Consider the following 54223-nt stretch of genomic DNA (forward strand, 5'->3'; position numbering starts at 1 on the left):
ACGCCGGATCGCCGACGAGTGCTCGCTCCCAGTCGAGCAGTCCGTTCGGGTCGAGATGGATGTTGCTCCGACTGCAATCCCCGTGAAGAAGGGTCGCCGTCCCCCCATCTATTTTCGGTTCGACTGCTCGAACCGTCTCGACGAGTCGGCGGGGAACGTCCTCGAACCTGTCGGAAAACCAGTCCTCCGCTCGCCATTCGATGGTTTCACACAGCGTTTCCGACCACGTATCCGCCATCAGTTCGAGTTCGTCGGCGTCGCCACCGATGATGACGCCGGAACGCTCGAATCGTGTTTCGTGAACTCCGGCGATGGCGAATCCCACCTGTCGGAGAAGTTCCGTTCGGTCGTCACGATCCGTCCATGGGTCGCTCAGCGGGCCACCCGACATCGGTTCCGTTGCGAGATACGGCGTGTCACCGTCCGGATTCGCGGCGACCACTCTCGGCGACTGGAAAGGACAGTGCACGTTTGCATAGCGCGTGACGGCCGTCTCGCGAGCGAGTCGGCGAGTGGAGTCCGTCGCCGTCTTTACGTACGCCGGTTCGGCATCCACGAACGTCATGAACCCGGTTTCGTTCCCCGGTCGCGTCTGCTTCTCATCAATCGTATCTATCGTCTGGCTCGGAAACGCGGCGGACACCGCTCGTTCCAGTTGGTCACTCATTGTCCTGGTATTTTTGTTCAGAAATAAGCCAGCTTTGTAAGCAATCGGGTCGTCAACTGCGTCAGGCCACGAACATTCGACGCATCAACGGACTTCGACGGAGGGAAGTCCTTATTCGTCGGCGGACTCGGCGACTTCCTCACGAAGCGTTCCGACCTCCGCCATGCGCTCGGCGTGGGCGTTGTGCTGGTGGATGGACTCGTCGTTGCTCTGTTTCATCGTTACGACAGCGTCGTCCGGCAGGTCGGGGAACTGTTCGACTACGCCGTGAGCCATGTCGCGGACACAGTCCTCGACGAACTTCGCGTCGGCGTGTGCCTGAAACGTCATGTGATCCTCGTCGGGGCGCTTGGCGAGGTTGTAGATTCTGGCACTCATCGAGTCCCGTGCGACTTCGATGAGTTCGTGGAGATCCACCTCTGGCGCACCCGCGCTTTCGACAGTCAGGGTTGCGTGCCCCCGCTGGGAGTGGCCCGCCTGCGGAACGTCGCGGAGGAACTCTTTGACTTCCCGTTCGCCGACGCCGAGGTCGAGGAGTTTCTTTTTGGCACGGCCGCTCATCATGCCCTGCGAGCAGGGACAGACCGTCATCCCCGTGACGCGCGCACCGATTTCCTCTTTCGTCTCTTCTTCGGTCGCTGTCGCGCTGGCGATGATGTCCACGGTGGCTTGCGTCGGTCGCCCGCTTTCGGGCGTCGTATCGCGCACCATGAACTCCGCTTCCATCTGGACTTCCGCCTTCGTCGTGTACTCGTGTTTTTCGAGGAGTCGTTCCGCGGCATCGCCACACACGTCCTCGACGCGGTAGGTCGGTTCGCTGACCGCGTCTTCGAGGACTTCGTCCACGACCTCCATGTTTCGGCTCATGTCGGCACCTTTGCGCCAACTCGGCAGGTCGACGAGCACGTCGAACTCGGCGGTCAGTACGTAGGGTCGCTTGTCGGGGCGGGCGATTTCGACCAACTTTTCGACACCCGTCACGCCGACTCGGTTCAACCCGACCGTTACGTCAGGTTCCGTCGCCTGCACGTCGGGGAGTTGCTGTTTCATTGTCCCTCTGTTGTGAGAGACAGAATTAGAGGCTTCCGCTTCCGGCACTCCTTCCCGAGGGTTCGGTGGCACTCAGTCCAGCTTGGAGAGTGCTCCGAAGAAGTTGGTGGACGGTCCGGCGATTCGGGCCGGTTCCGACGCGAGCGAAACCGTAATCGTTTCGGGCGGGTCGATTCGAACCTGCGTCCCGTCGCTTCCGACGACGGCAAACGGCGCGTTATCTACGCGAATGACGACCTCGTGGTCGGGGTCGAACACGAGCGGCGGCATCGGGGCAGTCGCACACATCTCCGTGAACACCAACCCGTCCACGCCGGGATGCACCAGCGGACCGCCCTCGCTGAGATTGTACGCCGTGCTGCCGGTCGGCGTCGAAACCAGCACACCGTCCGCATGGCCGCTGTCGTACTCGACACCGTCGACGTGAATGTCGTAGTCGAGTCCCTGTCCGTGGCCGCGTTGTGCGCCCTGTATCACGATTTCGTTGAGTGCAGGATGAACGGACCAGTCGCCGTCCCCCGTCGCGCGAAGGCGAGGAACCTCGCGCGACGGAATCGTTTCGGACTCGTAGTACTCGTTGACGACTGCCCGAACTTCGCTGACTGCGTCTTCCGGTGCGACGGCGTTGAGAAAACCGACTTCACCGAGATTCACACCCAGAATCGGCGTTCCGCCCGCCCCACTGGCGGCGAACAGAAATGTGCCATCGCCGCCGATACTTACGACGAGGTCGTTTCCAGCCATCTCGGAGACGTCCACTCCGTCGATGCCCAGTCGCTCGGCAGTCGCGGCGTCGATGCGAACAGTCACACTGTGGTCTCGGAGCGTCTCTTGCAGTCGCCCTGCGAGTGTTGCGGCCCGCTCGTTTCCCCGTTGAGCGACGATACCGACATTCATCACGACTCCGTTCTCCCCGGGTGCTCAAAAAGCCGCCGACACGAACATTAATTTGCGTCGGATTCCAGTGACAGAGTAATGAGATATTCTGCTCGGAATCCCATCTCGGCGCGCACGAACGGAGCGAGTGCAAACCACGGTGGGTACCTTCGAACTCCGACGGTGGTGATGACGTGACCGAGGAGGACGACTGGTTCGAGGCCGCACTACAGGACGAGGATGAACCTGCGGCAGATGATGACAACCATCCTATTTATTCGTCTGACGAGTCGGAAGCTGTGATAGGCGACGCTGGAGACAGGCCCGTACCCAACCCAAGGGCGAGTGCGGATGGGGAGAACGACACTGAAACGCCACCGAATTTCGACACCTCGGCTCCGACTCCCGCGACGGAATCCGGCGGCGATTCGCTGTTCGAGGATGATTTCGCATCCGCGTTCTCGAACGCACCCGGCACAGGAGCGGAGAGCGAACCGGATTTCAGTGGCGGATTCGACGGCGGTAGCGGTGGTTTCGACGGCGGGTTCGGCGGCGGCGGTGGCGGGTTCGATGGCGGCGGATTCGACGACGAGGAGTTCGAATCCGACATCCCCCGAACCGATATCGGCATTGACGGCCTCGACAGCATGATTCAGGGCGGCATTCCCGAACGAACCCTGATGGTTGCCATCGGTAACGCCGGAACCGGAAAGACGACGTTCGGACTGCAGTTCTTAGACCACGCGCTGTCACGCGGTGAAAGCGCCGTCTACGTCACGCTGGAGGAGAGCCACGACCGAATCATCAACAGCGCAACGGAGAAAGGCTGGCCATTCGACGAGTACGAAGCGGACGGCCGCCTCGCAATCATCGATGTAGACCCCATCGAGATGGCCAACTCGCTGTCGAGCATCCAGAGCGAACTCCCCGGACTCGTCCGCGAGTTCGACTCGACACGTCTCGTCCTCGATTCGGTGTCCCTGCTCGAAATGATGTACGAGGAGCGTGCGAGCCGCCGAAACGAAATCTACGACTTCACTCGGAGTCTGAAGCAGGCGGGCGTAACGACCATGCTGACAAGCGAAGCGAGCGACGACAACCCGTACGCCTCGCGCCACGGCATCATCGAATATCTCACCGACGCCGTGTTCATCCTCCAGTACGTCAGAAGCACGGACGACTTCCGCGAGACGCGACTCGCGGTCGAAATCCAGAAGATACGGGATGCGAACCACTCGCGCGAAATCAAGCCCTACGATATCACGAACGAGGGTATCAGCGTCTATCAACAGGCGAATCTCTTCTAAACGATCTTTTAGCTACGTCTTTTTACGACGGGCGCGGTCAGGAGCGACGACCGCCGTCGCTCCTCGGCCCGGAAATTCGGAAATTTTCCGGTAAGTGCGCTAGCCCTGACGGATGTTTCGTCGGGTGATTTCCGGTCATCATGTCGATTGCCTATCGCTCACGTCGAACTGCTCCCTTTGCTCGCGTTCGACGTTCGCTAATAGAGATACCTTCCGAATCCGACTTATCTGACGACCGTCACCGGCATCGGTGACCGTCGAACGACCGTTTCGGCGACGCTTCCGAGCAGGATTCGGGAGACGCCCGACCGCCCATGGCTTCCCATGACGATTTGGTCGAAATCGTTCTCCTCGGCGTAGTTGACGATGACCTGCGACGGTCGTCCCAACTCGGTCGCTGTCGAAAACGTCGTACCGTGCTCGTCGCCCGTTTTCTGTGCTTCCTCGAACAGCTCCTCGGCGGTCGCTTTCGACTCCTCGTACCACTCCTCGGAATACCCCGGCATTCCGACCGTCGAGGAATAACCAACGTCGATGGGGTCGATGACGTTGATAAGGGTCGTCTCGGCGTCGGGAAACTCCGTCAACACGTAAGAAAGCGCCTTATTGGACTGCTCCGACCCATCGACTGGAACGAGAATCCGTTTTCCCATGACAACTACATCGATCGGCTTTGGTATAGTATTTCACCCGTTCTTATAGAATTGTGAAGACATACCAACCCGAGTGCTTTTATCTTCTTACTTTCATCAATAGAGCAAAATGGGGTTCGATGGTCTCACGTTCCGCGGCGAGGGAAGCGCCCCCAGCTTCTCAGAATTGCTCTCGGAACTCAAAACGGACGGATGCAACTTACTCATAACCGGCGAGGTATCGGAACGCGTCAGTGCGCGAGCGACGCGAACACTCCTCGGCGACCCTGCCGCCAACAGAAAACGAGTCTTGGTACTGACCGACTCGACCACCCGCCGCGTCGAGCCATGCCTCCCGACAGGGGTTCGACTCGATAGCACCGACGTGTGGGTCATCGATCAACGGAACGACGAACGGTCGCTTTCGACCGGTGCACGAATCGCGGACGTGAAACGAACTTCTCGATGCGGGAATAGCAACGGCCTCTGGAATCTCGCGGAGGAAGTCACCCTTGCAATCAGCTTTTTTGACACCGCAACCAGTGGATTAGAACCGGCGCATCTCCGCCTTTCGGTCGATTCGCTCAGTTTCTTAGCCGGGGAGTACACCCGGACGGAGTTCGAGTGCTTCCTCCGGATGCTGACAGCGATCGTCAGGGGCGTCCGGGGAATGGGTCACTATCACCTCCCGTTGGCCGACGACGACCCACTCGTGGCTGAACTTTCGTCCCTGTTCGACGCACGTATCGAACTCCGACAGCGCGACGGTTTGGTGCCGGAACAACGATGGCACGTGCCCGCCTACGAACGAAGTACGAACTGGGTACAACTCTGAGACGATGCAACCAGCATTCGCCACACCACCGAGACGGTCGGGATTGTTGATAAACGACCCCATCGAGAGCGTCCGGTTTGCGCTGTACACGCCCGACCAGTCACCACTTCGCTCGGCCGACCCGGACGACTTTCATTTTCCGGTCGATGCCACCGTTGCGTTCGAAGCGAAGACGGTAGAAATCCCGAAGCTCACGGGAGTATACATTCGAACACAGGACAGCGAACTCGTCGCAAGCTACAGCGTTACCGACGACGAAACGACGGTTCCTTCGGGTGCGTACAATCTCGAACTCAACACGGCACCGATGAAGTTGTATCTCGCCGTCAAAAGTGAAGTATCCATCGAGAAGTAGAACCAATCGGTTCTGCTCACGTTTGCGGAAAAAACCACGATTCGAATCGGCGCGCGCTCGTTTCACGAACAGCCCGCGGGAACCATCACGGTCACCGATGACGTTGCGGATGCGATGCAGGCGGTCTCGCTGTTCGGGTCGGCACTGAAGACGACGAGCCCGGAACGCTCGTTTCCCACCCTCCGGGGTCATCCGCCGCTCATCGAACAGGGTGATGAATTTTCGACTCCGGACGGCATCGAACCTCCCGAGACGGGCATCGAACTCGTCTTGCCACGCGAGCGTGCCGCCGTGTACACGGCGACTCCGCTCGCGTACTACCTCGGGGCGAACGTCGTTCCGGGCGAAAACCCACGGCTCACTGCCGAGGGGTTCGAACACTCGCTGACGAGTTCCCACGGTTTGGAAACGGCGATTGCAGACACGCTTCAACAGGTGTTCTTCCTCGACTGTCTCATCCGGACAGAGGGCTATTATCAGGTGGATTTGCACGAGCGCCAGCAGGTGGAACCGCTGGTGGATTTGGATTTCGCCGCGCTCTACGATGCATCGCCCGCGGAGCGGTTAGAAGCGTATCTCTCTGTCCCGTTCGAAACGCTCGAACCGTACCTTCCGGACTGGCATCTCACGACGGACGTGGTGCCGACGCCGGACAACGTCAAAAGCTTGCCGTTCGTCGCAAACGACCTGTCGCTGGTTCGATGCCCGCCGAAACCGACAACACGGACGGTTCGGTCACAGCCAAAACCGCTGACGGAGTTCTACCGCGCCGATTTCGTTCGAGGAACGGACTCCGCGTCGGTCAACGATATCGTCCAGCCTGACCCGTCGAACTCCGTCGAAAACGCGTGGATAGGCGACGGCTACCCGCTCGGGAGCAACAAAACGACCGTCGAATCCTGTCGGCGCAGAATCGAACAGACCGTGCCGGACGAGTCGAACATCGAAATCCACGTGGTCTGTAACGACGAGCGAATGAAGGAAGAGGGCGTCGTCAACGAATTTTACGGCTTCCGCGACCTGCTTGAGTTCGACGTGAAGATTTCCTACGGTTTGACCATCGATGAACTCACGGAGCTGTTCGCCCAACCGCTCGATTTCGTTCACTACATCGGCCACATCGATGACCAAGGGGTGCAGTGTGCCGATGGCTATCTCGACGCCGAAACGTTGGATACCGTTCGCACGAAAGCGTTTTTGCTGAACGCCTGCCGGTCATACGAACAGGGCATGGCACTGGTCGAGAACGGAAGTCGAGGCGGCGTTGTCACGCTGTCGGAGATAGCGAACGTCAGCGCGACGAAAGTCGGACGGGCACTCGCCCGTCTCCTCAACACCGGGTTTTCGCTCCGGACGGGACTCGAAATAGCGAAAAACGAAATTTTGACCGGTTATCGGTACATTACCGTCGGCGATGGCGGGCTAAGTCTGGTGCAGTGTGAGAGCGGTTGTCCGATGCACCTGCGGGTCAGACGTCGGGACGAGCACTCCTTGGAAGTCGATATTGTCGTCTACCCTTCGTATCCGTGTGGGATAGGGTCTCTATTCCGCCCACACCTCAATGCAGATAATACCCAGTACCTCAATTCAGGCGTTATCGATACTCGAACCGTGTCGGAAGCGAAGCTTGACGAGTATCTTGACTGTGGTGTGCTACCAGTGATATTCGAGAACCGACTAAACTGGAGCGATAAAATCGTCGCAAGCGACCTAATCTAAGGGCCGTGAGTTGAGTCCGCGCAACACGCGAGAACAGTCCCTGTCTGCATCAGTAAGAGACTCGCCGAGAACAGGACGCCGATCATTCGTGGGTTCGATTCGAGATAATCCAGCAGTGCCTTCTGGCTCATGCTACATATGAATTTAATTACTAAAACAGATTTAATTAATCTAATTGATTTATATATGAAATAAATTGCTGTAACATATTCTGAGATAAAGAAAGTGGAGGGGGAAGGCGATAACTACGGGCAGACGAAGCGTTGAAAGTGAAAGTGCATCACTGTATCGGTTCTTCAGTCACGGCCGTGACGGGTAACGCATTTTGGAAGACCGATGAGTTCGACCGGTTCGGAGTTGTCGGGGGAGTAGACGACCATCTGCCCCTTCTCCATATACGGTACCTTCTTTTCCAAGTTCGGCGGAATGTTCACGCTCTTGATCGCGTCTTCGTCACCCAGATTCAACACGACGGTCGTGTTTATCTGTTTGAACACCGATTCGGCGATATCCTGTGGGTCTTGGGTGATGAGGAACAGGCCGAGTCGCTCCTTTCGACCCTGTTTTGCGGCTTCGGTGAACTTTCCGATGACCTTCTGGGCCTGCACGCTTTTGGCATCCGAGAGGAAGTTGTGAGCTTCGTCCATTCCGACCACCAGCGGCGTTTCCTTGATGCGCGGGAAATCAGGCGAGTTCGAGAGTTTTTCATCCACCAGCAGGCTAGAAACGGCGAGGACGACCATCTCTTTCGCGCGACTCGTCGGCAGGTGATACGTCGGGACGACCGACAGTCGTCCCGGGCGGACGAACTGCGAGACGAGGTCGGTAATCGGTTCGGCGGACTGGTCGAACACGCTGCTCGGAACCGACCGAACGCGGCGTTTGACGGCGTCGAACGTCGCTTCGTGCACGTGGCCACTTTCGTCCAACTCCTCGCGGAGGGCCGGGTCGTCCAAGAACGACAGGAAGTTTTGGTAGGTTCCATCGCCACCGTGACTGCGGAAGAACCGCTTGAGCAGTTGTCGAAGTGCACCATACTGATTGTCGTTGAGTTTCGCACCCGCGACGAGCCACGGATTGTCCCTGACCATCGAAAACGGAATCGTGAATTCGATCTGCTCCGCGCGATGGTGGTCTGCCGCGTACGAGACACCGCTGACTTTCGGAACGAACGCAACAGTTTCATCGTGCCCTCCGTGGGCAACCCCTTCGCGCTCCCACATTCGTTCGTATTCCGTACCGACTTCCGGATTGTCGTCGTGCATCTGGGCGTACTCGTCCTGCGGGTCGAACTGCACGACTGCCATCCGAGCGTCGCGACCATCCTCCATCGGATAGGTGCGCGCCTCCGAGAGATACTGCCGAAGCATGTTCTTCGCGCCATGGGTCTTTCCCGACCCCGTTCCACCTGCGACGAGCGTGTGTCGGAACACCAGCGGGTCGCCCGACTCGTAATCGTCTTTCACGCGATAGTCGATGATCGGCGGTTCTGCGGCGGTTCGAACTTTCTCACCGCCGACCGACAGGTGGCCGAGAAAGACACCGTCCTCCGGAATCTTCAGCCCGGTTTTGATGTCGCGCTTGTCGCGGGCCTGCCGGACGATGGTTTCGGGTTTCGGCACGCGGTCGGTCATCCGCCGTTTCAGTTCGTCCCCGTCCTCGAACAACACCGCAATCGGCTCCAGCGTCGCCATGAATTTGTAATCCGTCTCGTCTATCGACTCGCTCCGCATGGCCCGCCGGGCGTGAATTTCGGTGGCATCGTCGCTATGGAACTCCTGTGCGTACTCAAGGGTCGTGATACGACAGAACAGTTTTTCCCCGTCCGGATAGGGCACGAGCAGGTATTTTCCGATTCGTACGTCCGCCCGGTTCGGCGCGGTCACGTAGGCACGGAGTCGCGTGTCGTCGCTATCTTCGCCAATTGCCAGCCCCTCCGATACCGCGAGGGTTCCGATTCCGCGGTCGTCGCCGACCGGGTCGAGTTCGACACGGTCGAACCCGTCACCCTCCGATTCGTCGTTTGTTTCGGATTCCGGTGTGGTTGTCTCCACGTCGTCACCGGAATCATTTCCGAAATCCTCGAAATTACGCAAATCGCTCATGCGCCTGCCATCTCAGGCGTGAGTGAAACGTGTTTCGCACGCCGCCCTCGAAACGCTTGAAATCGACTACCCGATTCGTTCCGAGAGAACAGACCGAGTTTCCAACCAAGCGCTACGACGATGGCAAGCGGCGAACTCACACCGACGAGGAGAAGCAGCCCGAACCCGGCAATCGGGAGTTGGAGGGAACCGATGACGGCGCGAATCGTTATTCGCATCGTCCGCAGCTACGTGCGGACGGGGTATCAAGTCGTGTCATTTAATACACCAAAATTGGAACATAGTGCTACCGAGGCCGCTTGCTGACACCGTTTCCCACACTATCCACCCCGCGTCCCTTTTATGTCCTCACATCCTATTTCAGGATATGTTACTCGTTCGCGGCGAAGCAGGGGGTACGACCCTAACCGGGACGCTGTACGAGCGGGGCGAACGCGCCCCTACGTTCAAAGGCGCACCGGACGAAGACGCTCCCTACGTGTGGGTGTGCGACGAGTTCTATCAGGTCGAAAGCGGGGGCACCGCCCAGACGGTGTCCGGCAAGGAGGTCAACGTTGCATTCGAGACACCAATGCCACGAGGGTTCGACACCCGTGAACAAGCCATCACCGCCGCGGAAGAACACATCCGAACGCAGTTCGCGCGTATCGGCGTGGATATGAACGAAGTCGAGATCTCCGTCGAGAAAAACGTCCCTCAGTAGTTACGCCCCCAGCGAATCGCGTTATAGTTCGAGTCGAGTTCGCTATCGAACGACCGCTCGAAACTCCGTATCAACGAGTGGGTGCTGTGCTGACTGATTTTGGCGAGCGAATCGGCTTTCGAGATGACTTTTGGCGGTCCCTTCGCGATGGCGATCTCTTTCAGAATCTGGCGCTCGATTCGTCGCCGACAGGACTCGTCCTCGGTAAATATTCGCGGCGCTTCGATTTTGTACAGCAAATCCCTACGCGGGTCGTAGACGACGCAGAACGTTACCTCGTACTGCTCCGGCGCGAACTCCCGGTCAACGTAGCGATCCGCCTCTTCACTGCCGAAAAAGGAATCCGATCCCGCTCGGGAGACAAACCAGTTCGTCAGCGTCAAGTCGTCGGTCAGTCGTTCGTACTCCGTCCCTTTGTACTCGCCCCGTTCGAGAACTTGTGAGAAAAACGCCGCGTCGTGTGCCCACGGCGCGTTCACGCCTTTGTCTCGAAGCGTCCGAATTATCGACTTCGCGGAGATGTTTTTGACGAATCCGGCGAGTGGCACGTCGCGCTCGGCGAACTCCTCGACCAGTCGGACGTAATTTTCGAGAATCGTCCGTATCTCCGCGGACTCCTCGAAGAGGTCCGGGAGGATTTTCCCACGGTCGCGCCAGCGAATGATCCCTTTGGGGTACATCGGCCCATCCAGCAACAGGAAATCGGACACGTCGCTCGCATGATCCAAGGCGTGCCGACTCTCGGCGCGATACAATGCGAGTGCGTGAACGATGTCCTCTTCGTGGTCGTCCCGACGCGGTGCGTGAACGATTCGTCGCTTGCTTCCTTCGCTGTAGGACTCCCAGTCGGTGTCGAAATCGTGCGAATTGTCGTTCGTGTGAATCGCCTTGACGACGGTTCGGGAGTCGTGGAGATCGAGGTCGGACGGCGTCGAACTCATCGCCGCGTGTGCCACGTCCACCACCAGACCGTTTTTGAACGGCTGTGGGTTGATGGTGCCCGAATCGAGCCCGTGCATCGTCTCGAACTGGTCGTCTTCGAGGGCGAGGTTCTCGATGTTCGCACACCGGCGTTTCAGCGCATCGAGTGGTTGGAGAATCTCCGTCCCTTCGTGATACAGCGGGTCGAGGTAGTTCTCCCAGACGTTTCTGGCGAGTTCCTGATGGTTGCGCTCTTCCCCCTCGTAATCGATTCTGTCGGCCAATCCGGCGATGCCATCGAAGTGGACGGGGTCTAAGGTCATGCACGCTGCATCCCATCGCACCCGGAAAAAAGGGCACCTTTCGGAATTTCACGAACGATTCGAGCGAAGGTTAGTTACACCCCGACGCCGACGGTTCGCCCATGAAAGCGGGACTCATCGTGCTCGACGGGTGGGGACTTGGAAGTGACGACGGCGGACGAAACGCTATCGAGGCCGCCGAAACGCCCAACTTCGACCGACTCTCGCGTTCGGGCGCATACGGAACACTCGACGTGTCGGGGCGCAGGGTCGGCCTTCCGGAGGGACAGATGGGAAACAGCGAAGTCGGCCACCTCAATATCGGTGCGGGCAGAGTCGTCAAACAGGAGTACACCCGCATCAGCGACGCAATCGAAGCGGGTGAACTCGGCGAGAACGAAGCCATCAACGACGCGTTCGACTACGCACGCGACCACGACGGTCGCGTTCATTTTATGGGGTTAGTCAGCGAGGGCGGCGTCCATTCGGCCCAGCAACATCTCTACACGCTCATCGAACTCGCTGCAAACCGTGGTGTCGATGCGGTTACGCACGCTTTCATGGACGGGCGCGACACGCCGCCCAAAAGCGGCGACGGCTTCCTCGGCGACTTGCAGGAAGTCATCGACGAGCGTGGAACCGGCGACGTTGCGACCGTCTCGGGTCGCTACTACGCGATGGATCGCGACCAGAACTGGGAACGAACGAAGCGCGCCTACGACGCCATCGTGAATCGGGAAACCGAGTACACGGCCGAAACCGCGGTCGATGCCGTCCGCGAGTCCTACGAGCGCGGCGAGACGGACGAGTTCGTGGAACCGACGCTGATTACGGGTGGCCCGGCGCTCGAAGACGGCGACGCGGTCGTCTTCTTCAACTTCCGTTCCGACCGCGCCCGGCAGTTGACACGAATGGTTTGTGACATCGACCCCGTCTGGGAGTTCGAAACCAACCCCCCGAAAATCGAGTTCGTGATGATGACGCAGTACGACGCGGAGTTCGACCTGCCGGTTGCCTTCCCGCCGAACCAACCTGAGGACACGCTGGGCGAAGTGCTCGCCGAGCACGGCAAAACACAGCTCCGACTCGCCGAATCGGAGAAGTACGCTCACGTCACCTACTTCCTGAACGGCGGGCGCGAAGTCGAGTTCGACGGGGAAATCCGGAAAATCGTGGAGAGCCCGGACGTGCCGACCTACGACCTGCAACCCAAGATGAGTGCGAAAGAAGTGACCGACACAGCCATCTCGGTTATCGAGTCCGACGACCCCGACGTGCTTGTGTTGAACTATGCGAATCCGGACATGGTCGGCCACACTGGGGATTTCGACGCCGCAGTCGCCGCCGTCGAAGCGGTGGACGAACAGCTCGGGCGACTCGTGGAAGCCCTCCAAAACCACGGTGCACACGTCTTCGTCACCGCAGACCACGGGAATGCTGACGACATGGGAACGCCGGACGACCCGCACACAGCGCACACGTACAATGCGGTTCCCCTCGTCTATCTCTCGCCCGAGGGTGATGACGGTGATAAAGAGATTCGAGAAGAAGGGTCACTCTGTGACCTTGCGCCGTCGCTCCTCTCGGTCATCGGGGTCGAACAACCGGACGCGATGACCGGCGAATCGCTGCTTCGCTAGCGGTTGTACCGGAGCACTCGCGTGTCGATCGCATCACAGCGTGGGCAGATGTGTTGGAAATGCATCTCCCCGCCGCGTGCGGTGACACGCCATTCCCCTTCTTCGTCAACGTAACCACACTTTGCACATCGTCGTTCCGTCTTTTCGTAGTGCTTTCGAAGCCTGTCGAATGGGGAACGACCCTGTTTGATTGCCATGTGGTATCGTATATCATGGCGGGCAATAATTGTAACGATTGTTCAGAAAAGCCAGGTAGTCAGCTGGTGTGGTCGCGTGCTCCCGTGCAACCGGCGATTCCCACAGTTGGATGACGAGCGAGCCAAACACCAGGAATCCGCCGAGTACCAATCCCACACCCCAAATCCTGTCAAGGAGTATGATTTCGGTGTAGGACAGCCCCTTTGATTTGACGAACAGTACCCAGATGGGCGCGATGAAGCCGATTGAGATGCACGTTCGGAAACAGTAGTATTTGAGGACGGCACTGCGCGGTAGGTTCACCTGTCCGACTCGGAATCCGTTCTCGTCATATAGTATTTTCGAACAGTGGTGAAGACGGTCTGAAAGTCGAATAGAACCACGATTCGAGCGGTACTGATAGCACGACCTATCGGACAAAAGGACGGTGAAGAGCCGGTACTGGCGAGAGATTTTGGACTACTGAAAATGTGGATGGGATTATTGTAATCGTTGCTCGGGGATGGCACCGAGCTGTTCGAGTACCCCCAAGGCATCGAAATTATCCCACAACTCGACGATTTCACAGTCTTCGAGGCGCATTTCGACCATTCCGGTCGCCTCGATCTCCTTTCCAGTCGGTTCAACGCCCAGGAATTCACCCCGATGTGTGCCGCGGAACGTCCATCGATACATCACGGTGTCACCCTCCGAAATCATACTTTCGATGGTTTCGTGATAATCGGGGAACGCAGTCCGATTCATCTCGACGAACTCCTTGTATCCGTCTCGTCCGTGAATGTCCGGTGCAGTAGGGTCGTGCCGGACGAAATCCTCTGCGAGATACCTATCGACTGCGTTCAGGTTCCCGTCGTTCAACGCTTGGTTGACGAAATGCCGAACGATGTCAGTATTTTCGGCGGTCTGTGACATTTTTCCATCCCCAAGTTGCGGGTACGACACACATCTCGATAAATGTGGACGGAGGTGAACGCTCGTATCGGTCACTTGAGTGATAGTGGCTTGTGAGGCATGGTCGTGAGCAACCAATCAACGCATGGCGGAAAATGAGTGCAGTGATATCACGCACGATTCCGCAACCATCGACCACTGCGCTGTCGTCCTCAGAACAGCGATTCGAGTTCCGCAAACACCTCGTCGCTCGCCGCCGCGACGAACAGGTCGCCCTCAGTTGCCAGTCGCGCGCCGCTTTCCTCGGCGAGCAACCAACCGGCGTGCTGTTCGACCTCGTCCGGGTGGAAGCAGACGACCGCTTCGAGTTTGCCACGCGCCAGTAGTCCCCAGTCCAGGGCCGGTGCCCAACTCTTCCAAACGCGCTTTACGTGACCGAAGAGCGCGGAGTCGAGTTCGTCGGCGCGTCGCTTCAGTTCGTCATCCCGAAGCACGTCGATACCGATGACGAACGAAACCGTCGCATGGTCGCTCGTCACGTCGCTTTCGGCATGAATCGACTTGCCGTTCAGCGTTGCCCCTTCGCCGCGCTCGGCGACGTAGGTGTCGTCGTGAAGCGGGTCGTGAACCACCGACAGCACGGTGTCGTTTTCGTGGAGAAGCGCCACCGCAGTCCCAAAGTAAGGGATGCCAGAACAGAAGTTGTTCGTCCCGTCCAGCGGGTCGACGACCCAGCGATAGTCGCTCTCGCCCGCTCGTTTGCCCGACTCCTCGGCGAAGATTCCGTGGTCGGGATACGCCGACGTGAGCACGTCGAGAATTCGCCGTTCGGAACCTCGATCCGCAGCAGCCTTCACGTCATCCGGGCCGTAGTTCGCGTCGAGCGATTCGCGCTCGAACTCCGCTACGAGATACTCGCCTGCGACTCGACACGCCTCCACCGCCGCCTCCTCGAACGAGTCCATACGTGTACCTTTCACTCAGGAGTCAAATCTGCCCCGGCCAGTTCGAAACGAGAAATCCAAGCTCCGCGCCGAATGCGTTAGCGACCCCATGGAAATCACGTCCACGCCGGTTTCGGTGTAGACGGGCACGTCCTCGATTTCGATTCCGCCGCTGGCCTCCGCGAGCACCTCGTCGGGAAGCAGTTCGACGCCGCGTTCGACCTCGGCGGGCGAGCAGTTGTCGAGGAGGACGATGTCCGCACCGACCTCGGCGGCCCGTTCGCCATCAATCGGTCCCTCGACTTCGACTTCGATTTTCGTGGCGAAGGAAGCTCGAAGCGATTCCGGCTTGTCGCGCGTGACCGCGATGCCACCCTGTGCCCAGTGTGTCGCGGCGTTTTCCGGACGGGTTGCCTTCGTCGCGACGAGGACATTCGCACCGGCACGGGCGGCGGCGAACGCTGCGCTGCACCCCGCGATTCCGCTTCCCACGACGAGAACGTCCGCCCAGGTCGCCTTCGCGTTCCCCGTCATAGTTCGAGCATCCTGTCGAGTGCCACCGTAGCGAGTTCCTTTTCGTGCGGTTGGACTTCGATAACGTTTCGTTCCCGACCTTCGACCAGTTCTTCGAGCACCCACGTCAGGTAGTTCGGGTCGGTCTGGCGCATCGCGTTACAGTCCATACAAGCATCACCACAAAGCGGAACGACAGTCACCTCCGGGTGCCAGCGTTGGAGGTGCCGTACGAGATGGATTTCCGTGCCGATGGCCCACGTTTCGTCGGGGGCTGCGTCGGCTACCGTCTCGCAAACCGTCGCCGTGCTCCCCACTACGTCCGCCGATTCGACGACTTCTCTCCGACACTCCGGATGCACGACGACCTGCGCACCAGGGTGGTTTTCTCGAACGCGGTCGATATGCTCGACGGTGAATCGTTCGTGTACCTGGCAGTAGCCGTTCCAGAGGATGATGTCGCTCTCGGCGACGGCTTCGGGGTTCTGCTCTGCGGGATTCCACGGATCCCACTCCGTAACGCTGTCCTCCAAACCGAGACGATGGGCGGTGTTCTCGCCGAGGTGTTTGTCGGGTAAAAAGAGTATTTTGTCCCCCCGCTCCAGCGCCCATTCGAAGACCTGGTGAGCGTTCGAGGACGTACACACTGCACCGCCCTGTTCCGCACAGAACGCCTTGAGGTCGGCGTAGGAGTTCATGTACGTGATCGGAATGATATCGGCGTCCGATGTCGCGGACTCGATTTTCGCCCACGCGGAATCGACTTGCAGGGCTTCTGCCATCCCGGCCATCGGGCAGGACGCCTCCATCGACGGGAGGATGACCGTCTGCTCGTCGTCGGTGATGATATCCGCCGATTCGGCCATGAAGGTAACGCCGCAGAAGACGACGTATTCGGCGTCCGCGTTCGCGGCCTCGACGCTCAACTGGTACGAGTCGCCGACAAAGTTCGCGTGTTCGACGATTTCCCGCCGCTGGTAGTTGTGGCCGAGGACGACCACGTCGTCGTCCAGTCGGTCGAGCGAACGTTCGATTCGCTCCGTTCGTTCTTCTTCCGACAACTCCCGGTACTCCGAAGGGAGTTGCTCTAAGTTGTCGTATTTGAAGAGACTAAGCTCTGTTTCGAGGGTTCCCATTTCCATTGTTGGCATGTTGTCCCGCCTATAGATACACTAGTCGATAACACGAGGTATTGAAAATATTTTCTCTTCAATACTGAGAACAACATTCTTTCCATTGTCGTAAACCGGACTAAGCTACAGAACGCAATCACCCCCGAGTGTCGAACAGAAATCGCGAATATTTGCTCGCAACAATCACTATACGTTCAGGGGCACGAGAAAACGGCTCGGAATGCCTGACGGTCAGTTCTCAGTAGCGGTCATCGTCGCTCGTGTCACGGCGTGCGGCGCGTTCGGCGCTTTCCCAATCGCCGTGTTCGGTTCGCTCCCCTTCGCTTTCCAAATCGATGAGTGACCAAAGGACGAGCGGGGCACCGACGGCAAACAGGAGAAACAACAGGAACACGCCGCCGAACTCGGCAGTGAGGAGGGGTGGAAACACAGTAGAAGATTTGATACGACGGTGTTTAATCGTTCCGTCCGTCGAAAACGACATCGCCATCCACGACCGTCATCGCGACGCCGATGTCCTCGATGTCATCCTCGTGCTCCCACGGCGAGCCGTCGAGAACGACGAAGTCCGCCTTCTTGCCGTTCTCGACGGTTCCGAGACGGTTCTCGTCGAATCCAGCGTAGGCCGCTCCGTGCGTGTACGCGCGGAGTGCCTCGGTGACGCTCAGTTGCTGTGCTTCGACCGGAGCGTTGACGGTCTGGTGAATCCCGAGCAGCGGGTCGAGGGGCATACAATCGCTACCGAACGCGAGGTTCGCACCGGCATCCAGCAGAGTTCGGAAACGATTCGTCCGCTTCCTTCGCTCTTCACCCAATCGAGCATCGTAGAGACCGCCCTCCTGCGCCCATTTCAGGAAGTTCGGCTGAACGGAGGCGACGATGCCGGAGTCGGCAAAGCGTTCGATTTGTTCGTCGGTGATAAGTTCAACGTGTTCGACGCGGTGTCGCATCGCGCCGGGGTCGCCTGTTTCGCAGAACGCGTCGAGCGTCGCGTCGATTGCCTCGTCGCCAATGGCGTGCGCCGTGACCTGCAATCCGGCGTCGTCCGCGCGAGTGACGAGTTCGTCCAGTTCCTCAGGTGAGACGACCCACTGTCCAGTTCCCTCGCCGTCGGCGTAAGGTTCGGAGAGTTTCGCGGTTCGACCGCCGAAACTCCCGTCGGTGAACGTCTTGATTCCACCAGTTCGGACGAACTCGCTTCCGTGGTTCGTCTGGAGACCGATTTCCTCGATCGCGTCGATGTGGTCGCTCCAGTAGTTGATACGAACCCGCAGGGAAAGCTCGCCGTCGAGTTCGAGTCTACGGTACACTTCGGGTGCCCGCGAGCGTCGAACCATGTCGTGAACGCCGGTAATTCCCTTCTCGTGGGCGTCCCGCTGTGCCGAGAGGAGGAGTTCGCGCATCGTCTCGGCATCGGGTTCGATGGCTTCGTAGATGGCATCCACGGCATCCTCCACGATGACTCCGGTCGGTTCGCCGCCTTTCGTTTCTACGTCCTCGTCCGGCATCTCGTCGCGGAGGCGAGAAAGGGCCTCGCTGTTGACGGAAGCGGTGTGCATATCCTCACGAAACGCGACCACCGGTCGCGTTTCGCTCACTGAATCGAGGTCATCGCGGGTGAGATAGCGCGATTCCTCCCACATACTCTCGTCGAATCCGTAGCCGAGCACCCATTCGCGGTCGGCGTCCAGTTCGGCGAGCAGTTCCACGCAGTCGGCGGGCGAATCCGCGTCCGAGAGGTCGGCGTTGACGAGATAGCTACCGACCATCATTAGATGCGTATGAGCATCGATGAATCCCGGGAGAAGAACACGTCCGTCGAGGTCGATAACCTCGGTTTCGACGCCTTCCAGAAAGTCCACTTCGTAGGCGTTGTCCACACGAACGATTTCCCCGTCGCGGACGGCGACCGCTTCCGCCGTCTCGTCGGTCTCTGCGAGGGTGTGTATCTCGGCGTTCGTGAAAATCACATCCGCTGGCGCTGTCATGTTTTCGTGGTGTATTCCGACGGCGATAACTGTTCGGGGAGCGGCAGAAAGCATTTCATTGTTCGCTGTGACCGTGTTCGCAATGCGCCCGACGGTACCTGTCCTTTTTCTCGCCACGCTCGTCCTCCTCGCCGGTTGCTCCAGTGTCGGGTTTCACGGTCAGAAGACGCAGACGGGAGTCTTCACCGAGAAAAAACCCGAGGAGCCGAAACTGGTGAATACGGTGCTGACCGGCGGTGGCTGTGTCGATTCGCCCGAACACCACGTTCGGACGACGAAACGAACCGAGAACGGGGAGAGCTATCTCGTCGTCGCCGGAAACGTGAGCGTCCCCGATGCGTCGTACACGCTGGGAAAACCGAAGTTGGTCGAGACGGGGTGGAGCAACTACACGCTCCGGGTGACCGGCGACCGAGCAAGCGAAAAGCCGAAGCGGAACTGCACAGGGCTGGCGAACTACACCGCAACCGTCCAGATTCCGGACGGCGGCCCACACGGGAAATTCACGCTGACGGTCGTTCACGACGGGGAGGTCGTCCATCGAGAGAACGTCACGAGCCAGTAGGTCGAAACGAAGCCCGGCGGAAAATAGCAGTTATTCTGGAACAGTGTAGACGGTTCCACCCCTGCGATTGCGCTTCCGGAGATACAACGCGTACACTACGAGTCCACCAATGAATGGCGGAACGAAGAAACCGACAAAAAAGCCCACGGCCCACATATCCGCGGTACTCATCTTCCGTTTGCTGGCATCACGGTATATCCATGCGGCACCGAGGAGCGCGAGCGGGACGGCGAGAAATACCGGAATCGTGATCTCGACCATAGCTGCGTAATTCTCTCGGTCTAATTGACTGTTTTGTTTTCAGCGAGGTCGTCGGGGTTTCTACGCGAAATCGTGGTAGTAAACCTGCTGGTACGCGGTGCCCCCCGTGAAGAGGTCTTCGACTCGCTCTTCAATGCGCTCGAAACCTTTCGACTCGAAAAACCGCTTTCCTCGCTCGTTGTCGACGAGGACGGCAACCGATAGCTGTGTGAACCCGCGCTTTCGGATTTCGTCCTCGAGGGTGTCGAGCAGCGCGGTTCCGACGCCTTCCTGCCATTGTTCCGGTGAAACGTAGATACCCTGTAAGACCGCCTCGCCGACGGCATCGGCGCGATTGACCGCGTCCACGTGCGCGTACCCGACGAGTTCGCCACCGTCGATTGCGGCGACGAGTATTACATCGTCGTCCGCCAGTGCCGTTTCGAATCGTTCCGCGCTGAACCGCTCGCGGACGGTCGCTTCGCGTTCCCTGGTCGGAAGAAATTCGTATGCCGCATTCACCGCTTTGCGTGAGATGTGCCGGATTTCGGGGATATCCGCCGTCGTCACACGTCTCGTTTCCATAGTAGATATTCATGCAGGGTGGGCAAATCGTTGCTGGCTCGTACAAATGAGCAACTGTTAGAGGGTCGGGGAGAAATCCCGAACCATGACCGACGCAGACGAACTCGCGGAACAGGTTCGTGCAGGCGACCTGCGGCTGCACGAACTCGAAGAGCACACGGATCACGATACCGCCACCGAGGCCCGCCGAAAACTCCTCGAAGCGGAAACCGACGCGACCCTCGATACGGTCGGCGACTACGCCTTCGACGCTGAGCTGGCCGAGCCCAACATCGAGAACATGGTCGGTGCGGCCCAAATTCCGATGGGAATCGCCGGACCCGTGACCGTCGATGGCGGCTCCGCAGCGGGCAATTACTACCTTCCGCTCGCGACGACCGAGGGTGCCCTGCTCGCCAGCGTCAACCGCGGGTGTTCGGTTATTAGCGGCGCTGGGGGTGCTGAGGCCCGCGTCACGAAAACGGGGATGACTCGCGCGCCCGTCTTCCGCGTGCAAGGTGTTGCCGAAGCCGAAACGGTCGTCAACTGGGTTCGAGACAACCGCGACAAACTCGCCGAGGCCGCCGAATCAACGACGAACCACGGCGAACTCATCGACGTGACTACCTACGTCGTCGGCGACTCCGTCTTCCTCCGGTTCGTCTACGACACGAAGGATGCGATGGGGATGAACATGGTGACCATCGCGACGCGCGAAGCTGCTTCGCTGGTCGAAGAAAAAACCCCCGCAAGCCTCGTCGCGCTCTCCGGCAACCTCTGTACCGACAAGAAACCCGCCGCCATCAACGCCGTCGAAGGCCGTGGTCGGAGCGTTACGGCGGACGTTCGAATCCCGCGCGAGACGGTCGAAGACCGGCTCCACACCACCCCGGAAGCCATCGAGGAGGCGAACACGCGAAAGAACCTCGTTGGAAGCGCGAAAGCCGGGAGCCTCGGTTTCAACGCGCACGCGGCGAACGTCATCGCTGCCGCGTTCCTCGCAACTGGACAGGACGCCGCACAGGTGGTTGAAGGAAGCAACGCGATTACGACCGTTGAAGCACGGGACGACGAGTTGTATGCCAGCGTCAGCATCGCCAGTTTGGAAGTCGGCACCGTCGGGGGCGGCACGAAACTCCCCACGCAGTCGGAAGCCCTCGACGTGCTGGGACTCCGTGGGGGCGGTGACCCTGCCGGAAGCAATACGGACGCACTCGCGGAAATCATCGCCGTCGGCGCGCTTGCCGGTGAACTCTCCCTACTCGCGGCACTCGCATCACGTCATCTTTCGAGCGCCCACGAGGAATTGGGTCGGTAAGACCCAATTGGAGAATAAAATCCATTTAATTTTTCTAGAAATTTATTACGAAGGACGGAGAATACCCAACTGGCACGTGCGATGGATGGAATCTCTCGCAACGTGCCGCCCGATGGTGACCTTCGATGGCTACAGCACCCTCCGACGAGGACGCACCGATTAACGACTCCAGGGCGTATCGAGTCCTTCAGTTCCTGAAACTGTTGTTAACCGTCGTCACGTTGGTCGTCGCGGTGTGGAAGGGATTGAACGGTGCGCTCCTCTAAGTCGGGATTTCCCATTCCCGACTTTCAAATACGACGATAGCGTCCTCGACTCTCGCTGACCTCCCCACGGTGAACGAGTTTTTCCAGTGCCGCTTCGACGTAGTCCCGGGAAACGCCACGTTCATACGCGTACGCGACGATTTCGCTCTCCTCTGGCCTGTCGAAGGTGGAGAGCGCATCCAGAACGACCTGTTTTTTGCTTTTGCTCGTATTCTCTCCTCGGGAGCGTTTTTCGGCAGCGGATACCTCCTCCGTGTCGATACCGGAGCGGTCTAAGAACTCCTCATCGTCCATTCCGGCGTGTTCGACTTGTGAGTTCATCTCGGCGAACGAGTCGAGTTCGGCGAAGGCATCGCCGTGGCCCTGCCGGTTTGCGAGCATCGAGGCACGAACCTCTCGCGCATGGTCTTCGTCGTCCGATTCGGCGAACTTCTTCAGCTTCCGAAACTGTCGCCGTTTCCTACAGCGCGAGCATTGCGTCGTCTTCGGGTTTCCATCGACTATCCACAGGTTGCTACACGCGCTACAACCGACGACGCTGTACATGAGTATGCTTCCGGTGGCCTCCCTGTTCAACCCTACGCTCGGAACGTGGGTTCGTTCTCATACTTAAATCCTCTCCCGGAGGTTTACCACCCTTGCGTGTGAGTAATTCCCATGGATTCGAGTGCCCTATCCGACCACGAGGCGACCGAAGCAGTCGATGGTGTTTACCTCGCACAACTGGCTGCCGGGGAGAAGATGAGTATTCAGCATTTCCACATCGAACCTGGTGCGACGGTGCCGGAACACAGCCACGAACACGAACAAACCGGCTTCATCTACAGCGGTGCGCTAACCTTCATCGTGGATGGCGAGGAAATCGTCATCGAAGAGCAGGATTCCTACGCGATTCTGGGCGATGAGCCGCATGCTGCGGAGAACAGAACAGACGTGCCAGTTCGCGGCATCGACGTGTTCAGTCCGCCGCGACTGGACGTGCCGTGGAAAGAGTAGCCTTGAACGGCGGTGAAAACGAGATATCGATGATGGGTCGCTCGACGCTGTCTTCGTCGGTCAGTTTTCAACGAGGCTGTCGAACAACTGTGCTGACGCCGCTTCTTCGAGAGTTCCGAGACTCGTTTTTCGTTCCGTGGTGTCTACGTCGGTCGTGAGTTCGTCCGTTTCGATGTCTGTTTCTTCGTCGGTCAACTGTTCGAACAACGCCGTCGCGGCGTCCGTCAGACGCTCTTTTTCCGGTTCGATGGTGTCGAGAATTGCTTCGCAATCCCGAGCTTCGTCATCGATGACGCGGCCGTGTGCGACGTAGCAGACATCTGCGGCGAGAATCACGCGATGGAGCGGGGAACTCTCGTCTACCGCGTCGTATCGTCTCCAGACGTGTCGGAGTAGGTAGTGCGCCGTCGCTTCATCGGCTTCTATCACGCTTCGAAGCGCGCGGTCGTACGTTCGGGGAGTTCCACCATCGACATCCGACACGTCGGCGAGTCGGATTCGAAAGTGGGCGCGCGCCTTCTCTTCGTTGGGGAACGACTGCTCTGCGATCGTTGCCAATGCTCTATCGCACCATCGCATCGCGGCTTCGCCCTCCCCCTGGGCGCTCCGCGCATTGACTACCTTGTTCATCGCCCACAGAAATCGCACCGTGTTTTCGTGTCTATCGAGCACGTTTACCGCCTGTTCGTAGTGCTGTGCGGCGATTCCCCAGTCCTCTCGTTTGGCTGCGAGATCTCCGGCCCGCTGGTATGCCGTCACGCCTCGTCAGCGCGATTTTGTTCCGCCTGATATACCGCAGAGCGTTCGAAATTGTGCCGGGCCATCTCGTTAGCGCCTCGTTTCTCGGCGATTCGTCCAAGCACGCTGAACGTGGATGCAGTAACTCGGTCTTTGATAGTTTCTATACCCTTCACACCGGATGTCGTTTGAGTTCGGTTCCCCGGTGTTTCCTCGTCCCGTGACAGTTCCATGTATTCGGTTATTTCCTTTCGATATATGAATTCACACACACATATATATATATTGTGCAAATAGAAGCACCGAGCGAGGTGGTCAACTGCTGAGGTAGTGGCGCAAAAACGGAACAACTGGTTTTGCCGTCAGCTCACGGATAACGGCCAGAAATATTCTCTACGAGAGTTTTTCGATAGCACTGAGCTTTGCTCGGTTAACCCAAGACCTCGCGTACGCGAGGTCGTGGACGCCGCTGGACATCGTCCAGCGTGCCGAAAAATCGGCTTACGCCAATTTTTCGATGTTTTCGACGATGGCGTCGGCGTACTCGCTGGTGGCGAGTTTCTCGCCGCCTTCGATCTGGCGTTCGAGGTCGTAGGTGACCTTGCCGGAGGAAATCGTCTCCTCGACGGCGTCGCGGACGAGTTGACCGGCGTCCTTCCAGCCCATGTATTCGAGCATGAGACGGCCGGAGAGAATCATCGCGGTCGGGTTGACCTTGTCCTCACCTGCGTACTTCGGCGCGGAACCGTGGACGGGTTCCGCGAGACAGCGGTGCTCACCGAAGTTCGCACCGGGTGCGATGCCGAGACCACCGATCTGAGCTCCTGCGGCGTCGGACATGTAGTCGCCGTTCAGGTTCATCGTAGCGATGACGTCGTACTGGTCGGTACGGGTGAGCAACTGCTGGAGCATGTTGTCGGCGATACGGTCTTTGACGACGAGTTTGTCGTCGGGTTGTTCGCCGTCGTACTCCTCCCACAGTTCGTCTTCCGTGATGGTCACGTCGCCGAACTCCTCCGCTGCGAGTTCGTAGCCCCAGTCACGGAACGCGCCTTCGGTGAACTTCATGATGTTACCCTTGTGGACGAGCGTGACGGAATCACGGTCGTTTTCGAGGGCGTACTCGATTGCCTCGCGGACGAGGCGTTTCGTTCCGAACTCCGTAATCGGTTTGATACCGATGCCGACCGGTCCGTCGTGGATGACGCCGTCTGCGCCCATCTCGTCCTCGACGAAGGCTTTGACCTCTTGGACTTCGTCCGTACCGGCTTCCCACTCAATACCGGCGTAGACGTCCTCCGTGTTCTCACGGAAGGTAACCATGTCCATCGCCTCGGGGTTTTTGACGGGCGATGGGACGCCGTCGAGATGGTATGTCGGGCGAACGTTCGCGTAGAGGTCGAGCGTCTTCCGAAGCGCGACGTTCAGGCTGCGGAATCCGGCTCCGACCGGCGTCGTGAGCGGACCTTTGATAGCGACGTTGAACTCCTTGATTGCCTCGACGGTGTCATCCGGCAGGTTCTCGTCGTACGTTTCGCGAGCGCTGGCGCCAGCATAGACGCGCATCCAGTTGATTTCGCGTCCCGTCGCTTTCGCCGCGGCGTCGAGCACTTTCTGTGCTGCAGGGCCGACGTCCGTTCCGATTCCGTCCCCGTGAATAATCGGGATGATTGGGTTGTCGGGAACTTCCAGTTTGCCAGTGTCCTCGTCAACCGTAATCGTGGCCCCTTCCTCGGGTACTTCCACCTTGTCGTACTCGTAGCTCATGAACGTTCGAACAGTGTTCCGAGGAGGATAAAAGGCCTACCGTTTCCCCTTCGTATGGGCCTTATACGCCCTTAAAGAGTTGAGTGATTTCGGTGGGTGAAGTTAGCAGTCGTCCGAATCTCCGGAACTACCGAATTGGTCACCGTCACTATCGTTGTTTCGTCCGCATTATCGTCATTCGAACGCCCTCCATCGCCCTCGTTGATTCACGATGTAGCGCAACCAGTGTCTGCCCGTAGGTCGTGTACAGGACATCACCACCTCGTCCGAACTGCCGTTTGACGTGAACTTAAGCCATCTTACGCGAGAGCATCGTGCATGAAAGTCATTGTTCACGGCGGCGCTGGTGGCGAGCCCGACGAACCCACATCTCGACAAGCAGTCCTCGATGAGGCCGCAGAGACGGGGGGAACGGCGGAAACCGTCGTCGATGCGGTTGAAGCCGCAGTCCACGTCCTCGAATCCTCGCCGCGATTCAACGCGGGTGTCGGCGGCGCAGTACAGAGCGACGGCGAAGTCCGAACCGACGCGGGAATCATGACGAGCGGCCGCGATGCGGGCGCGGCCTGCTCGATGCCGGGCGTCGAACACGCCGTCAGCGCGGCCCGAGTCGTGATGGAAGAGACGCCGCACGTTCTCGTCAGCGGGGAACACGCGGTTTCCCTCGCGGCGGATTTCGGCGTCGAGACCGACATCGACCTCTGGACCGAAAAGAGCGAGAAGCGATGGGAGGAGTACGACGCTCCCGACGGCACACCGAGCGAGCATCTCGATTGGCTCCGGGAGAAGTTCGGTGGCGCGGACACGGTCGGTGCAGTCGCCTACGACGGCGACGAGTTCGCCGCCGCGACTTCGACGGGCGGGCGGTGGCTTGCACTCGCGGGGCGTGTCGGCGACGTACCACAGATCGGGAGCGGCTTCTACGCGGCCTCGGCAGGTGCGGCCAGTTCCACAGGTGCGGGCGAGGACATCGCGAAATCGACGCTCACCCGGCGGGCAGTTCGTCACCTCGAATCCGGATTTGACGCACAGGAGGCCGCAGACCGCGCCATCGATGAGTTCGCCGAGCTCACCGGGTCGAGTGCAGGCGTTATCGTCCTCGATCGGGACGGGAACGCCGGGAGTGCGTTCAACAGCGACGCGATGCAGACGTCTGTAAACAGCTAATCTCCCAGCGAACCGTGAAAAATCAGAGACAGGTAACGACCGACGCTCGGGTCGTGATGTCCGGTGCAGCGGACTCGTTTCCGGTTATCGTCGTTGTTTGTCCGTTTATGCGTCTTCCATCGTCGTCTCTTCGCCGGACGCGGCGATTGCATCTTCGGCGCTAGCAGCACCGATTGTAGCCGTATCGACGGTTACATTCTCGACCGAGATACGATCCACCGTGGTTTCGTCCTGAAGCGCCATGGATTCGCTTTCGGTCGTCGTTTCGTTCATCGTAGTCGTCTCGTTATCCATCGCGGTCGTTTCGTTCACGATCGTCGTTTCCCCGTTCGGTGCAGTAGTTTCGTTGTCTGCGACCGGCGTTTGCCGCATCTCGGTCGTTTCTTCTGCCGCCGTCTCGTTCATCGTCGTTTCCTCGCCGACTGTGGCCTCTTCTGCCATCGTCGTTTCTTCGGCGGCAGTCGTCGTCTCGTCGCCGAGCGAGATGCTTTCGACGGTCAACGACCGAATCGTCATGGTCTCTACGTCCGCGGTTCCGATGACTACGCTACCCAACGATTCCGTGGTCTGGACGCGCAGCCCCATCTCCGTCGTGGTCATGTTGGCTGTCGTCGTCTCGTTCATCGTCGTTTCGTTCGCGGATGTGGTCTCCTCCGCGACGGTCGTCTCGTTCTCTGCCGGTGGTGCTTCCTCGACGGTTGTCGTTGCTGCTGCCGTCGTCGTCTCGTTCATCGACGTCGTTTTGTTCACAGCAGTCGTCTCGTTCATCGGGGTCGTCGTGGTCGGTTCTTCCTCTCCTTCGAGGGTGAGACTCTCGATGACGAGTCGTTCGACGAACAACTGCTCGATGGTAACGTCGGCGACGGAAACCTCGGATGGCGTTTCTCTTCCTTCGAGCGCGTCTCTCAGCTCCTCACTGCGGATGTTTTCCGCATCGATTCCTTCAAACGACAACGCCTCCAGCGAGACGTTTTCCAGTCTCGCGTTCCGGAGCGTTTCGTTTCGGTCTTGGATTTCGACTACATCGACCTCCATCGTCTCGATGGTCGCGTTTTCGACCGTTACGTTCGCTATTTGGAGTCGTTCGACTGTGACATCCTGTAGAAGTACTTTGTCTTCTGCTGTTGTTCCAGCATCCCCCAGTGCGCCAACTGAAAGAGTGGCGAACACCAGTAGTGTCGCTGCAAGCATGGCACCGATTTCTCTTTTCATATGCAGACAGTTATATCGGCAGTGATGACGATAAACCGCGGTGACTGTTCGTGGATTCGATGATGTGCTTCTTGGCTATCACGACGGTTACCACGGCGGTGCGGTCGTTCGCAACCGAACCCTAAGAGCCTCCCAGTAACGCAAACTCTTTCCGGCGTTCGGGCGAACGACGTTTCATGAGCGACCAGTCAGTCGACCTCTCGGCGGAGAAGTACGAAAAACATCGGGAAGCCGGTGAAATCCTCGCACAGGTTCGCACGGAAACCGCGGAGCGAGTCGAAGTTGGTGTGAGTCATCTGGAAATTGCGGAGTTCGCGGAAGACCGAATCCGCGAACTCGGCGGCAAGCCGGCGTTCCCGGTGAATATCAGCATCGACGAGGAAGCGGCTCACGCGACGCCGAGCATCGACGACGAAAGCACGTTCGGCGAGGACATGGTCAACCTCGACATCGGCGTTCAGATAGACGGATGGCTCGCCGACACTGCCGTCACGGTTGACCTCTCGGGACACGACGACCTCGCGGAGGCGAGCGCCGAGGCGTTGGACGCCGCGCTCGAAGTCGTCGAACCCGGCGTCGAAACGGGCAAAATCGGTGCGGAAATCGAGTCCGTCATCGACGGCTACGGCTACAATCCAGTCGTCAACCTTTCCGGACATGGACTGGCCCACTACGAACAGCACACGGAACCGAACATCCCGAACCGCGCGGTTTCACAGGGTATCGAACTGCAAGTCGGCGACGTGGTCGCCATCGAACCGTTCGCCACCGACGGAAGTGGCAAGGTGCGAGAGGGTGCCGAAGAGGAGATTTTCTCCCTCGAACGTGAAGCCTCGGTTCGTGACCGAACTGCTCGAAAAGCGCTCGACCAAATTACGGACGAGTTCCGAACGCTTCCGTTCGCCACCCGATGGTTGGATAGCTCCCGACCCGAAATGGCGCTCCGCCGCCTCAAGATGAAAAACATCATTCACGGCTATCCGGTGCTCAAAGAGGAGGAGGGCTTCCTGGTGAGTCAGAAAGAACACTCGGTCATCGTCACGGAAGATGGCTGCGAAGTGTTTACCAAGTAGGAAATCTGAAATATCAACTCCCCATTAGTGATGACTCAGTAACTGGTTTTGCGTGAGAACGAGAATCGAGTACGATACGTGAAACGATTTACGCGTTGTTCATCCGCTGACTCTTCTCTTCACCGCACGTCTGGCACTGGGTGATTCGGTAGGGTTCACGCGAGAATTCGGCGTTCTCTCGCTTTTTGCTCTCGGTACGGATTTCGACAGATACCTCGTGCGAGGTCTCGCGTCCGCAGTTGTCGCACAGTTCGACCATTGCCTGGAACCCCTGATTTTTTGTTGCCATGGTGACTTCCTGCTCAGTCCATACAACCGCTGACACGTGCATAAAAACCCCTCTCTGTTGGGGGACGTTCGAACCGTTTTTTCCGCCGCAGTCTTGCGTTTTTGCCATTTTGAGCCACTAGAGCGTCCCATTTCGTTTATCAAGCTCCCTGAGACGTTAATGAGGGCGGAACGCTCTACAACAGCCGAATACTATATATACTGGATCAGGGATTGAGTCCGAAGAGTGTCGACCGGAGAAAGACGAGCACAGGAATGATTTCGAGGCGACCGACCCACATATTCAGGACGAGCATTCCCTCACCAAAGGGTGACATCGTCGGCCCGACGATTCCAGTTGACAGACCAACGTTTCCTTGCGCGCTGGCAACCTCGAAGAGGGCGTCAGCGTAGCCAAACTGCGGAGCGACGTTCACGAGGAGAACGCTTCCCGAAATCAGCAGGATAATCCAGAGCATACTGACGATTGCTGCCTCGCTGAACTCCTCGTACATCTGGTTTCGGCCGAGTTTTCGGCCGTTGATTCGGGTGTTAATGACCGCGGAAGCCGGAAGAAACACGCGTGAGAATTCCCACTGGATTCCCTTACTGATCATGTAACCACGGATGATTTTGATACCACCGACGGTGCTCCCTGCCGCTCCGCCGAGCACCATCGCGCCACTGATGATGAGTTTCCCACCCGCACTCCACGACCCGATATCCGAGGACTGAAACCCAGTACAGGTGAGCGCACTGACAAACTGGAACGTGGAGTCACGGGCAGCATCGCCCGCGAGAGCCGACAAACCGACGCTTTGCGTCCCGAGCCAACCGGTTTCGGTGAACGCCGCGCTTGCAATCGGGAGCGTGATGATGTTCTGTACTGACAGCACGAAACTTCCCGCGACGAAGAGAATAAGCAGCCAGCGCGTCTGAAGGTCTGAAAACAGTTCGCCAAAATCCCGGTCGTGAAGCACGACGTAGTGAATCGGGAACGCGATCGCTCCGAGCGTCATGATAGGGATGAGGACACCCTCGACCAGCGGCGAATCGTACGATTCGATGGAGTTGTCCGTAACGCTGAATCCGCCGGTCGAAAGCGCCGTCATCGCGTGGTTCAACGACTGCCAGAAGGTATCGAACAGACTCTGTTGTGGCTCACTCCACCAAATCGCGCCGAACAGCACGACGACGGCAATGAACGTGTACAGCAGGAAGATTCGCCACACCGTCTGTACTGTATGGATGATACTGGGGTGAATGCGCTCCTCACGAGTTTCCGCTTGGTAGAGCGCGTAACTCCCACTTCCGGGACGAGCCAGAATCGCCGTTGTGAGGACGATAACACCCACGCCGCCGACCCACTGGATGAGCGACCGCCACCACTGAATCGCTCGCGGAAGCGACGGTTCGTGAACCGCCATCGTCAGCCCGCTTCCCGTCCATCCGGACATGCTTTCGAACAGCGCATGGAGGGGGTTTCCGTAGTACGCGAGGCTGGAAAACGTCGTTGCGCCGTCGATTCGAATCGCTCGATACTCCGCACCCGCCGGAACGTAAGTGTTCATCACCGAGACAGGGGTCAAATGTGCGGAGAGGAGAAACGGAATCGCCCCGAAGATGGCGGTCGCAAACCAGCCTCCGGCGGCGATAACCATCCCGTGTTTCATCACCGGATTCGGCGCGTCAGAGAACAGCCTTCGGGCAGTGCCGCCCGCTGCGGCGGTGATACCACCCGCGATGAGGAACGCGAGGGCGATGTAAAACTCCTGGAACGCCAGTGCGAGAAAGACGGTAATCGACATTAGCGCCGCCTGCATCAGGACGAGTGCGCCGATATCTCGCAGAATGACCGCAAGGTCTGCGGGAACCCCGGAAACCGTCGGGTGTCGTGGCATATCAGTCGTGGTCCTCGTAGTGGCCGAAAATGTCGGTTACGTCCGGCGTGGCACCTTTTTCGGAGAAGACGGTTACGAGGTCGCCACCCTCGATGTTTGTGTTCCCGCGGGGGGTGATGACCTCGTCGTTGCGCTCGATGGCGACGACCAACATGCCCTCATCGAACAGCCCTTCGTTCGCCGCTTCGGAGAGAGTGAGGCCCGCAATAGGTGCGTATGAATCGACCGTGATTTCGAACACCTCCGCCCTCTCGCCGACCTTCATGTAATCCTTGATGGACGGACGTTTCACGGCTCGATAGAGGTACTCCGCGATGAGTCGCTGCGGGTTTTCGATGACGTTCACGCCGATTTGGCGGAAGATGTTCATGTGTTCAGGGTTGTGAACGACGGACACCAGCGACGGGACATCCATCTCCTGTCCCAGCAGGCAAACCATGATGTTCGTCGCATCCTGATCCGTCGTGCTGATGAGGGCATCCGCGCGGTCTGCACCCGCTTCCTCCAGTGTGTCGATAATAGTCGCGTCGTCGTGGAGGACGAGGCAGTCGAACTCCATCGACGCGCGTTCCGCGCGTTCTTGGTCTTTTTCGATGACCACCACATCGTTGCTGTTCTGCGTCGCAATGCTGATGAGTTGCGAGCCGATGTCGCCCGCTCCGACGATGATGAGATACATTCGTTGTTCCCCCCTCCGAAGCCAGCGTTTGAAAAGATACTGTTGTCGAACTGGTTGCTATCGGCGGTGCGGACGATGGTGAACGGTTCCGGTAGGTCACGATTTAATCACGGTTATGAAGTCGTTAAATGCGACGTAACGTCTGTTTCTGGGCGTTTTGAGGGTTCGTATAATAACGCGATTTATCAGAAATGAGTTCCGAATGGTTCGTGTGGAAACACCGCTAGGTAGTGCAGGCAACAAATAACCGCCGCTGCACACGCCACTGGGTTTGCTTCGATTCGGGAGATCCAGTGACACATAGACAATACAAAGTTGACAGCATCGAGAGAAATCAAGCCGAACACGAGACTGAAAAGATAAACCATCTCGCAACACCACTATCACCCATGCAACAGGTGTTCGCACCGTGGCGAATCGAGTGGGTCGAACGCGAGGATAGCGATGTCGAAATCGAAGACTGCGTGTTCTGCGAACTCCCGAATCGCGGTGCAGACCGGGAATTTCTCGTCGTGGCGCGAAACGACCACGCCGTGGTGATGTTGAACAACTATCCCTACAATCCAGGCCACGTGATGGTCATCCCCGACCAGCACACGGCGGACTACCGGGAGTTGACGGACGAATCCCTGCTCGGTCACGCACGTCTCAAACAGCGAACCTTCGACGCGCTGGAAACCGCCCTCGGGCCGGACGGCTTCAACGCCGGATTAAATATCGGTGAGGGAAGCGGCGGCTCGATCGACCACCTACACACGCACATCGTCCCGCGATGGCAGGGCGACACGAACTTCATGCCGGTTCTCTCCGACACCAAGGTCATCGTGGAGGCGCTGGAGGATACCTACGAACGCGTTCACGACGCCTTCGCAGAACAGGACGAGGCGACGGTTCACGATTCGGACACCGCGGTTTCGTTCGAATAAGTGGCGAACGAAAAGACGACGGCCGGTTTCGCCGATATAGCCATACGTCATCCGAACCAATGCAGGCATGATGAACCGGTCGTCTGCCGTTCGCAGTGCAGGAATCGTCGTGCTCTCGGCGAACCTCCTGCTCGCGGTCGCTAAGGGGCTCGTCTGGTTTCAGACCGGGAGCCTCGCGGTCGGTTCCGAGGCGGTCAACAGCCTTTCGGATGCGGTGTACAGCGTCGTCGTCCTCGCCGGTCTGTACTTGACGACGCAACCGCCGGATTTCGACCATCCGCACGGTCACGAGCGGATCGAACCGTTCGTCTCGCTGTTGGTCGCCCTCGGGGTGTTCGCGGCGGGTGGCCTGATTCTCTGGCGTTCCGCCATGTCGCTTCTTTCGGGAGACGTGTCATCAACCACGAGCCTGCTCGCCGTCGGCGTCCTCGTCGGGACTGGTGTCGTCAAATACGGACTCTACTGGTACAGTCTCCGAATCGGCAGCGACGCCAATTCGCCAGCAGTGGAAGCGATTGCACTGGACAACCGTAACGACATCCTCACCGCAGGAGCAGCGCTTATCGGCGTTCTCGGCGCTCGAATCGGAATTCCTGAACTCGACCCACTGGCAGCGGGCGTTGTCTCGCTCGGTATTCTGTACACCGGATGGGAGATCGTCGAGAGCAACGTGGACTACCTCGTGGGACGCGCCCCGTCGGAAGACCTTCGTGCGAAAATCGTCCAGCGGGCGCTCTCGCATCCCGAGGTCGAGGGCGTCCACGACGTCGTCGCCCACTACGTCGGCCCGGAAATCGACGTGAGCATGCACGTCGAAGTCCAGGGCGATAGAACCCTCATCGAGGCGCACGATATCGAAACCGATGTGATGCACTCGATTCAGGCGATTCCCGAGGTAGACGACGTGTTCGTCCACGTCGACCCGAAGGAACTCGGCGAGTGGAAGACGGACGACGAAACCGACCGATTGGCTGAAACGCCGGTTCGGGACGGGGACAGGCGGTAACAATCGTTTTCAGATGGTGGGAGTCGGGTTTCGGTATTTTTTACCACCGTATTGTAGGGAAGGATGCAGGTTCCCATGACCTCCCAACACGACAGACGGACGATGCTGAAGGCAACCGGTTCGATGCTCGCAGTCGGCACCTTCGCCGGTTGTCTCGCCGGTGGACAGCCCGGGTCAGACGGAAAGGCAAAATCCGATGACGAAACGAAGGCGAATACCACGCTCAAAATCGGCCCTGGCGGCAACTTGACCTTCGTCTCCGACGACGTGACGATCCACCCCGGTCAGACCGTCGCGTGGGAATGGAAGTCGGACAACCACAACATCGTGGTCGAAAACCAACCCGAAGGTGCGAACTGGACGGGAACACCGGGGGCGCAGACCAAACTCTACAATACGGGCTATCGCTACACCCACACCTTCGAGACGGTGGGCGAGTACGAATACTACTGCCAACCGCACGAAGCCGCCGGCATGGTTGGTACCGTCACCGTCACGCCCGAAGGGACGAGCGAGACGACCACGGAAACGACGAACGAAGCAAAGCCGCCCGCAACCGAAGACGACCTCCCCATACAAGTCGGCACAAAGGGTGAACTCGTGTTCACCCCCGGAACGGAACGCCCTCTGAAGGTACCAGCGGGAACCGAAGTCACGTTCGTCTGGCAATCCGACACCCATAATATCGCCGTCGAGAGCCAACCTGAAGGGGCAAATTGGAAGGGGTCACTCGGCGATGACGGGAAGACCTACGACGAGGGGTACGAGTACAGTCACACCTTCGATGTGCCCGGCAGGTACGAGTTCTACTGCGTCCCCCACGAGACGGTCGGAGAGAAAGGAACGATTATCGTCGAATAACTTCGATTCGGCCCTCCAAAGCGGTTCGCCACGTTTTGTCCCACGAACTTCGACGGACTCAGTCGCCAATATCGACCGTTCGCTCACCGGAAACGACGCCTTCGATGCGAGCCCCCACTTTTCCATCCTCGCCACCGCTGTATTTCATGCCAAAGGATTTCGTCCACTCGACACGGTCGCCAGCGGCAACTGAGCGAGCGACGATAGTCGATTCGTCGTCGTCCGCGGTGCGGGTCGTCGGCCAGTAGACGGCGGAGAGGAACTGACCGTCGACTTCGGAGACGTTTTCGGCGACCAGCGACAGTTCGACGGACGCCGTTCGAACCGTCGCCTCGAACGATCGCATTTCGAACGTCGGAGCGGGGCGGGCGAGCGTAGCGACCTGTCCGTCGGAGAGCGACCACTCTACCGTGTCGCCAGCGTACTGACACCGAATCACGGCGTCCATGTCGAGTGCCGACGGCTTTGACCGCAGAATTGGGGAGCGAGAACGACTCCGAGGAGTCGGCCGTGGTCACTGCGGTTGTTGATTCATTCGTCGTCTCCTGTGATGACGTCTCAGTAGCTGTTTGAGTCGGCATACCTGCCGGAAAATCGCCGAGAAAGCCAGCAATACCAGTTAGCGTTGCGCCAAGGGTACCCAGAAACAACCGTCGGTCAGTGGAGGGCATCGGCCCGAACTGATAGTCGATACAATAAATGTTTTCTGTCGTTTCTGCTCAATCGACCTATTCAAACCGGCTTCCCGAACGCGTACACCGTCTGATGGCCCGTGATTTCCACGTCAACGAAATCACCGGGTTCGATGCCGTACTCGGTGGCGTTTTGCACGATGACCTGTCGGTACGCCTCGTCGCGGCACTTCACGGAGTCGCCCGTTCCTTCCTCAACGGCCATCACGCGCTTTTCGGTGCCGACCATCTCCTCGTAGGCCGCACCGACAATGTCCATCTTTAGTTCGGACATCTCCTTCGAGCGTTCTTTCTTTATCGTGCCGCCGAGTCCCTTCATCTTTGCAGCGTCGGTGTTCGGTCGCTTCGAGAATCGAGTGACGTTGAGCTTCTCGGGACGCGTCTCGCGCAGGAGCGCCATGCTCTGTTCGTGGTCCTCGTCGGATTCCGTCGGGAATCCGACGATGAAGTCCGTCGAGAGCGTCCAGTAGTCCAGATATTCATCGAACGTTTCGACGATTTCGACGTACTCGCCGACCTGATGCTGTCTGCGCATGTCGCCGAGGACGTCGTTCGACCCCGACTGCACCGGCGCATGGATGAAATTGTACAGTTCGTCGTTGTCGGCGAACACCTGCGCCAACTCCTCGCGGATACCGTGAACGCCCTTCGGGTTCGCCATGCCGACGCGAACGCGGAACTCGCCGTCGATTTCGTTGCAGATGCAGTCAAGGAGGACGTGGAGTTTCCGCTCGCCGCGATCCCACCCGTAGACGCCCGTGTCCTGTCCGGTGATTCTGAGTTCTTTCGCACCTGCGTGGACGAGCGCGCGAGCCTTCTCGACGTTCTCCTCGACGGACGGGGAGTCGATTTTTCCGGTCGCGTGCTTCGTGATGCAGTACGAACAGTCGGACATACAGCCGCGAGCGATGGGGAGGATTCCGACCACACCGTCCAAAACGGGTTCGACGCCGGGGCCAGGCGTCGGACATTCGCCGTTCGTCACCGCCGTCGGCACGTCGTCCCAATGGAGGATTTGGGCGTCGATGTTCTCCGTCTCGAACTCGTCGCCCTGCGCGAGTGCCATACAGCCCGTAATGATGAGGTCTGCCGTCTCCGCTTCCAGTTCTTTGGCCCGGCGAACCATGTTGCGTTCCGTCTTCTCCACGACGGTACAGGAGTTCATGATGGCGACATCCGCCTGCTCGGGTTCCTCAACGCGATAGTGGCCCGCGTCGCGGAGCGCGGACTCTATCTGACGGCTCTCGCCGCGGTTCGAGGTACACCCGTACGTCTCGATGTGATACCGAGCCATTCGGTGTTCGCTTTCGGCTACGCGGGCAAAAGGGCGACGATTGCGGGTGCAGAAAACCTATTACGGCAAATACGAACTGCTGACAAATGTCCTCTGACACCCCTCACAAACCTCCTCGCCGGGAGTTTCTCGCCGTCCTCGGCACGGCGGCCATTTCGGCGACTGCTGGCTGTAACTCCACGTCAGCATCCGACGACGAAGCCGCCACCGTTGCAGGCGGTCGAACCGACTGGCCGACGCTCGGACATGACGGCGCGAACACGGGATACAACCCGAACGCGAGCGGCCCTCGTTCCGGCGCGAAAGTAAAGTGGAAGACCAGAATCGGGATGACGCTCGGCCCGCCGGTCGTCGCCGGTGATCGCGTCTTCCTCACCGAGAGCGACCGTCTCGTCTGTTTCGACGCGAAGAGCGGAAACGAACTGTGGGAGTACGCGCCGGATGACGGCCACACATGGGCGTCGCCGACCGTCAGAAATGGGAACGTCTACGCCGCCGCCACCGACAACGCGGTGGTCGAAATCGACGCAAAATCCGGCACCGAACAACGGCGATTCGAGACGAAAGGAAATGTCGACACCGTACCGCGATTCGACGACGATGGCGAGTTCATGTTCTCCGCAACGAGCGACGGGTGGGTACACTGCTTCGATTTGAAAGCAAATGAACTGGAGTGGCAGACGAAAGTCCAGGGCGAGATTGCGGCTCCGCCAGCAATCGACCCGACGAGTTCCTCGATGTACGTCGCAACCTACTGGGGCGAGGTGTTTGCCCTGTCGAGGACTACCGGCCGAGCGAAGTGGCGACGGAAACTGCCGAGCATCCTCCACGCCGCACCAGCTATCATTGAGAACTCGCTCTACGTCCCTTGTTTCAAGGGGCAAGTGTTCTCCCTCGACACGAACGCTGGAGCGGGGGGAACTAGATGGCAAAGGGAACGCGGTGGTTCGGTCGAACACCACCTCGGGGTCGCGGATGGCAGCGTCTTCGGAACCGACGGCGACGAAGTGTTCGCTATCGACGCCGAGTCGGGAGAGACGCGGTGGACACTCAGTATCGCGGAATACAGTGTGAACTCCCCCGTCATCGCCGGAGACACGTTGTACGTCGGCGACGAAGCCGGGAAGGTGTACGCTATCAAAACCGGCGGCGGAACCGGATACGCTAGCAATCGGTTCGGAGCGGCGCGGTGGAAACGTGACCTCGGTTCCCGCGTTCGACAGGGTCTCGCCGTAGCCGATGGAACCCTTTTTGCTATTACCGAACCCACAGACGCGCCGAAGATGCTCTACGCGCTTGAAGAGCCGTGATGCGGAAACGCCGTCGGAGACGAAATACCCATCAGAAATCCGTTATTAAATGTTAACGGTTCGTATCTTTCATCCCAAAAATACCTGTTCCCCCGACAAACGAGGATGTCTCCCACCTCGAATCCGACCTCTAAGTGGCTCATATTCTGTCATAAGTCATGTTCAAAACGCATATTTTCAGATATTTCCCGGACGAAACTGCACCGAAGTCATTCGTCGTTACTCGATTACCGGTTCGAATTAGGCGGTCAACAACAAACTGGCTGTAGTCCATGTCATCTGTTGCCCACGCGGCAATGGGGGAGAAAAACAATGACTCGACACGACTTCGTTACGGACACAGTACTGCAAGTAGGGGGTCTACCGGGGTGGCTACAGGACCCGATCGCCGGATTCATCGCGTTGATTCCGCGATTGGTCGGCGCTATCGTGATTCTGCTCATCGGCTGGGTTATCGGTCGCGGCGCGGCCGCGGTAGTTAGCAGAATCGCAGACCGAATCGAACTCGACAGGATGGTGCTTGACACGCCACTCGGGCGAATGCTCGGCGGTACCGAAAGCGCAGTATCGGGCGCGTTCGGTAAGCTCGCAGCGTGGTTCGTCTACGCACTGGCGATCCTCGCGGCGGCGAACTTGCTCGCCATTCCGCGGCTATCGTTGTGGGTCGCGGCCGCAGTTTCGTACCTTCCGGCACTGATCGCGGGACTGCTGGTCATCGTCATCGGGTTCGTGGTGGCCGACTTCATCGGCGACGCAATCATGCGAACTCGGGCAGCGACTCACACCGCGTACACACAGTGGTTTGCGACGGGAACGCGGATGTTCCTATACTTCACCGCCATCGTCATCGGTCTGGACACGATGGGAATCGACGTCGGCATCCTGTACGTCTTCGCGCGAGCACTCGCGTGGGGACTCGCCGCCGCCGTCGCTATCGGCGTTGGCGTCTCGTTTGGTTGGGGTGGCCGGGATTACGTGGCGAGCCACATCGACGGCTGGATGTCGAGCGCGAGTCAGGGAACGCCGAGTCCGCAACCGAGCGACGACGACGACTGATCGAAAACGCTCACAAGAAACAGCGGCCGCGGACTATCCGCGGAAATCTTCCACGATTTCGACGCCGCTGCTCGCACCGATTCGCTGCGCACCAGCGTCAAGCATGGCGTTTGCTTTTTGGTAGTCGCCGATTCCACCGCTCGCTTTGACCGGCAGGTATTCCGCCATCAGTTCCACGTCTTCGATTTCAGCGCCGCCGTCGGCGAATCCGGTCGAGGTTTTAACGAACGCGGCGTCGGCCTCCTGTGCCAGTCGGCAAGCGTCGTGTTTCTCCTCGTCGTTGAGTAGCGCGGTTTCAATGATGACCTTCACGGGAATCGGCACCGCCGCGACGATTTCTTCGATGTCGGCTTTTACCGCGCCGTGTTCTCCCGATTTCAGTCGGCCGATGTTGATGACCATATCGAGTTCGTCCGCGCCGTCGTCCCACGCGACGACCGCTTCCTCGCGCTTCGCGTCGATTGCGTGCTGGCCGTGGGGGAATCCGACGACAGTTGCGAGGGGCACGTCCGGGGCGTACTCGTCAGCTTCGGCAACGTAGCATGGAGGGATGCAGGCGTTCATACCGTACTCCTCGGCTTCGTCGAGCACTGTTTTTACGTCCACCAATGTCGTCTCCGGGCCGAGTACTGTGTGGTCGATTGCGCCAGCGAGTTCGGTTTCGTTCATACCGGGGCGGATGAACTGGCGGTGTAAAAACCCCGCTATCGACCGTACCGACCGGACACGAAGAGGGTAAACGCCAACCCGACGAGGAGGAGCGTGTAGGCGACGGCCGCAGTTACTGCGGCGTCGTACGTCGGAAACGCATCGGTTTGAAACGTAATCGCCTTTCGGACGATTGCGATGATGCCGGCGTATACGACGGCTCGGACGACTTGAACCTCCGCCTCGGACTCCACGTAGGCGATGACCGTCTGGTAGATTTCGGCGACGATGAACAGAAGGAGGACGATGTCGAGCAGTTCGATGAGCGTTCGCGGGTCGGTGATTCGTCCCTCACGCACGAGGTTGAGCGCGAGGACACCGAAATCGATGAGACCGACGACGAACAAACCAACAAGTAAGTATGCGGCCACGAGTTCCGCAGCGTGCATCACCAACTTCGAGTACGCCACGGGGGCGTCGAAATCCATAGCATCCGTGCAATTGCCACGACCGTAGACTTTCCGCCGGACTATCTTTTTGTCGATCACTCCCCTAGTGTGAACCATGGAATACGAGATTCACCCCGCCGTCACCGACGCCGCGGACGACATCGCCGACATGGAGATTCGCGGTGCGGCGACAATAGCGGACGCGGCGGCGGCGGCGCTCGGCGAACAGGCGGTAGCGAGCACCGCCGAAACGCCGGCGGCGTTCCAGGCCGAGATGCGAACGGCGGCCCGGGAACTCCACGAAACCCGCCCGACTGCGGTGAGTCTACCGAACGCCCTGCGATACGTTCTCCGAGGGATGGAAGGCGACACCGTCTCCGAACTGCGCGCGAGCGTCGTAGCGAGCGTCGATGAGTTCCGCCGCGAACTCGACCAAGCACAGGACAACCTCGGCCAAATCGGTGCGAATCGCCTCCGTGACGGCGATACCATCATGACACATTGTCATTCGACGGATGCCCTCTCCTGCGTTCGTCACGCGCTGGATGACGGCAAGGAACTCAGCGCCATCGTCAAGGAGACGCGCCCGCGAAAACAGGGCCACATCACCGCCCGACAACTGCGCGAGTGGGGCGTTCCCGTCACGCTCATCGTGGACAACGCGGCCCGACGGTATCTGGACGACACCGACCACGTCCTCGTCGGTGCAGACGCTATCGCCGCCGATGGAAGCGTTATCAACAAAATCGGCACCTCCGGACTGGCCGTGAATGCTCGCGAACGCGGCGTTCCCATCATGGTCGCCGCCCAAACCCTGAAACTTCATCCGGGGACGATGACGGGCCACACCGTCGAAATCGAAATGCGCGACGAGGAAGAGATCCTCCCCGACGACAAACGGGCCGAAATCGGCGACGTGACGGTCGAAAATCCGGCGTTCGACGTGACGCCACCTCGATACGTAGACGCTATCGTCACCGAACGCGGCCAGTTCCCGCCCGAGAGCATCGTAACGTTGATGCGCGAATTGTTCGGCGACCAGCACGGCGGCGAACCGTGGGAACGGTAGCGAAACCTGATTTTACATCGATGACACAGTAGCACGAGAATAGCAGACAGACCGCAAACCTTTCGACACCTCCGTTCACGTGTCGGTGTATGGTACTGCCGGAAGGGTTTGCACTCCCATCGTTGTCATATCTTCTTCCCCTCCTGCTGGCGGTCGGGGCCGTCCTTTGGTCGCTCCGGCGTGCAGAACCGACCATCTCGGAACGAACCGTAGTCGCACTCGCACCGTGGATGGTCGTGGGCGCTGGACTCCACGCCCTGTATCAGGTGCAGGTCATTCCCGAGAGCATCGCACCCCTGTTCGGGACACCAGCGGTGTATCTCACGACGTTCGTCGTCGCTGGCGTCGTCTGGTTGATTTCCCTCCGGCGGTTCACAGCGACGGTTCCGCGGGTGCTCGCGAGCGTCGGTATCGTCGGTATCGCGCTCGTCCTCGCGCTCGCTCTCTGGCACGGCGTGCAAAACGACAGTCTGCGCCTGTTCTGGCCCTTAGTCGCACTCGTCGTCGCCGTGCTGTTCACCGGGGTGCTCTGGGCAATGACACAGTATTTCTATCCACACGTCGCCGTCATCACGGGAGCGGTCGGTGTCCTCACGCTGTTCGGCCACGCCCTCGACGCCGTCTCGACGGCGGTCGGTATCGACGTGCTCAACGCGAGCGAGCGGACGCCCGTCTCGCGGGCCATCCTCGAATTTGCGGAGGTGCTTCCGACTGCTGACGTTATCGGCGTCGGCTGGCTGTTCATCCTCGTCAAACTCGCCATCGCGGAGTTCGTCGTCATCCTGTTCGCGGATTACGTCGCGGAGGAACCGGCGGAGGGGTATCTTTTGCTCGGCGTGGTTGCCGCCGTCGGGCTAGGGCCGGGGGCGCACAACCTCATCCTGTTCGCTATCACGGGATGAACCGTCGGATGCGCTTTCGCCCGAGTCGTCAGGATTTTTTACTGTTGCTCGCGTATCGGAACGGTATGCCGTCCACGAACCGCGATGGGGGAATGCCATGGTTCGAGTCGTAACCGCCGGTCACGTCAACTGGGATGTGACGCTCCGTGTCGATTCGCTTCCGGTACCAGATGGGGAAGCACGTATCACGTCCCAACAGCGCTCCGGTGGAGGGAGCGCCGCGAACGTCTCCGTCGCCCTGTCGAGGATGGGCATCCCGGTTGGACTCATCGGGAGCGTCGGCACGGATGAACACGGATTGCTCGTCCGTCGGGAACTTGACGCCGCAGGCGTAGATTGCACGCATGTCCTCGAAGTGACTGGCACCGAAACGACGACGAAATACCTCATCGTGGACGTGCAGGGCGAGGTGATGGTTCTCGGCAACGAGGGTGCGAACGAGGCAGTCACGCCGAGCGACGTGGAGGCCGAATACGTCCAACGAGCCGACCACCTTCATCTAACGAGTCAACGACCAGACAGCGCGGCGGAACTCGCACGAATCGCGACCGAAGCGGGGTTGACGGTCAGTTTCGACCCCGGCCGTCGCTTAGTCGAACGGGATTACTCACAAGCGCTTGCCTACTCGGATATCGTCTTTCTGAACGACCGCGAGGCAGAAACCCTCCTGGACGAGGATTTAGAACACCCCTCCTCGGAACTCCACGGTCGGGTCGTCGTCATCAAACACGGAAGCAACGGCGCACGAGTGGACACGACGAAAAGGGTCTACACCCATCCCGGATTCGGCGTTGAGTCGGTCGATACAACCGGGGCTGGCGACGCGTTCGCGGCGGGATTCATCACCACGCTTCTCGACGCCGCGGATTACGAGCGGGCGTTGGAGTTCGCCAACGCCTGCGGTGCGCTGGCATCGATGGAACCGGGCGCTCGCACCGCTCCGACGAGGGAGCGCGTCGAGTCGTTTCTCGACGAGCAGTTCTAAAACTCGTTCGGGCCGTCCGCGCTCTGAACTAACCAGCCGCCTTGGATTCCACAGGCTTCCCGAACCTCGTAGACGATTTCGGTATCCGCCCCCATTCTGTCGCCACCCTCGACCGACTCGACGCGAAGCGGAACGTCAAGGGTGTCGCCACAACAACCGACGTCGAGAAACTCCTCCCACACGTCGCCCTCTCGAACCTCGTCTTTGGTTTTGCGAAGATAGGCACGGAACGGACGCTCGTTGAGTTGGAACCGACCCCAACTGCTCAGATCTTCGGGATACGAGACGACGACACTGGTTGCCGTTCGACCCGCTAATTCGGCCTCTTCGGTCGTCATGTAATGACATAGGTATCCGGAGCCTAAATGCGTTATCGCGTGTTTCACACGACACGTTTGGCCACAGTAATTAAGAAGGCTTATTCAGGGCCATCACGCACCCATGTATCATGGTAGAGTTTCAAGTACCGGAAGTCGATTACACCCGGTACTCGAACCGGCAACTCGCGGCGGTTCCGCTCGCCGTCCTCGTGCTGGCCCTCCTCGTGCTCGCCGGGTGGTGGATTGCCACCGGCGCGCCGGTGACACCCGGCATCGAGTTCACGGGTGGTACCGAAATGCGGATTCAGACGACCGCATCGCAGACACAGATAGAATCGACGCTCGACCCCGTCTCGGTTGCGCCGTCCCAATCTGCCCAGAACGAATACGTCGTCACGTTCCAAGGGACGAACACGCAGGCGCTCGAATCGCAGGCTCAACAGGCAGGGTACGACGTGCTCTCGGTGCAGAGCACGTCCGCGAGCTTCGGCGGAAAGTCACAGCAACTCGCGCTGTACGGTCTCGTCGCCGCGTTCGCTGGCATGAGCATCCTCGTCTTCCTCATGTTCCGAACGTTCGTGCCGTCCATCGCTGTCGTCCTCTCGGCGTTCAGCGACATCGTGATTCCGCTCGCACTGATGAACATTGTCGGTATCCCGCTCTCGCTCGGGACGGTGGCAGCGCTCCTCATGCTCATCGGTTACAGCGTGGACTCCGACATCCTGCTCAACAACCACATCCTTCGGCGGTCGGGTGGTTTCTACGAGAGCACCTACCGCGCGATGCGAACCGGTGTAACGATGACGCTCACGTCGCTCTCCGCGATGGCGGTGATGGCGCTCGTGGCGTTCTTCTTCGGCATCAACCTACTCACGTCCATCGGCGTGGTGCTTGTGATGGGATTGGCAACTGACCTGATGAACACGTACATGCTCAACCTGAGCCTCCTTCGCTGGTACAAATTTGAGGGGGTAGCTCGATGAGCCTCCGGAAACAATGGCGCGTCGGCTTGCTCGTCCTCCTCCTGCTGGGGAGTGCGTTCGCGCTGTTCGTTCCGCCTGGAACGGTCTCCGGCGGGAACGACAACGCCGCCCTCAGCAACGAAACCGGCCCGACCAACCTGAAATACGGCCTCGAACTGGCGGGCGGGACACGCATTCGCGCACCGGTCAACGGCGTCACAGCCGAGAACGTGAAAATCCCGAACGGAACGGGACAGGCGGCCGTCCAGAACGCCGTTGCGGGGAACATATCCGGCGTCGAACAGAGTGACGTGATGATTCGGTCGAGCCAGTCGGGCGTCACCATCGAAGTGTTCACGGAGAACGCGACGACCGGACAACTGAAATCCGCGCTCGACAACGCGGGCATCGGCTACGAGAAAGTTCGTGAAGGAGTGACCGAGCAAACCCGAAGCGAAATCGTCCGGACGCTCAGCGACAAGATTTCGAAGTCCGGACTCGCGGGTGGTCGCGTCCAACAGGTGTCGTCGGGTGACGACCACTTCATCCAGATCGAGATGCCGAACACGAACCAGTCACAGATGAACGATCTGGTCACCGAACGCGGGAAGGTTTCCGTCGTCGCGCACTATCCGACCGGCAACAACAGCTACAACAACACGACGGTGCTCGAACAGGATTCGTTCACCAGCATCGGGCAAGCGGAGCAAGACCCGAACGGCAACCCGTACATCTCCGTCACGCTCACTCCCGAAGCCGCGAACGAGTTCGTCCGCGTGATGAAGGAAAGGGGATTCACGAGTCGCCAAGGAATCGGAGCCTGTAGCTATCCAGAAACGAACGCCAGTCAAGGCGGCTACTGTCTGTATACGGTCGTCGACGACCGGGTCGTCTACGGTGCGTCGATGGGAGCCGACCTCGCGCCGTCCATCCAGAGCGGCGAGTTCGAACAGCAACCCACGTTCCGGATGCTGACGACGAACATGTCGGAAGCCCGTCGCCTGCAGATCAACCTCCGCGCCGGTGCGCTCCCGGCGGCGCTCGACACGCAGGAAGGGACGACGACCTACCTCGCGCCGAGCCTCGCCACGGAGTTCAAGACGTACTCGCTCATCGCAGGTATCGCCGCGGTGTTTGCCGTGAGCGGCACCGTCTTCGTCCGATACGGGAAGAAAGAGGTCGCGCTGCCGATGATCGTCACCGCGCTCTCCGAGGTGGTCATCCTGCTTGGCTTCGCCGCGGCGGTCGAGTTACCGCTCGACCTCTCGCACATCGCGGGGTTCATCGCCGTCATCGGAACCGGGGTGGACGACCTCATCATCATCGCCGACGAGGTAATGAGCGAAGGGGACGTCCACTCCTCGCGTGTCTTTCAGTCGCGCTTCCGCAAGGCGTTCTGGGTCATCGGGGCCGCCGCCGCGACGACCATCATCGCGATGAGTCCGCTGGCGGTGCTCTCGCTCGGCGACCTCCAAGGGTTCGCCATCATCACCATCCTCGGCGTGCTCATCGGTGTGCTGGTGACGCGTCCGGCCTACGGTGACATCCTGCGCTACCTGCTGACGGACAAATAACCCAGTTTTCTCGTCGTTTGATTGCCAGTACTCTCTGCCTACGAGCGTCGTAGGGGCTGTTTACCCTCGCAACAGTGTCGTGCCTATAACACCGCGAGCGTCGAACCCCCAACGATGCTACAACACCTCCAGCACGGCAGACGGCGACTCGCCGTGGAGATGGAGCGCCTCCGCCTTCGACCGGATGCGCATCCCCGAAATACGAACGCCGCGATTCGCTCGCTCCCGTCCGAACCGGCAGTTTGTTTTCTCTGTCTTGGAAACATCTGTCGCAGTCCCCTTGCGGAGCGATATTTTCGAGAACGGCTGTCGGATGCCGATTTCGACTGCGCGACGGTTCGGTCGGCCGGGTTCATCGATAAAGAAGGGCGGTCGAGTCCCGACGCCGCGGTGTCAGTGGCTCGTGAGTTCGGCGTCGATTTGACCGACCATCGGTCACAGTGCGTCGATGACGACCTACTCCGCGAAAGCGACATCGTCCTGTTGATGGATGCATGGAACTACTGGTATTTGAAACGGGGGTACGAGAACGAACTCGACAAAGCGTACTTCCTTCGGTCGTTCGTCGAGGACGAAGATTTCGAAATCGAAGACCCCTACAGCGCCAACGAGGCGACGTTTCGGCGCGTTTACGGCGAGGTAACTGGTGCTGTCGATGGGTTGCTCACTTCACTGGAGGATAGATGAGCGTCGTCGTTCCGGCCATTGCGGCAGGCAGCAGCCTCGCCTGTATCAGGTCACTCGGCCGCCGGGGAATTCCGGTGATTGCGGCGGGCGAATCAGGGGATTCGCCCGCGTTCGATTCGAAGTACGTCAGCGAGAAGGTTCGAGTTCCCGCACCCACGGCCGATATTTCGGGATACCGGGACGGCCTGCTCTCGCTGGCCGAGCGGGACGACGTGGAAACCATCGTCCCGCTTCGGGAACCCGAATGCTACGTGCTCTCGAAATACCGCGACTCGTTCGCGGAACACATCGCGACGCCGTGGCCAGATTTCGAGACGATGGAATTCGCTCATGACCGAAATCGACTGTTCCAGCGCGCACGGGAAGTCGGTATCCCCGCGCCCGAAACGCGCCTCCTTTCGGATTGGGACGACTGGAAGGGTGAGACCGTCGTCAAATCCCGGTACACGGTGCTCGTACGGGACAACCGGACGATGTATCCCGGCGTCAAGTTCGTCTCCGGCGAACCCGACACCAACCGACTGACCCGGGAGATGGGTCACGAACCGATCGTACAGGAGTGTATTCCCGACGGGTCGGAGTACGGGTTCTTCGCACTCTTCGACCACGGCGACCCGGTTGTCACGTTCCAACATCGTCGAATACGGAGTTACACCTATTCCGGCGGTGCGAGCGTCTTCCGCGAATCGGTGTCGCATCCGAAACTCCACGAGCAGGGGCTACGACTCCTCTCAGCCCTCGACTGGCATGGCCCCGCGATGGTGGAGTTCCGACGCGACCCACGTGACGGGCAGTTCAAACTGCTCGAAGTGAACCCGCGATTTTGGGGATCACTCCAACTCGCAGTCCACGCCGGTATCGATTTTCCCTCCCGCTACTACCAACTCGCCACGGGTGTCACGAACCCCGATTCGGGGTACGAGACCGGCGTCGGCAGTCACATTCTGCGGGGAGAACTCGTCTACCTCGTCAGCCTTCTCCGTGACGACTACGATCACGTCGAACGTCCCTCGATTCCGGGTGAAACACTGAAAGTGTTCGCCTCGCTTCTGGCCGAACCGAACTTCGATTACGTCTCCGTAGACGACCCGAAACCGTTCACTCGGGACATCGTGAACCTCGTCGATGGAATGGCACCGGCGGAATTCGGGCCGGTGAAACGTGCGGTTTCGGCACTGGTCGGGAAGTGACGAAAAGAATCGCCGCTCAGAACTGGTCGAGTGCGGACTGCTCGCGGGCGGCCAATGCGTCTTTGCTCGTCTGCCACGAGGTGCGGGCGCAGTCGGGTAACTCGCCGTGGGATTCGACGTACTCGCGGATGAACGTCCGCGTCTTCGGGTCGCTCGGATAGCCGCTCCCCACCTCGCCGTGTTTCTCCGCGATTCGGGCGACGTGTGCATCCCGTTCGACTTTGGCGACGATGCTCGCCGCGCCGACGATGGCGTGGATTTCGTCCGCACCGTGTTCCGCTGTGATTTCGACAGTAGGTTCGACACCGTCCGCAACTCGCCGAGCGAATCGTTCTTCGCTGGTGTCACAAGCGTCCACGATTCCCCGTGCACCGTCGTCTGCGACCCCTGAGATTGCCTCGGCGTGCGCTTCGACGGTGAGGGTGTTCATGTCGCTCTCGGTGTCGTCGATGCAAGTCGTGGGTATTTCCGCCACGCCGACCCGAACCGCATCGTCCGCACGAAGCAGTTCCGCGAGTTCCTCGCGGCGCTCCGGCGAGAGATTTTTCGAATCGTCGATACCCGCCGGGAGGTCGACGGCATCTTCGATGACGACGGCCGCGGCGAACATCGATCCCAACACCGGTCCTCGACCCGCTTCGTCTACCCCGAACACGACGAGATGATGGATCTCTCGTTACATGGGCGTTTCTGATTCGACCTGTGAGGGGAGTCGGGAGTGGCCGAATTGTGGATGTAGAATTGGGGTGGCATGCGCCTAGTGATTGTGTTCGTCGTATCGGTACGACAATCGTGGTCGCATCACAGTTTCACCGACAAACCCGAACTCACTCCCGCAGGTATTCGCCGTCGTCGAAGAGTTCGTCCTCCCCTTCAACGGCAATCACGTCCAGCGCGGTCACTTCGGCATCGACATCGAGTAATCCTGCCAAACTCGGCTCCGTTCGTCCCTCATCGCCGCTCACGAGTTCCTTGATGTACAGGCCGCCTTCGCCGTGGATTTCGACTTCGCCGTGCGTCTCGTCTTCAAGGTGACCGTCGATTTCGTACACTTCTCGCACGCGAGTGAGGTTCGCCCGGCGGTGGTCAACCCGGTTCGGCGTGAACTGCTCGATGGTCGCACCCTGCAGTTCCGCAATGGCATCGGCGAGGTCGTCCTCGGAGACCGGGGCGTCGAATTCGACCTGCGCCCGGTAGGTCTTGCTCGCGTCGAGTTCCTTCACTCGCTCGACCATCTCGTGGGTGGCGAGGGTGAGACCATCGACCTCCGCCTTGCCGTCGGCGAACTCGTTGATTTCCGCCTCAAGTGCGGTCGTGTCGGGGGTTCGCTGTTTCGGTTTCTTGACTTCGATGACGAATGGACGGCCCGTTCCGAGCATCAGAGCGTCTACGTCCTCCCGCCCTGCGCCGTGGAAGAGCGCTTCGTCGCCGTCCATCGCGTCGAGTACCGGGGGCGTCGTCAGTTCTTCCACGCTCTTGCTGTAGAGGTAGCCGTCGCCGCCACAGTAGTCACAGGGTTCCTCGCCACCGCCTTCGGCGAGCTGCTTGCCCGACCCGCCACATTCCCGGCAGGGCCACTCGGTCTGTGGAATGTCGCGTTCCAGTTTTCGGTAGCGCCCGAAGACGAACGCCGGATTGATTTGCACGTCAACGTCGCCGCGTTCGAGGTTGAGCAGTGCGAGTACGTCGGGTCGCTCGAAATCGACTTCCGTGCCGGTCAGTTTACCAACGCGCTTGCCGACTTCGCGGTTGTACTCGGATTTGAACAGTTCGCCCGTGTCCTCGGAGAGGTCGGCCAAATCCCGGAGCAGTGCCTCGTTTTCCTCGATAAGTGGTGGGGTTCGCGTTCCGACCTGGTACGTCTCGAAGTCGATTCCTGCGAGTGCATCCGCGACCTGTTCGGCATACTTTTCGAAATCGTTCGTCAGTCCCTCACAGACCCAGCACTCTTCGCTCGACTCCTCGAAATCCTCGAAGTCTTCGTCGTCTTCCAGTGCAACCGCCATTCGGAGCGAGTGGCCACGTTCCGTGTTCGACAGGCCAAAACTCCGGTCTGCGAACTGGCGACCCAAACAGGCGTCGCACACCGGCCCCTCGTCGATGACCCGCCGCGCCGCGGAAAGTACGTCCATGTTGTTTCCGTGGGAGTCACGCGGTAAACCGGTTTCCGATTCGGTTGAACGGTCGATCACAATTCGACAATCGGACCGACCTTACAGCAAACCGAATCGAATTTCCAGCCCCACCGACCACACGAATCCAATGTGGAATCGGACACTCGTCGTCGCCCTTGTCGCCGGAATCCTACAAGGCATCTTCGAGTGGCCGCCCATCTTCAGCGAGGGAAATCTCGTTCTCTTTCTCACCGCGATGGGCGAGAATCCCGCGATTGCGGTTCAGTTTGTACTGTTTCTCCACGCCGGAACTGCTATCTCGGCGACGGTGTACTATCGCGACGATGTGGCCCGAATCTTCCGGTCGATTCCGAACCTACGGTCGGGTTCCGCGTTCCGGAGTGGTTCGGCCGGGCACGATACTGCCGAATTGTCGTTTCTGGCGGTCGCAACCGTCGTCTCCGGCGTCATCGGTATCGCTTCCTACCGAACCCTCGGCGCGATGGTGAGCGAACTGGCGGGAGGAACGTTCGTCGCACTCGTCGGGATGCTGCTCGTCGCAACCGGCATCCTGCTCAAAACCGCCGACGGATTCGAACTTCGAAATCGAGAGTCGTCGACGCTCACCGACGCTTTGCTCGTCGGCGCGTTGCAGGGCATCGCAATCCTGCCCGGCATCTCACGCTCGGGCACGACCACGAGCGTGCTTCTGTTTCGCAGTTTCGATGGTGTGTCGGCGTTTCGGCTGTCGTTTCTGCTCTCGATTCCGGTCGCTCTCGGAGCCGGTGCGCTGAGCCTGCTCGATGCGGGTATTCCGGCAATTGCGCTGTCCTCGACGCTCGTGGCCGTTCTCGCTAGTGCAGTCATCGGTTACCTCAGTATCGACGGCCTGCTCAGAGTGGTCGAACGCGTCACTTTCTGGGGAGTCTGTATCGGCCTCGGAACGGTCGCAGTACTGGGTGGGCTTATCGTGGCGATGTGACGCACCGTGTTTCGCCAACGGCGGCCTAACGCTGAACCGCCCCGAACGCTGAAATCGGATGTCGTTGACTCTATTCTCTATGACAGCCAGTTCTGCTGTCGTGTTGGCGGCGGGGGAGGGAAAACGACTACGACCACTCACTCGGCATCGTCCAAAGCCGATGCTTCCAGCGGGAACACGTCCAGTGCTCGAATACGTCCTCGATGCGCTCGTCGATGCAGGCGTGGAGAAAATCGTTCTCGTGGTCGGATATCGAGGTGACCGCATACGCGACCACTTCGGTTCGGCATATCGTGGTGTGAGCGTTTCCTACGTCGAACAGGACAAACAACTTGGAAGCGGTCACGCGCTTCTCTCGGCACGCGACAGCGTGGGAGACATCTTTCTCGTGGTCAACGGCGACCAGATAATCGAGTCAGAGATGGTTGCTGCGGTGCGCAGCGCGTTCGAGCGCGACCGGTCGATTGCGACACTCGCCGTCATCGAACGCGGCGACATTAGCGAGTACGGTGCAGTCTTGATGGACGGAACGCAGGTGCGTGAAATCGTCGAACCCGCGACCACCGACCACCGATTGCTCAATGCGGGCGTGTACGCCTTCGACGGACGAATCTTCGATGCTATCGAGGCGACGCCGAGCGTAACGGGTGAACTGTCGTTGACTGACTCCCTCAGCCGCGTCGTCGCCACGGAGGCCTCGATTCGGGGTGTCCGCACGAATGGCCTTTGGGTCGATGCGACGTATCCCTGGGATTTGCTCGACGTAAGTAAAGAACTGCTCGTCCGGGGACAAATTTCCGAATCACGTCGAGACGAGCGTGTTTGGGTTGCAGACACCGCTCGGGTTCACGATGCCGCAGTGCTCCAGCCACCCGTCGTGATCGGCCCGGACTGTGACGTTCACCCCGGTGCCGTCATCGGCCCATACGTCTCACTCGGCCAAGGCACCAGAGTCGGTTCGAACGCCGTCGTCCAGCATTCGGTTCTCGACAGCGACAACCGAATCGGTGCAAACGCGACCCTCGTGGACTGTGTGACCGGCCAGGGCGTCCATCTCGGACCGGGGTGTACGATACCGAGTGGAGCCACCGACGTGTATGTGAATGGCACCATTTTCGAAGACCAGCAACTCGGTGCCCTGCTTGCAGACCGCGTTCAGGTCGGAGGAAACGCGAGTTTCGCACCCGGAACGCTGGTCGGGACGGGTGCACGAATCGAACCGGGGGTCTCAGTAACAGGCACGGTCGAAGAGCGCGAAACGGTCGTCAATTAGTGACCAGTACCTGCCACAATTTTTTTACTCGGTTCCGGAGTAGCGTCGCCTACAATCAGGTCTACGTTGGGTCGAAATCGGGCAGTAAGGAGCGACTGCGTCGCAATAGCGTACTAAATGATACGAAGACACGATGAACGAATCGATCAACGGTGTATCGGTACTGAACAGCAGGAAAATGACAGTCATTCCGAGACGTTTTGTTCGGGTAGGTGTGTGCCGAGCACACACTTGTCAGACGTGGTACGCACCGCGTTGGCGGAATCGAAGGGGCTATAAGCGTGCTAGAACAGTCTGATGATATGGCTTCCGAGCGGCCGTTTGTCTCCGTCATCATCCCCGTGTATAACGACCCGAGGGGGATTCGTATGACTCTCGATGCCGTCACGAATCAGACGTATTCTCCCGAAGGGTACGAAATCCTGGTTGTCGATAACGGGTCTACTGACAACACCAGAGATGTTGTTCGGAAGTACTCCGAACGATTCCCTAATCTCGTGCATTTGTTGGTCGAAGACGAGGTACAAGGCCCTGCGGCCGCACGAAACGCCGCAATCCCGCAAACGAACGGGTCACTCTTGGCGTTCATCGATGCGGATATGACCGTCGAAGAGACCTGGCTCGAAGACGCCGTCGCGTCGATGGAATCCAACGATTGGGACTACATGGGCTGTAACGTCGAAATCTACATCGAAGACGGCAAGGATACCCTCACTGCGAAGTACAACCAGATTTTCGGCTTCCCGATTCGAAAGTATATCGAGGACAGACACTTTTCCGGAACGGGGTGTCTCGTCGTTCGCGACACGGTGTTCGACGAAGTCGGCGACTTCGACGAGCGACTGTTCTCCGGCGAAGACCAAGAGTTCGGCAATCGGGTGTACGACGCCGGTTTCGACCAGCATTACCAACCCGCGATTACGATGTACCACCCCGCTCGGTCATCGCTTCTCGAACTCCTAAACAAACATTTCCGACTCGGTCGGGGTCGTGCACAGATGCAGCGATACCATCCTGAGCGCGTCGAAAAACCGAGTTTGTTGAATCCGCGGAACTATCTCCCACCGCATCCGATCCGATTCTACAAACGGGTCACGTCCTCGGCATCGCTCGCGTGGCACGACGTTCTGTTGCTCTTTTTCATCGCCTATCTGAAACGTCTCTCCGCCACGGCGGGATGGGTGCACGAGCATTTCACCGAAGGCGACGACTAAATTCGGATCATCCCTTTTCGATGTGACTTGCATTCGATACCAACCCGAGACGGCGGTTCGGCGATTAACGTCTCAATAATAAGTTCGAATACCGGTGAACGTACGTCGTAAATGGCGTCCCGTTCGCCACAGGTCAAACTCACCACCCTCGTCGTTGTCGTCGTTTTCGTCATTCCGAGCGGCGTCTGTGTTGCCGACGAACTCGGAACAGCGGCCTCGAAAAGGGGAGGAGCGAAACGACTGTAGCAGATGGCACTACAACGATGAACCGACGACCGCCGACGGGCAAACCGCAAACGAATCAACCCCGACGTACTCATCGACCTCCACTCGTCGTCCGGCATTTACGGTGTTCACGAGATAGGGTTGGACAGGCAATCTTCCCGACTATGACCGGCACCGCGGTCGAAGATGCAAACCACACCATCGAGTATCTGAACCGCGAGCACGTCGCCGACAACCGACCGAAATACGAGTTCAAACGCGGGAACGCCCTTTCCGGTCGCGACCACTCGCTCGTCCGGAATTTTGCGGGCAACAGGTACAGAACGGGCTTCATCATCGAGACGACCAGACACGAGACGACGCTCGAATTCAGCAAGCGACTTACCGTGCCGCGCACAGCATCCGAACATGCGACAGTTCATCGTCCTCGGTCACGAGGCCCCGACGACTCCCGATTTTTCGTTAGATGACCTTGCCGGGTCAGCAGGCCGACTCGACGCCCTCTGCCGTTGTGTCAACAGTGCCTTTTTCCTCTCGCACGACTTTCGCAGCGATGTCCGCCTCTTTCTCGTCCTGCAGGACGAACTGACGATTCGATTCGAGGGGGACGAACTCCGCCGACTCAACCCCGACGAGCGAAGCACCGCCGCCCTGATTCGGAAGGCGTTGGAGGCGAAATCGGAGGCTATCGGCCACATGGAAGCCGAGAGCACGCCCGGCGTCTACATCTCGAAGCGCGATTTCGAGGCGGTGCTCGATACGGCAAGCAGGGATTCCACGGTAATCGAACTGCACGAGGACGGCAGTCCGGTGGTCGATGTCGAACCGCCCGAACGCCCGCTGTTCGTCCTCTCCGACCACGGCGATTTCACCGAGGAGGAAGCCGACTTGCTCGCCGAGAAATCCGACCAGCGCGTTCGACTGGGGCCGAAACTCGTCCACGGAAATCACG

The 54223-nt window shown here is 59.2% G+C and carries 63 protein-coding genes (2 of these 63 cut by a window edge); 30 read left to right on the top strand and 33 right to left on the bottom strand.

Annotated elements, in window-relative coordinates; all coding sequences use genetic code 11:
- From ACN2TU_RS09965 to ACN2TU_RS09975, 3 genes are all read right to left on the bottom strand, one after another.
- Window positions 1-667: the 5' portion of a phosphotransferase family protein gene (locus tag ACN2TU_RS09965; RefSeq protein WP_435155048.1), read on the bottom strand. 290 nt of this gene lie to the left of the window's left edge; the window shows 667 of its 957 coding nt (coding positions 1-667); it begins with the start codon at window positions 665-667; its stop codon lies beyond the left edge, outside the window.
- Between the two features lie 111 nt (window positions 668-778).
- On the bottom strand, window positions 779-1717 hold the full coding sequence (gene mptA, locus ACN2TU_RS09970; RefSeq protein ID WP_435155049.1) for a GTP cyclohydrolase MptA: 939 nt from the start codon (window positions 1715-1717) through the stop codon (window positions 779-781).
- A gap of 72 nt (window positions 1718-1789) precedes the next feature.
- Complete coding sequence (locus ACN2TU_RS09975; RefSeq protein WP_435155050.1) at window positions 1790-2614, bottom strand: NAD(+)/NADH kinase; 825 nt, start codon at window positions 2612-2614, stop codon at window positions 1790-1792.
- 173 nt (window positions 2615-2787) lie between these two features.
- On the opposite strand from ACN2TU_RS09975, the gene ACN2TU_RS09980 reads away from it, so the two are divergent.
- Window positions 2788-3900: a KaiC domain-containing protein gene (locus tag ACN2TU_RS09980; RefSeq protein ID WP_435155051.1), complete on the top strand. Its 1113-nt coding sequence runs from the start codon at window positions 2788-2790 to the stop codon at window positions 3898-3900.
- A gap of 224 nt (window positions 3901-4124) precedes the next feature.
- On the opposite strand, the gene ACN2TU_RS09985 is transcribed toward ACN2TU_RS09980, so the two are convergent.
- Window positions 4125-4553 carry a universal stress protein gene (locus ACN2TU_RS09985; protein WP_435155052.1) on the bottom strand — a complete coding sequence of 143 codons (429 nt, stop codon included), beginning with the start codon at window positions 4551-4553 and terminating at the stop codon, window positions 4125-4127.
- Between the two features lie 109 nt (window positions 4554-4662).
- On the opposite strand from ACN2TU_RS09985, the gene ACN2TU_RS09990 reads away from it, so the two are divergent.
- From ACN2TU_RS09990 to ACN2TU_RS10000, 3 genes are all read left to right on the top strand, one after another.
- A complete protein-coding gene (locus ACN2TU_RS09990) occupies window positions 4663-5367 on the top strand; it encodes a DUF7504 family protein (protein ID WP_435155053.1) in 705 nt (234 codons plus the stop codon).
- A 4-nt stretch (window positions 5368-5371) separates the two neighbouring features.
- Window positions 5372-5722 carry a hypothetical protein gene (locus tag ACN2TU_RS09995; protein WP_435155055.1) on the top strand — a complete coding sequence of 117 codons (351 nt, stop codon included), beginning with the start codon at window positions 5372-5374 and terminating at the stop codon, window positions 5720-5722.
- Window positions 5723-5836: 114 nt separating this feature from the next.
- Window positions 5837-7441 (top strand): hypothetical protein, encoded by a 1605-nt coding sequence (locus ACN2TU_RS10000; RefSeq protein ID WP_435155057.1) that lies wholly within the window; start codon window positions 5837-5839, stop codon window positions 7439-7441.
- On the opposite strand, the gene ACN2TU_RS10005 is transcribed toward ACN2TU_RS10000, so the two are convergent.
- From ACN2TU_RS10005 to ACN2TU_RS10015, 3 genes are all read right to left on the bottom strand, one after another.
- A complete protein-coding gene (locus tag ACN2TU_RS10005; protein WP_435155058.1) occupies window positions 7438-7572 on the bottom strand; it encodes a DUF7503 family protein in 135 nt (44 codons plus the stop codon). The two genes, ACN2TU_RS10000 and ACN2TU_RS10005, sit on opposite strands and share 4 nt — an antisense overlap.
- A 165-nt stretch (window positions 7573-7737) precedes the next feature.
- Window positions 7738-9546, bottom strand: coding sequence for an ATP-binding protein (locus ACN2TU_RS10010; protein WP_435155059.1), 1809 nt, complete (start codon window positions 9544-9546; stop codon window positions 7738-7740).
- On the bottom strand, window positions 9543-9764 hold the full coding sequence (locus ACN2TU_RS10015; protein WP_435155060.1) for a hypothetical protein: 222 nt from the start codon (window positions 9762-9764) through the stop codon (window positions 9543-9545). The genes ACN2TU_RS10010 and ACN2TU_RS10015 overlap by 4 nt, the downstream gene beginning before the upstream one ends.
- A 149-nt stretch (window positions 9765-9913) precedes the next feature.
- Here ACN2TU_RS10015 and ACN2TU_RS10020 point away from each other — a divergent pair, with 149 nt between their 5' ends.
- A complete protein-coding gene (locus ACN2TU_RS10020; protein ID WP_435155061.1) occupies window positions 9914-10249 on the top strand; it encodes a DUF7113 family protein in 336 nt (111 codons plus the stop codon).
- Here the strand turns inward: ACN2TU_RS10020 and ACN2TU_RS10025 are convergent.
- On the bottom strand, window positions 10243-11493 hold the full coding sequence (locus ACN2TU_RS10025) for a DNA double-strand break repair nuclease NurA (protein ID WP_435155062.1): 1251 nt from the start codon (window positions 11491-11493) through the stop codon (window positions 10243-10245). The two genes, ACN2TU_RS10020 and ACN2TU_RS10025, sit on opposite strands and share 7 nt — an antisense overlap.
- A 101-nt stretch (window positions 11494-11594) precedes the next feature.
- Here ACN2TU_RS10025 and gpmI point away from each other — a divergent pair, with 101 nt between their 5' ends.
- Window positions 11595-13112, top strand: a complete 1518-nt coding sequence (gene gpmI, locus ACN2TU_RS10030) for a 2,3-bisphosphoglycerate-independent phosphoglycerate mutase (RefSeq protein ID WP_435155064.1) — start codon at window positions 11595-11597, stop codon at window positions 13110-13112.
- Here the strand turns inward: gpmI and ACN2TU_RS10035 are convergent.
- From ACN2TU_RS10035 to ACN2TU_RS10070, 8 genes are all read right to left on the bottom strand, one after another.
- Entirely contained in the window at window positions 13109-13309 is a 201-nt protein-coding gene (locus ACN2TU_RS10035) for an HVO_0649 family zinc finger protein (RefSeq protein WP_435155066.1), read from the bottom strand. The two genes, gpmI and ACN2TU_RS10035, sit on opposite strands and share 4 nt — an antisense overlap.
- A gap of 13 nt (window positions 13310-13322) precedes the next feature.
- A complete protein-coding gene (locus tag ACN2TU_RS10040; protein ID WP_435155067.1) occupies window positions 13323-13613 on the bottom strand; it encodes a hypothetical protein in 291 nt (96 codons plus the stop codon).
- Between the two features lie 177 nt (window positions 13614-13790).
- On the bottom strand, window positions 13791-14222 hold the full coding sequence (locus ACN2TU_RS10045) for an ester cyclase (RefSeq protein ID WP_435155068.1): 432 nt from the start codon (window positions 14220-14222) through the stop codon (window positions 13791-13793).
- Between the two features lie 191 nt (window positions 14223-14413).
- A complete protein-coding gene (locus ACN2TU_RS10050) occupies window positions 14414-15166 on the bottom strand; it encodes an inositol monophosphatase family protein (protein WP_435155069.1) in 753 nt (250 codons plus the stop codon).
- Window positions 15167-15181: 15 nt separating this feature from the next.
- Window positions 15182-15679: an FAD-dependent oxidoreductase gene (locus ACN2TU_RS10055; protein WP_435155070.1), complete on the bottom strand. Its 498-nt coding sequence runs from the start codon at window positions 15677-15679 to the stop codon at window positions 15182-15184.
- The gene (gene nadA / locus ACN2TU_RS10060; RefSeq protein ID WP_435155072.1) at window positions 15676-16809 is read right to left on the bottom strand and encodes a quinolinate synthase NadA; all 1134 of its coding nucleotides are present in this window, start codon (window positions 16807-16809) and stop codon (window positions 15676-15678) included. The genes ACN2TU_RS10055 and nadA overlap by 4 nt, the downstream gene beginning before the upstream one ends.
- Before the next feature lie 220 nt (window positions 16810-17029).
- Window positions 17030-17221 (bottom strand): hypothetical protein, encoded by a 192-nt coding sequence (locus ACN2TU_RS10065; protein WP_435155074.1) that lies wholly within the window; start codon window positions 17219-17221, stop codon window positions 17030-17032.
- 25 nt (window positions 17222-17246) lie between these two features.
- The gene (locus tag ACN2TU_RS10070; RefSeq protein ID WP_435155075.1) at window positions 17247-18779 is read right to left on the bottom strand and encodes an amidohydrolase; all 1533 of its coding nucleotides are present in this window, start codon (window positions 18777-18779) and stop codon (window positions 17247-17249) included.
- Between the two features lie 82 nt (window positions 18780-18861).
- Here ACN2TU_RS10070 and ACN2TU_RS10075 point away from each other — a divergent pair, with 82 nt between their 5' ends.
- Complete coding sequence (locus ACN2TU_RS10075) at window positions 18862-19344, top strand: hypothetical protein (RefSeq protein WP_435155076.1); 483 nt, start codon at window positions 18862-18864, stop codon at window positions 19342-19344.
- A gap of 30 nt (window positions 19345-19374) precedes the next feature.
- Here ACN2TU_RS10075 and ACN2TU_RS10080 read toward each other — a convergent pair whose 3' ends face one another.
- Together ACN2TU_RS10080 and ACN2TU_RS10085 are read right to left on the bottom strand one after the other, a co-directional pair.
- Window positions 19375-19605, bottom strand: coding sequence for a hypothetical protein (locus ACN2TU_RS10080; protein ID WP_435155077.1), 231 nt, complete (start codon window positions 19603-19605; stop codon window positions 19375-19377).
- A gap of 60 nt (window positions 19606-19665) precedes the next feature.
- The gene (locus tag ACN2TU_RS10085) at window positions 19666-20169 is read right to left on the bottom strand and encodes a GNAT family N-acetyltransferase (RefSeq protein ID WP_435155078.1); all 504 of its coding nucleotides are present in this window, start codon (window positions 20167-20169) and stop codon (window positions 19666-19668) included.
- An 85-nt stretch (window positions 20170-20254) separates the two neighbouring features.
- Here ACN2TU_RS10085 and hmgA point away from each other — a divergent pair, with 85 nt between their 5' ends.
- Both hmgA and ACN2TU_RS10095 read left to right on the top strand, forming a co-directional pair.
- Window positions 20255-21466, top strand: a complete 1212-nt coding sequence (gene hmgA, locus ACN2TU_RS10090; RefSeq protein WP_435155079.1) for a hydroxymethylglutaryl-CoA reductase (NADPH) — start codon at window positions 20255-20257, stop codon at window positions 21464-21466.
- Between the two features lie 125 nt (window positions 21467-21591).
- On the top strand, window positions 21592-21732 hold the full coding sequence (locus ACN2TU_RS10095; RefSeq protein ID WP_435155080.1) for a hypothetical protein: 141 nt from the start codon (window positions 21592-21594) through the stop codon (window positions 21730-21732).
- A gap of 24 nt (window positions 21733-21756) precedes the next feature.
- Here the strand turns inward: ACN2TU_RS10095 and ACN2TU_RS10100 are convergent, their stop codons facing one another.
- Window positions 21757-22278: a DUF5817 domain-containing protein gene (locus ACN2TU_RS10100; protein ID WP_435155081.1), complete on the bottom strand. Its 522-nt coding sequence runs from the start codon at window positions 22276-22278 to the stop codon at window positions 21757-21759.
- A 111-nt stretch (window positions 22279-22389) separates the two neighbouring features.
- Here ACN2TU_RS10100 and ACN2TU_RS10105 point away from each other — a divergent pair, with 111 nt between their 5' ends.
- Entirely contained in the window at window positions 22390-22728 is a 339-nt protein-coding gene (locus ACN2TU_RS10105; protein ID WP_435155082.1) for a cupin domain-containing protein, read from the top strand.
- Window positions 22729-22788: 60 nt separating this feature from the next.
- On the opposite strand, the gene ACN2TU_RS10110 is transcribed toward ACN2TU_RS10105, so the two are convergent.
- The 3 genes from ACN2TU_RS10110 to icd form a co-directional block, all read right to left on the bottom strand.
- Window positions 22789-23487 (bottom strand): hypothetical protein, encoded by a 699-nt coding sequence (locus ACN2TU_RS10110; protein WP_435155084.1) that lies wholly within the window; start codon window positions 23485-23487, stop codon window positions 22789-22791.
- Window positions 23484-23699, bottom strand: coding sequence for a hypothetical protein (locus ACN2TU_RS10115; protein ID WP_435155085.1), 216 nt, complete (start codon window positions 23697-23699; stop codon window positions 23484-23486). The genes ACN2TU_RS10110 and ACN2TU_RS10115 overlap by 4 nt, the downstream gene beginning before the upstream one ends.
- 268 nt (window positions 23700-23967) lie before the next feature.
- Window positions 23968-25233: an isocitrate dehydrogenase (NADP(+)) gene (icd, locus tag ACN2TU_RS10120; protein ID WP_435155086.1), complete on the bottom strand. Its 1266-nt coding sequence runs from the start codon at window positions 25231-25233 to the stop codon at window positions 23968-23970.
- 318 nt (window positions 25234-25551) lie between these two features.
- Here icd and ACN2TU_RS10125 point away from each other — a divergent pair, with 318 nt between their 5' ends.
- Window positions 25552-26400, top strand: coding sequence for an isoaspartyl peptidase/L-asparaginase (locus ACN2TU_RS10125; RefSeq protein ID WP_435155087.1), 849 nt, complete (start codon window positions 25552-25554; stop codon window positions 26398-26400).
- A gap of 105 nt (window positions 26401-26505) precedes the next feature.
- On the opposite strand, the gene ACN2TU_RS10130 is transcribed toward ACN2TU_RS10125, so the two are convergent.
- On the bottom strand, window positions 26506-27612 hold the full coding sequence (locus ACN2TU_RS10130; protein ID WP_435155088.1) for a hypothetical protein: 1107 nt from the start codon (window positions 27610-27612) through the stop codon (window positions 26506-26508).
- A gap of 176 nt (window positions 27613-27788) precedes the next feature.
- On the opposite strand from ACN2TU_RS10130, the gene map reads away from it, so the two are divergent.
- Entirely contained in the window at window positions 27789-28685 is an 897-nt protein-coding gene (gene map / locus ACN2TU_RS10135) for a type II methionyl aminopeptidase (RefSeq protein WP_435155089.1), read from the top strand.
- An 88-nt stretch (window positions 28686-28773) separates the two neighbouring features.
- On the opposite strand, the gene ACN2TU_RS10140 is transcribed toward map, so the two are convergent.
- The 3 genes from ACN2TU_RS10140 to ACN2TU_RS10150 form a co-directional block, all read right to left on the bottom strand.
- On the bottom strand, window positions 28774-28974 hold the full coding sequence (locus ACN2TU_RS10140) for a DUF7835 family putative zinc beta-ribbon protein (RefSeq protein WP_435155090.1): 201 nt from the start codon (window positions 28972-28974) through the stop codon (window positions 28774-28776).
- A 205-nt stretch (window positions 28975-29179) separates the two neighbouring features.
- Window positions 29180-30853, bottom strand: coding sequence for a TrkH family potassium uptake protein (locus tag ACN2TU_RS10145; protein WP_435155091.1), 1674 nt, complete (start codon window positions 30851-30853; stop codon window positions 29180-29182).
- Between the two features lies 1 nt (window position 30854).
- On the bottom strand, window positions 30855-31532 hold the full coding sequence (locus ACN2TU_RS10150; RefSeq protein WP_435155092.1) for a potassium channel family protein: 678 nt from the start codon (window positions 31530-31532) through the stop codon (window positions 30855-30857).
- 389 nt (window positions 31533-31921) lie between these two features.
- On the opposite strand from ACN2TU_RS10150, the gene ACN2TU_RS10155 reads away from it, so the two are divergent.
- From ACN2TU_RS10155 to ACN2TU_RS10165, 3 genes are all read left to right on the top strand, one after another.
- A complete protein-coding gene (locus tag ACN2TU_RS10155; protein ID WP_435155093.1) occupies window positions 31922-32458 on the top strand; it encodes an HIT family protein in 537 nt (178 codons plus the stop codon).
- A 70-nt stretch (window positions 32459-32528) separates the two neighbouring features.
- Window positions 32529-33464, top strand: a complete 936-nt coding sequence (locus ACN2TU_RS10160; RefSeq protein ID WP_435156166.1) for a cation diffusion facilitator family transporter — start codon at window positions 32529-32531, stop codon at window positions 33462-33464.
- Window positions 33465-33539: 75 nt separating this feature from the next.
- Entirely contained in the window at window positions 33540-34325 is a 786-nt protein-coding gene (locus ACN2TU_RS10165; protein ID WP_435155095.1) for a plastocyanin/azurin family copper-binding protein, read from the top strand.
- Between the two features lie 58 nt (window positions 34326-34383).
- Here ACN2TU_RS10165 and ACN2TU_RS10170 read toward each other — a convergent pair whose 3' ends face one another.
- Window positions 34384-34773, bottom strand: a complete 390-nt coding sequence (locus ACN2TU_RS10170; RefSeq protein WP_435155096.1) for a hypothetical protein — start codon at window positions 34771-34773, stop codon at window positions 34384-34386.
- A 284-nt stretch (window positions 34774-35057) separates the two neighbouring features.
- On the bottom strand, window positions 35058-36311 hold the full coding sequence (locus tag ACN2TU_RS10175; RefSeq protein WP_435155097.1) for a tRNA (N(6)-L-threonylcarbamoyladenosine(37)-C(2))-methylthiotransferase: 1254 nt from the start codon (window positions 36309-36311) through the stop codon (window positions 35058-35060).
- Window positions 36312-36397: 86 nt separating this feature from the next.
- Here ACN2TU_RS10175 and ACN2TU_RS10180 point away from each other — a divergent pair, with 86 nt between their 5' ends.
- A complete protein-coding gene (locus ACN2TU_RS10180) occupies window positions 36398-37621 on the top strand; it encodes an outer membrane protein assembly factor BamB family protein (protein WP_435155098.1) in 1224 nt (407 codons plus the stop codon).
- 312 nt (window positions 37622-37933) lie between these two features.
- Window positions 37934-38677 (top strand): mechanosensitive ion channel family protein, encoded by a 744-nt coding sequence (locus tag ACN2TU_RS10185; protein ID WP_435155099.1) that lies wholly within the window; start codon window positions 37934-37936, stop codon window positions 38675-38677.
- Window positions 38678-38710: 33 nt separating this feature from the next.
- Here the strand turns inward: ACN2TU_RS10185 and deoC are convergent, their stop codons facing one another.
- Together deoC and ACN2TU_RS10195 are read right to left on the bottom strand one after the other, a co-directional pair.
- Window positions 38711-39346, bottom strand: a complete 636-nt coding sequence (gene deoC, locus ACN2TU_RS10190; protein ID WP_435155100.1) for a deoxyribose-phosphate aldolase — start codon at window positions 39344-39346, stop codon at window positions 38711-38713.
- A gap of 35 nt (window positions 39347-39381) precedes the next feature.
- Window positions 39382-39813 carry a phosphate-starvation-inducible PsiE family protein gene (locus ACN2TU_RS10195; protein WP_435155102.1) on the bottom strand — a complete coding sequence of 144 codons (432 nt, stop codon included), beginning with the start codon at window positions 39811-39813 and terminating at the stop codon, window positions 39382-39384.
- Window positions 39814-39889: 76 nt separating this feature from the next.
- On the opposite strand from ACN2TU_RS10195, the gene ACN2TU_RS10200 reads away from it, so the two are divergent.
- The 3 genes from ACN2TU_RS10200 (at window position 39890) to ACN2TU_RS10210 (ending at window position 42730) form a co-directional block, all read left to right on the top strand.
- A complete protein-coding gene (locus ACN2TU_RS10200; protein WP_435155103.1) occupies window positions 39890-40843 on the top strand; it encodes a ribose 1,5-bisphosphate isomerase in 954 nt (317 codons plus the stop codon).
- An 89-nt stretch (window positions 40844-40932) separates the two neighbouring features.
- Window positions 40933-41745, top strand: a complete 813-nt coding sequence (locus ACN2TU_RS10205) for a DUF63 family protein (protein ID WP_435155105.1) — start codon at window positions 40933-40935, stop codon at window positions 41743-41745.
- Between the two features lie 97 nt (window positions 41746-41842).
- Entirely contained in the window at window positions 41843-42730 is an 888-nt protein-coding gene (locus ACN2TU_RS10210; RefSeq protein ID WP_435155107.1) for an ATP-dependent ribose-1-phosphate kinase, read from the top strand.
- On the opposite strand, the gene ACN2TU_RS10215 is transcribed toward ACN2TU_RS10210, so the two are convergent.
- Entirely contained in the window at window positions 42727-43068 is a 342-nt protein-coding gene (locus ACN2TU_RS10215) for a DUF7968 family protein (protein WP_435155109.1), read from the bottom strand. The two genes, ACN2TU_RS10210 and ACN2TU_RS10215, sit on opposite strands and share 4 nt — an antisense overlap.
- 110 nt (window positions 43069-43178) lie before the next feature.
- Here ACN2TU_RS10215 and secF point away from each other — a divergent pair, with 110 nt between their 5' ends.
- The 4 genes from secF (at window position 43179) to ACN2TU_RS10235 (ending at window position 47463) form a co-directional block, all read left to right on the top strand.
- On the top strand, window positions 43179-44033 hold the full coding sequence (gene secF, locus ACN2TU_RS10220) for a protein translocase subunit SecF (RefSeq protein WP_435155111.1): 855 nt from the start codon (window positions 43179-43181) through the stop codon (window positions 44031-44033).
- Window positions 44030-45586, top strand: a complete 1557-nt coding sequence (locus ACN2TU_RS10225) for a preprotein translocase subunit SecD (RefSeq protein ID WP_435155113.1) — start codon at window positions 44030-44032, stop codon at window positions 45584-45586. The genes secF and ACN2TU_RS10225 overlap by 4 nt, the downstream gene beginning before the upstream one ends.
- Before the next feature lie 114 nt (window positions 45587-45700).
- Window positions 45701-46273, top strand: a complete 573-nt coding sequence (locus ACN2TU_RS10230) for a low molecular weight protein-tyrosine-phosphatase (RefSeq protein WP_435155115.1) — start codon at window positions 45701-45703, stop codon at window positions 46271-46273.
- The gene (locus ACN2TU_RS10235) at window positions 46270-47463 is read left to right on the top strand and encodes a carboxylate--amine ligase (protein ID WP_435155116.1); all 1194 of its coding nucleotides are present in this window, start codon (window positions 46270-46272) and stop codon (window positions 47461-47463) included. The genes ACN2TU_RS10230 and ACN2TU_RS10235 overlap by 4 nt, the downstream gene beginning before the upstream one ends.
- Before the next feature lie 16 nt (window positions 47464-47479).
- Here ACN2TU_RS10235 and rnhB read toward each other — a convergent pair whose 3' ends face one another.
- Entirely contained in the window at window positions 47480-48118 is a 639-nt protein-coding gene (gene rnhB, locus ACN2TU_RS10240) for a ribonuclease HII (RefSeq protein WP_435155117.1), read from the bottom strand.
- 172 nt (window positions 48119-48290) lie between these two features.
- Entirely contained in the window at window positions 48291-49595 is a 1305-nt protein-coding gene (locus ACN2TU_RS10245) for a tRNA pseudouridine(54/55) synthase Pus10 (RefSeq protein WP_435155118.1), read from the bottom strand.
- Window positions 49596-49725: 130 nt separating this feature from the next.
- Between ACN2TU_RS10245 and ACN2TU_RS10250 the strand changes: the two genes are divergently transcribed.
- The 6 genes from ACN2TU_RS10250 to trmY form a co-directional block, all read left to right on the top strand.
- A complete protein-coding gene (locus ACN2TU_RS10250; RefSeq protein WP_435155119.1) occupies window positions 49726-50559 on the top strand; it encodes an undecaprenyl-diphosphate phosphatase in 834 nt (277 codons plus the stop codon).
- A 79-nt stretch (window positions 50560-50638) separates the two neighbouring features.
- Window positions 50639-51832 (top strand): sugar phosphate nucleotidyltransferase, encoded by a 1194-nt coding sequence (locus ACN2TU_RS10255; protein ID WP_435155121.1) that lies wholly within the window; start codon window positions 50639-50641, stop codon window positions 51830-51832.
- 302 nt (window positions 51833-52134) lie between these two features.
- The gene (locus ACN2TU_RS10260; protein ID WP_435155123.1) at window positions 52135-53046 is read left to right on the top strand and encodes a glycosyltransferase family 2 protein; all 912 of its coding nucleotides are present in this window, start codon (window positions 52135-52137) and stop codon (window positions 53044-53046) included.
- 111 nt (window positions 53047-53157) lie between these two features.
- Complete coding sequence (locus tag ACN2TU_RS10265; protein ID WP_435155124.1) at window positions 53158-53292, top strand: hypothetical protein; 135 nt, start codon at window positions 53158-53160, stop codon at window positions 53290-53292.
- 143 nt (window positions 53293-53435) lie between these two features.
- The gene (locus tag ACN2TU_RS10270; protein ID WP_435155126.1) at window positions 53436-53741 is read left to right on the top strand and encodes a hypothetical protein; all 306 of its coding nucleotides are present in this window, start codon (window positions 53436-53438) and stop codon (window positions 53739-53741) included.
- Window positions 53680-54223, top strand: the 5' portion of a protein-coding gene (gene trmY, locus ACN2TU_RS10275) for a tRNA (pseudouridine(54)-N(1))-methyltransferase TrmY (protein WP_435155127.1). The gene runs 53 nt beyond the window's last position; 544 of the gene's 597 nt are visible here — the first part of the coding sequence; it begins with the start codon at window positions 53680-53682; its stop codon lies beyond the right edge, outside the window. The genes ACN2TU_RS10270 and trmY overlap by 62 nt, the downstream gene beginning before the upstream one ends.

This window comes from Haladaptatus marinus, assembly GCF_051194195.1.

Coding starts and splice junctions, on each gene's coding strand:
- mptA (WP_435155049.1), bottom strand. CDS start 1,717: ATGAAACAGCAACTCCCCGACGTGCAGGCGACGGAACCTGACGTAACG.
- ACN2TU_RS09975 (WP_435155050.1), bottom strand. CDS start 2,614: ATGAATGTCGGTATCGTCGCTCAACGGGGAAACGAGCGGGCCGCAACA.
- ACN2TU_RS09985 (WP_435155052.1), bottom strand. CDS start 4,553: ATGGGAAAACGGATTCTCGTTCCAGTCGATGGGTCGGAGCAGTCCAAT.
- ACN2TU_RS09990 (WP_435155053.1), top strand. CDS start 4,663: ATGGGGTTCGATGGTCTCACGTTCCGCGGCGAGGGAAGCGCCCCCAGC.
- ACN2TU_RS09995 (WP_435155055.1), top strand. CDS start 5,372: ATGCAACCAGCATTCGCCACACCACCGAGACGGTCGGGATTGTTGATA.
- ACN2TU_RS10000 (WP_435155057.1), top strand. CDS start 5,837: ATGCAGGCGGTCTCGCTGTTCGGGTCGGCACTGAAGACGACGAGCCCG.
- ACN2TU_RS10005 (WP_435155058.1), bottom strand. CDS start 7,572: ATGAGCCAGAAGGCACTGCTGGATTATCTCGAATCGAACCCACGAATG.
- ACN2TU_RS10010 (WP_435155059.1), bottom strand. CDS start 9,546: ATGAGCGATTTGCGTAATTTCGAGGATTTCGGAAATGATTCCGGTGAC.
- ACN2TU_RS10015 (WP_435155060.1), bottom strand. CDS start 9,764: ATGCGAATAACGATTCGCGCCGTCATCGGTTCCCTCCAACTCCCGATT.
- ACN2TU_RS10020 (WP_435155061.1), top strand. CDS start 9,914: ATGTTACTCGTTCGCGGCGAAGCAGGGGGTACGACCCTAACCGGGACG.
- ACN2TU_RS10025 (WP_435155062.1), bottom strand. CDS start 11,493: ATGACCTTAGACCCCGTCCACTTCGATGGCATCGCCGGATTGGCCGAC.
- gpmI (WP_435155064.1), top strand. CDS start 11,595: ATGAAAGCGGGACTCATCGTGCTCGACGGGTGGGGACTTGGAAGTGAC.
- ACN2TU_RS10035 (WP_435155066.1), bottom strand. CDS start 13,309: ATGGCAATCAAACAGGGTCGTTCCCCATTCGACAGGCTTCGAAAGCAC.
- ACN2TU_RS10045 (WP_435155068.1), bottom strand. CDS start 14,222: ATGTCACAGACCGCCGAAAATACTGACATCGTTCGGCATTTCGTCAAC.
- ACN2TU_RS10050 (WP_435155069.1), bottom strand. CDS start 15,166: ATGGACTCGTTCGAGGAGGCGGCGGTGGAGGCGTGTCGAGTCGCAGGC.
- ACN2TU_RS10055 (WP_435155070.1), bottom strand. CDS start 15,679: ATGACGGGGAACGCGAAGGCGACCTGGGCGGACGTTCTCGTCGTGGGA.
- nadA (WP_435155072.1), bottom strand. CDS start 16,809: ATGCCAACAATGGAAATGGGAACCCTCGAAACAGAGCTTAGTCTCTTC.
- ACN2TU_RS10070 (WP_435155075.1), bottom strand. CDS start 18,779: ATGACAGCGCCAGCGGATGTGATTTTCACGAACGCCGAGATACACACC.
- ACN2TU_RS10075 (WP_435155076.1), top strand. CDS start 18,862: ATGCGCCCGACGGTACCTGTCCTTTTTCTCGCCACGCTCGTCCTCCTC.
- ACN2TU_RS10080 (WP_435155077.1), bottom strand. CDS start 19,605: ATGGTCGAGATCACGATTCCGGTATTTCTCGCCGTCCCGCTCGCGCTC.
- ACN2TU_RS10085 (WP_435155078.1), bottom strand. CDS start 20,169: ATGGAAACGAGACGTGTGACGACGGCGGATATCCCCGAAATCCGGCAC.
- hmgA (WP_435155079.1), top strand. CDS start 20,255: ATGACCGACGCAGACGAACTCGCGGAACAGGTTCGTGCAGGCGACCTG.
- ACN2TU_RS10095 (WP_435155080.1), top strand. CDS start 21,592: ATGGCTACAGCACCCTCCGACGAGGACGCACCGATTAACGACTCCAGG.
- ACN2TU_RS10100 (WP_435155081.1), bottom strand. CDS start 22,278: ATGTACAGCGTCGTCGGTTGTAGCGCGTGTAGCAACCTGTGGATAGTC.
- ACN2TU_RS10105 (WP_435155082.1), top strand. CDS start 22,390: ATGGATTCGAGTGCCCTATCCGACCACGAGGCGACCGAAGCAGTCGAT.
- ACN2TU_RS10115 (WP_435155085.1), bottom strand. CDS start 23,699: ATGGAACTGTCACGGGACGAGGAAACACCGGGGAACCGAACTCAAACG.
- icd (WP_435155086.1), bottom strand. CDS start 25,233: ATGAGCTACGAGTACGACAAGGTGGAAGTACCCGAGGAAGGGGCCACG.
- ACN2TU_RS10125 (WP_435155087.1), top strand. CDS start 25,552: ATGAAAGTCATTGTTCACGGCGGCGCTGGTGGCGAGCCCGACGAACCC.
- ACN2TU_RS10130 (WP_435155088.1), bottom strand. CDS start 27,612: ATGAAAAGAGAAATCGGTGCCATGCTTGCAGCGACACTACTGGTGTTC.
- map (WP_435155089.1), top strand. CDS start 27,789: ATGAGCGACCAGTCAGTCGACCTCTCGGCGGAGAAGTACGAAAAACAT.
- ACN2TU_RS10140 (WP_435155090.1), bottom strand. CDS start 28,974: ATGGCAACAAAAAATCAGGGGTTCCAGGCAATGGTCGAACTGTGCGAC.
- ACN2TU_RS10145 (WP_435155091.1), bottom strand. CDS start 30,853: ATGCCACGACACCCGACGGTTTCCGGGGTTCCCGCAGACCTTGCGGTC.
- ACN2TU_RS10150 (WP_435155092.1), bottom strand. CDS start 31,532: ATGTATCTCATCATCGTCGGAGCGGGCGACATCGGCTCGCAACTCATC.
- ACN2TU_RS10155 (WP_435155093.1), top strand. CDS start 31,922: ATGCAACAGGTGTTCGCACCGTGGCGAATCGAGTGGGTCGAACGCGAG.
- ACN2TU_RS10160 (WP_435156166.1), top strand. CDS start 32,529: ATGAACCGGTCGTCTGCCGTTCGCAGTGCAGGAATCGTCGTGCTCTCG.
- ACN2TU_RS10165 (WP_435155095.1), top strand. CDS start 33,540: ATGACCTCCCAACACGACAGACGGACGATGCTGAAGGCAACCGGTTCG.
- ACN2TU_RS10170 (WP_435155096.1), bottom strand. CDS start 34,773: ATGGACGCCGTGATTCGGTGTCAGTACGCTGGCGACACGGTAGAGTGG.
- ACN2TU_RS10175 (WP_435155097.1), bottom strand. CDS start 36,311: ATGGCTCGGTATCACATCGAGACGTACGGGTGTACCTCGAACCGCGGC.
- ACN2TU_RS10180 (WP_435155098.1), top strand. CDS start 36,398: ATGTCCTCTGACACCCCTCACAAACCTCCTCGCCGGGAGTTTCTCGCC.
- ACN2TU_RS10185 (WP_435155099.1), top strand. CDS start 37,934: ATGACTCGACACGACTTCGTTACGGACACAGTACTGCAAGTAGGGGGT.
- deoC (WP_435155100.1), bottom strand. CDS start 39,346: ATGAACGAAACCGAACTCGCTGGCGCAATCGACCACACAGTACTCGGC.
- ACN2TU_RS10195 (WP_435155102.1), bottom strand. CDS start 39,813: ATGGATTTCGACGCCCCCGTGGCGTACTCGAAGTTGGTGATGCACGCT.
- ACN2TU_RS10200 (WP_435155103.1), top strand. CDS start 39,890: ATGGAATACGAGATTCACCCCGCCGTCACCGACGCCGCGGACGACATC.
- ACN2TU_RS10205 (WP_435155105.1), top strand. CDS start 40,933: ATGGTACTGCCGGAAGGGTTTGCACTCCCATCGTTGTCATATCTTCTT.
- ACN2TU_RS10210 (WP_435155107.1), top strand. CDS start 41,843: ATGGTTCGAGTCGTAACCGCCGGTCACGTCAACTGGGATGTGACGCTC.
- ACN2TU_RS10215 (WP_435155109.1), bottom strand. CDS start 43,068: ATGACGACCGAAGAGGCCGAATTAGCGGGTCGAACGGCAACCAGTGTC.
- secF (WP_435155111.1), top strand. CDS start 43,179: ATGGTAGAGTTTCAAGTACCGGAAGTCGATTACACCCGGTACTCGAAC.
- ACN2TU_RS10225 (WP_435155113.1), top strand. CDS start 44,030: ATGAGCCTCCGGAAACAATGGCGCGTCGGCTTGCTCGTCCTCCTCCTG.
- ACN2TU_RS10230 (WP_435155115.1), top strand. CDS start 45,701: ATGCTACAACACCTCCAGCACGGCAGACGGCGACTCGCCGTGGAGATG.
- ACN2TU_RS10235 (WP_435155116.1), top strand. CDS start 46,270: ATGAGCGTCGTCGTTCCGGCCATTGCGGCAGGCAGCAGCCTCGCCTGT.
- ACN2TU_RS10245 (WP_435155118.1), bottom strand. CDS start 49,595: ATGGACGTACTTTCCGCGGCGCGGCGGGTCATCGACGAGGGGCCGGTG.
- ACN2TU_RS10250 (WP_435155119.1), top strand. CDS start 49,726: ATGTGGAATCGGACACTCGTCGTCGCCCTTGTCGCCGGAATCCTACAA.
- ACN2TU_RS10255 (WP_435155121.1), top strand. CDS start 50,639: ATGACAGCCAGTTCTGCTGTCGTGTTGGCGGCGGGGGAGGGAAAACGA.
- ACN2TU_RS10260 (WP_435155123.1), top strand. CDS start 52,135: ATGGCTTCCGAGCGGCCGTTTGTCTCCGTCATCATCCCCGTGTATAAC.
- ACN2TU_RS10265 (WP_435155124.1), top strand. CDS start 53,158: ATGGCGTCCCGTTCGCCACAGGTCAAACTCACCACCCTCGTCGTTGTC.
- ACN2TU_RS10270 (WP_435155126.1), top strand. CDS start 53,436: ATGACCGGCACCGCGGTCGAAGATGCAAACCACACCATCGAGTATCTG.